37 protein-coding genes and 4 tRNA genes (1 of these 41 running past the window's edge) are annotated in these 57,671 nt (G+C 65.2%); 15 read left to right on the top strand and 26 right to left on the bottom strand.

Annotation, left to right across the window (positions count from 1 at the left end; genetic code table 11):
• The 3 genes from AC3G2C_RS11600 to AC3G2C_RS11590 form a co-directional block, all read left to right on the top strand.
• Nucleotides 1-1,633: the 3' portion of a hypothetical protein gene (locus AC3G2C_RS11600; RefSeq protein ID WP_488384769.1), read on the top strand. The gene continues 98 nt to the left of window position 1, outside the view; the window shows 1,633 of its 1,731 coding nt (coding positions 99-1,731); the start codon falls outside the window, past its left edge; the stop codon is at nucleotides 1,631-1,633.
• A gap of 67 nt (nucleotides 1,634-1,700) precedes the next feature.
• Entirely contained in the window at nucleotides 1,701-3,248 is a 1,548-nt protein-coding gene (locus tag AC3G2C_RS11595; protein WP_488384768.1) for an oligosaccharide flippase family protein, read from the top strand.
• Nucleotides 3,245-4,396, top strand: coding sequence for a GNAT family N-acetyltransferase (locus tag AC3G2C_RS11590; RefSeq protein WP_488384767.1), 1,152 nt, complete (start codon nucleotides 3,245-3,247; stop codon nucleotides 4,394-4,396). Before AC3G2C_RS11595 ends, AC3G2C_RS11590 begins: the two co-directional genes overlap by 4 nt.
• A 15-nt stretch (nucleotides 4,397-4,411) precedes the next feature.
• On the opposite strand, the gene AC3G2C_RS11585 is transcribed toward AC3G2C_RS11590, so the two are convergent.
• The 16 genes from AC3G2C_RS11585 to AC3G2C_RS11510 all read right to left on the bottom strand — a co-directional run bounded on the left by AC3G2C_RS11585 (nucleotide 4,412) and on the right by AC3G2C_RS11510 (nucleotide 32,886).
• Nucleotides 4,412-5,191, bottom strand: coding sequence for a polysaccharide deacetylase family protein (locus AC3G2C_RS11585; RefSeq protein WP_488384766.1), 780 nt, complete (start codon nucleotides 5,189-5,191; stop codon nucleotides 4,412-4,414).
• Nucleotides 5,188-5,973 (bottom strand): formyltransferase family protein, encoded by a 786-nt coding sequence (locus AC3G2C_RS11580; protein ID WP_488384765.1) that lies wholly within the window; start codon nucleotides 5,971-5,973, stop codon nucleotides 5,188-5,190. The genes AC3G2C_RS11585 and AC3G2C_RS11580 overlap by 4 nt, the downstream gene beginning before the upstream one ends.
• A 1-nt stretch (nucleotide 5,974) precedes the next feature.
• Nucleotides 5,975-7,138, bottom strand: a complete 1,164-nt coding sequence (locus tag AC3G2C_RS11575) for a hypothetical protein (RefSeq protein ID WP_488384764.1) — start codon at nucleotides 7,136-7,138, stop codon at nucleotides 5,975-5,977.
• Entirely contained in the window at nucleotides 7,138-8,307 is a 1,170-nt protein-coding gene (locus tag AC3G2C_RS11570) for a glycosyltransferase family 4 protein (RefSeq protein WP_488384763.1), read from the bottom strand. The genes AC3G2C_RS11575 and AC3G2C_RS11570 overlap by 1 nt, the downstream gene beginning before the upstream one ends.
• Nucleotides 8,304-8,939, bottom strand: coding sequence for a polysaccharide deacetylase family protein (locus tag AC3G2C_RS11565; protein ID WP_488384762.1), 636 nt, complete (start codon nucleotides 8,937-8,939; stop codon nucleotides 8,304-8,306). The genes AC3G2C_RS11570 and AC3G2C_RS11565 overlap by 4 nt, the downstream gene beginning before the upstream one ends.
• Before the next feature lie 2 nt (nucleotides 8,940-8,941).
• Complete coding sequence (locus AC3G2C_RS11560; protein WP_488384761.1) at nucleotides 8,942-10,120, bottom strand: glycosyltransferase; 1,179 nt, start codon at nucleotides 10,118-10,120, stop codon at nucleotides 8,942-8,944.
• A 3-nt stretch (nucleotides 10,121-10,123) separates the two neighbouring features.
• On the bottom strand, nucleotides 10,124-11,233 hold the full coding sequence (locus AC3G2C_RS11555) for a glycosyltransferase (RefSeq protein ID WP_488384760.1): 1,110 nt from the start codon (nucleotides 11,231-11,233) through the stop codon (nucleotides 10,124-10,126).
• On the bottom strand, nucleotides 11,230-12,588 hold the full coding sequence (locus AC3G2C_RS11550) for a phenylacetate--CoA ligase family protein (protein WP_488384759.1): 1,359 nt from the start codon (nucleotides 12,586-12,588) through the stop codon (nucleotides 11,230-11,232). The genes AC3G2C_RS11555 and AC3G2C_RS11550 overlap by 4 nt, the downstream gene beginning before the upstream one ends.
• Before the next feature lie 67 nt (nucleotides 12,589-12,655).
• Nucleotides 12,656-13,918: an O-antigen ligase family protein gene (locus AC3G2C_RS11545; RefSeq protein WP_488384758.1), complete on the bottom strand. Its 1,263-nt coding sequence runs from the start codon at nucleotides 13,916-13,918 to the stop codon at nucleotides 12,656-12,658.
• Complete coding sequence (locus AC3G2C_RS11540; RefSeq protein WP_488384757.1) at nucleotides 13,906-15,015, bottom strand: polysaccharide deacetylase family protein; 1,110 nt, start codon at nucleotides 15,013-15,015, stop codon at nucleotides 13,906-13,908. Before AC3G2C_RS11540 ends, AC3G2C_RS11545 begins: the two co-directional genes overlap by 13 nt.
• Nucleotides 15,009-16,136 (bottom strand): glycosyltransferase family 2 protein, encoded by a 1,128-nt coding sequence (locus tag AC3G2C_RS11535; protein ID WP_488384756.1) that lies wholly within the window; start codon nucleotides 16,134-16,136, stop codon nucleotides 15,009-15,011. The genes AC3G2C_RS11540 and AC3G2C_RS11535 overlap by 7 nt, the downstream gene beginning before the upstream one ends.
• Nucleotides 16,133-17,260, bottom strand: coding sequence for a glycosyltransferase family 2 protein (locus AC3G2C_RS11530; protein ID WP_488384755.1), 1,128 nt, complete (start codon nucleotides 17,258-17,260; stop codon nucleotides 16,133-16,135). The genes AC3G2C_RS11535 and AC3G2C_RS11530 overlap by 4 nt, the downstream gene beginning before the upstream one ends.
• A gap of 30 nt (nucleotides 17,261-17,290) precedes the next feature.
• Nucleotides 17,291-23,725 carry an amino acid adenylation domain-containing protein gene (locus tag AC3G2C_RS11525; RefSeq protein ID WP_488384754.1) on the bottom strand — a complete coding sequence of 2,145 codons (6,435 nt, stop codon included), beginning with the start codon at nucleotides 23,723-23,725 and terminating at the stop codon, nucleotides 17,291-17,293.
• Nucleotides 23,722-30,954 carry a hybrid non-ribosomal peptide synthetase/type I polyketide synthase gene (locus AC3G2C_RS11520; RefSeq protein WP_488384753.1) on the bottom strand — a complete coding sequence of 2,411 codons (7,233 nt, stop codon included), beginning with the start codon at nucleotides 30,952-30,954 and terminating at the stop codon, nucleotides 23,722-23,724. Before AC3G2C_RS11520 ends, AC3G2C_RS11525 begins: the two co-directional genes overlap by 4 nt.
• 61 nt (nucleotides 30,955-31,015) lie before the next feature.
• A complete protein-coding gene (locus AC3G2C_RS11515) occupies nucleotides 31,016-31,933 on the bottom strand; it encodes a cupin-like domain-containing protein (protein WP_488384752.1) in 918 nt (305 codons plus the stop codon).
• Nucleotides 31,934-32,181: 248 nt separating this feature from the next.
• Nucleotides 32,182-32,886, bottom strand: a complete 705-nt coding sequence (locus AC3G2C_RS11510) for a hypothetical protein (protein WP_488384751.1) — start codon at nucleotides 32,884-32,886, stop codon at nucleotides 32,182-32,184.
• 152 nt (nucleotides 32,887-33,038) lie between these two features.
• On the opposite strand from AC3G2C_RS11510, the gene AC3G2C_RS11505 reads away from it, so the two are divergent.
• Nucleotides 33,039-33,719 carry a DnaJ domain-containing protein gene (locus AC3G2C_RS11505; RefSeq protein ID WP_488384750.1) on the top strand — a complete coding sequence of 227 codons (681 nt, stop codon included), beginning with the start codon at nucleotides 33,039-33,041 and terminating at the stop codon, nucleotides 33,717-33,719.
• A gap of 84 nt (nucleotides 33,720-33,803) precedes the next feature.
• On the opposite strand, the gene AC3G2C_RS11500 is transcribed toward AC3G2C_RS11505, so the two are convergent.
• The 5 genes from AC3G2C_RS11500 to tviB form a co-directional block, all read right to left on the bottom strand.
• Nucleotides 33,804-35,204: a TIGR03013 family XrtA/PEP-CTERM system glycosyltransferase gene (locus AC3G2C_RS11500; protein ID WP_488384749.1), complete on the bottom strand. Its 1,401-nt coding sequence runs from the start codon at nucleotides 35,202-35,204 to the stop codon at nucleotides 33,804-33,806.
• Between the two features lie 303 nt (nucleotides 35,205-35,507).
• The gene (locus AC3G2C_RS11495; RefSeq protein ID WP_488384748.1) at nucleotides 35,508-36,311 is read right to left on the bottom strand and encodes a 4'-phosphopantetheinyl transferase family protein; all 804 of its coding nucleotides are present in this window, start codon (nucleotides 36,309-36,311) and stop codon (nucleotides 35,508-35,510) included.
• 11 nt (nucleotides 36,312-36,322) lie between these two features.
• Nucleotides 36,323-37,996 (bottom strand): GMC oxidoreductase, encoded by a 1,674-nt coding sequence (locus AC3G2C_RS11490; RefSeq protein ID WP_488384747.1) that lies wholly within the window; start codon nucleotides 37,994-37,996, stop codon nucleotides 36,323-36,325.
• A gap of 103 nt (nucleotides 37,997-38,099) precedes the next feature.
• The gene (locus tag AC3G2C_RS11485; protein WP_488384746.1) at nucleotides 38,100-39,110 is read right to left on the bottom strand and encodes an NAD-dependent epimerase; all 1,011 of its coding nucleotides are present in this window, start codon (nucleotides 39,108-39,110) and stop codon (nucleotides 38,100-38,102) included.
• 16 nt (nucleotides 39,111-39,126) lie between these two features.
• Nucleotides 39,127-40,404, bottom strand: a complete 1,278-nt coding sequence (gene tviB, locus AC3G2C_RS11480; RefSeq protein WP_488384745.1) for a Vi polysaccharide biosynthesis UDP-N-acetylglucosamine C-6 dehydrogenase TviB — start codon at nucleotides 40,402-40,404, stop codon at nucleotides 39,127-39,129.
• A 1,057-nt stretch (nucleotides 40,405-41,461) separates the two neighbouring features.
• Between tviB and AC3G2C_RS11475 the strand changes: the two genes are divergently transcribed.
• Nucleotides 41,462-42,178 (top strand): tetratricopeptide repeat protein, encoded by a 717-nt coding sequence (locus AC3G2C_RS11475; protein WP_488384744.1) that lies wholly within the window; start codon nucleotides 41,462-41,464, stop codon nucleotides 42,176-42,178.
• 57 nt (nucleotides 42,179-42,235) lie between these two features.
• On the opposite strand, the gene AC3G2C_RS11470 is transcribed toward AC3G2C_RS11475, so the two are convergent.
• From AC3G2C_RS11470 to AC3G2C_RS11455, 4 genes are all read right to left on the bottom strand, one after another.
• Nucleotides 42,236-42,913, bottom strand: coding sequence for a DUF2076 domain-containing protein (locus tag AC3G2C_RS11470; protein WP_488384743.1), 678 nt, complete (start codon nucleotides 42,911-42,913; stop codon nucleotides 42,236-42,238).
• Nucleotides 42,914-43,098: 185 nt separating this feature from the next.
• On the bottom strand, nucleotides 43,099-44,355 hold the full coding sequence (locus tag AC3G2C_RS11465) for a GGDEF domain-containing protein (RefSeq protein ID WP_488384742.1): 1,257 nt from the start codon (nucleotides 44,353-44,355) through the stop codon (nucleotides 43,099-43,101).
• Between the two features lie 56 nt (nucleotides 44,356-44,411).
• Nucleotides 44,412-44,487: transfer RNA gene (locus AC3G2C_RS11460), tRNA-Ala, on the bottom strand.
• A 63-nt stretch (nucleotides 44,488-44,550) separates the two neighbouring features.
• The gene (locus AC3G2C_RS11455) at nucleotides 44,551-45,669 is read right to left on the bottom strand and encodes a ribonuclease D (RefSeq protein ID WP_488384741.1); all 1,119 of its coding nucleotides are present in this window, start codon (nucleotides 45,667-45,669) and stop codon (nucleotides 44,551-44,553) included.
• Between the two features lie 106 nt (nucleotides 45,670-45,775).
• Between AC3G2C_RS11455 and AC3G2C_RS11450 the strand changes: the two genes are divergently transcribed.
• The 10 genes from AC3G2C_RS11450 to AC3G2C_RS11405 all read left to right on the top strand — a co-directional run bounded on the left by AC3G2C_RS11450 (nucleotide 45,776) and on the right by AC3G2C_RS11405 (nucleotide 56,957).
• Entirely contained in the window at nucleotides 45,776-47,722 is a 1,947-nt protein-coding gene (locus tag AC3G2C_RS11450; protein WP_488384740.1) for an SUMF1/EgtB/PvdO family nonheme iron enzyme, read from the top strand.
• A 235-nt stretch (nucleotides 47,723-47,957) separates the two neighbouring features.
• Nucleotides 47,958-48,042, top strand: a tRNA-Leu gene (locus AC3G2C_RS11445).
• 80 nt (nucleotides 48,043-48,122) lie between these two features.
• Complete coding sequence (gene tig, locus AC3G2C_RS11440; protein WP_488384739.1) at nucleotides 48,123-49,415, top strand: trigger factor; 1,293 nt, start codon at nucleotides 48,123-48,125, stop codon at nucleotides 49,413-49,415.
• A 37-nt stretch (nucleotides 49,416-49,452) separates the two neighbouring features.
• A complete protein-coding gene (gene clpP, locus AC3G2C_RS11435; protein ID WP_488384738.1) occupies nucleotides 49,453-50,082 on the top strand; it encodes an ATP-dependent Clp endopeptidase proteolytic subunit ClpP in 630 nt (209 codons plus the stop codon).
• A gap of 106 nt (nucleotides 50,083-50,188) precedes the next feature.
• Nucleotides 50,189-51,484, top strand: coding sequence for an ATP-dependent Clp protease ATP-binding subunit ClpX (gene clpX, locus AC3G2C_RS11430; protein WP_488384737.1), 1,296 nt, complete (start codon nucleotides 50,189-50,191; stop codon nucleotides 51,482-51,484).
• Nucleotides 51,485-51,661: 177 nt separating this feature from the next.
• Nucleotides 51,662-54,184, top strand: a complete 2,523-nt coding sequence (gene lon / locus AC3G2C_RS11425) for an endopeptidase La (protein ID WP_488384736.1) — start codon at nucleotides 51,662-51,664, stop codon at nucleotides 54,182-54,184.
• A 327-nt stretch (nucleotides 54,185-54,511) separates the two neighbouring features.
• Entirely contained in the window at nucleotides 54,512-54,784 is a 273-nt protein-coding gene (locus AC3G2C_RS11420; RefSeq protein ID WP_019465590.1) for an HU family DNA-binding protein, read from the top strand.
• Between the two features lie 20 nt (nucleotides 54,785-54,804).
• Nucleotides 54,805-54,879: transfer RNA gene (locus AC3G2C_RS11415), tRNA-Val, on the top strand.
• Nucleotides 54,880-54,888: 9 nt separating this feature from the next.
• Nucleotides 54,889-54,965: transfer RNA gene (locus AC3G2C_RS11410), tRNA-Asp, on the top strand.
• Nucleotides 54,966-55,052: 87 nt separating this feature from the next.
• Nucleotides 55,053-56,957 carry a SurA N-terminal domain-containing protein gene (locus AC3G2C_RS11405; protein WP_488384735.1) on the top strand — a complete coding sequence of 635 codons (1,905 nt, stop codon included), beginning with the start codon at nucleotides 55,053-55,055 and terminating at the stop codon, nucleotides 56,955-56,957.
• Nucleotides 56,958-57,035: 78 nt separating this feature from the next.
• On the opposite strand, the gene AC3G2C_RS11400 is transcribed toward AC3G2C_RS11405, so the two are convergent.
• Nucleotides 57,036-57,563: an enoyl-ACP reductase FabI gene (locus AC3G2C_RS11400; RefSeq protein WP_488384734.1), complete on the bottom strand. Its 528-nt coding sequence runs from the start codon at nucleotides 57,561-57,563 to the stop codon at nucleotides 57,036-57,038.
• Nucleotides 57,564-57,671: the final 108 nt, after the last annotated feature.

The raw sequence follows: 57,671 nt of genomic DNA, 5'->3' as shown, positions 1-57,671 counted from the left end.
TGCCAAATCGCGCCCAGCCCAGGCAGCACCGGCATCGGCGCCTGCCAAGGTCAATGCGGAGCTGGTGCCTGCCCAGCGCATCGTGGTGCACCGCTTTGTCGACAATCATCTGCCGGTACTGGTGACACTGGGCATCCCGTTTCCGCCCGACACGCTCAAGGACGCGCAGCAATTGCGAATCCTCGATGAAAAGGGCAACGAGGTGCCTTCCGTGGCCAAGGTCACGCTGCGCTGGTACGCCAAGGACAACAGCATTCGCGCCGTGAGCGTGCAGTTTCGACCCACGCTTGCCGGCAGCGAAGGAACCTATTTCTTTGCCTACGACAAGCCGCGTCAGCAGGAGATCGCCGGCTGGCCCGACGACACCGGCCTGGTGGATGGCGAGCAAGGCTTGCGCGTACCCGCCGCGCTGGCAACGCTGACGCCCGAGTGGATGACGGCATCGCTCATCGCGGGGCCGCAAGCGGTCGCCACCGCCGACGAGGCTTACGCGAACTATGTGGCGACTCAGTTCAAATGGGCCGGGCCGCTACCGGCCAGTGACTCCACCGCATTTCTATTCGACCGGGCCTCTGCCTTGTTCAAGGCATACGTGCGCACCGGCCGGGCCGATTACCTGCGGGCGGCGGATCTCAGTCAGCGTTTCTACATGAAATACATCAAGCGCGACGGCCCCGCGGAAAGCCCCGTATGCGCGGGTGGTTGGACCTACAACGACAAGCCGTGCGACGTGAAGTACGTCTACATTGAGCCCATGCTGTTGTCGCTGGCGCTCACCGGTGACGATGCCAGCTATGACCATGCGGTCGTCGAGAAAATGGCCACCCTGTGGGATAACGGCGGCTGGAACAATCGCCCCGCGGCTTACAGCAAGCCGCAGCAGTACTTCACCGAGCGCCTGGCGGGCCTTGGCCTGATCGCCACGGTAAGTGCCTATGAACTCACCGGCGAAAAGCGCTGGCTGGCGCGTGTGAACGACCGCGTGGGCTGGCTCTACGAGCACCAGCGGCACAACCCCGATGGCCTGGGCGATGACGGTTCCTGGCGCAATAGCTGGAACATCCACGAGAACGACGACTGGAACCCCGCCACCGACGTGCGAGGTGCGTCGCCCTGGATGAGCGAAAACATCATCGACGGGCTGTGGCACGCATGGCTGGTAACGGGCGACAAACGCATCCCCGGCATGATCACGGATTTCGGGCGCTATCTGGAGCGGTATGGCTGGATCAGCCGCGACCTGCTGGTGAACCCGCACGACTGGCGTAACCCCTGCTCGGGTAGCGATGGTCAAATCGCCTGGTACTGGTCCTCCTCGCAGGCCAAGGTGGATGCCTTGCGCAAGATCCAAGAGTCAGAAGGTTGGTACAGCGACGCGCACGACGTGGAACTCGCGCTGCCGGTGGCCGCCGCCTACTACTTCGAAACCGATCCGGAGCAAAGCGCCGCGCTGAAATCGCGCTACGACAAGCTCACCTCGTCCTACAGCACTGCCTGCGGCAAACTCGACGACACCAAACGTCGCTTCAACTGGAACAACCGTGGCAGCGCGGTCGTGCAGTGGCTGATGCGCCAGCCACCGGGCAGCGGCGCCACGCTGGCGGCGCCGCCCGGCACGCAGGCGACGCCATGAGCCGGGGGCCGCGCAACAGGGGCGCAGCCCCAAGGCAGCAAGCCCGGTGGCAAGGCAGGGGCCTCGCATGAGTCGCCGCAGCGCCATCCTGCGCAGCGTCACCATCGTGTCGGTGTCCAGTTACATCGAGTTCGCGCTCGGCCTGCTGGTGAGCGTGTGGATCGCGCGCGCGTTGGGGCCGTCGGACTTCGGCCGTTACGCATTTACCGTGTGGCTATGCGGCTGGTTGATCGTATGCAGCAACCACGCGCTTACCACCTCTTCCACCAAGTTCATCGCCGAGGCCGATGGCGCGGGTGAGTCACAGGTCGCCTCGCATATCGCCTACTGGCTCAATCAGGTGCAGCACAAGAGCAGCCTGGTGGTGATTGGTCTGTTCCTGTTGGCGCTTACGCTGATCCAGCCGGAGGAGTGGCACACCGGCCTGGTGCCGGCCGCCGCCATGGTGGTCATCGCCACCGCCAGCAAAGCCAACTACGCCATGCGCGTAGCCATTGCCAAGGGGCAAGAGCACTTCGAGCCCGAGGCTATCGCCACCGTGCTTGGCGGTTTGGTGGGTGTGGGGTTGGTGTTGGCCGCCATGTTTCTGCATGCCGGGCTGTTGGCCTTTATCGGCCTGTTCACCGTGGCTTGCCTATGGCTCAACCTGATCAACCGCATCGCGTATCGCCGCTATTGCGTGCCGTTCGAAAAGGGGCCCATTCCGCCGGAACTGCGTGAGCGCCTCGTGCGGCATCTGCGCCTCACGGCGGTGCTGATTCTGCTCGGTTCCTGCAAGGCCGGCACCATCGAAGTATTCCTGCTTAACACCTTCAGCACCTCCACGGCGGTGGGCTTCTTTGCCATTGCCGGCACGCTGACCAAGGGGGCAGTGCAGTTGTTCTCGGTGGGGCTTACTTCCACGCTGCTGCCCTACATGGCCAAGTCGTATGGGCAGCGAGGCCACGAGAACGCCGTGCAATTCCTCAGCGAGGCATCTCGTTTTTATTGGGCGGTGGGCCTGCTCATCGCTGGCCTTGGCATGGTGACCACGCCCGATATCGTCACCCTCATGTACGGCCACCGCTATGCGGACGCCATTCCTGCCATCGAAACCATGCTGGTTTTGGCGGGCCTCTTGCTGGTGGTCAACGGCATTGCGGCCTACCAGACCGTGGTGGATCGTCAGGCCGATCGCGTGCGCATCGCCATTATCTCGTTGACGGTGAATGCAGTGCTCGGCATCACCCTCGTGCCGTGGCTGGGGCTGCTCGGCGCGGTGTTGGCGTACGCAGGCACGCGCTTCTCCGAACTCCTGTTGGCCATCTACTACCTGCGCCGCGCCACCACGGGCGGGCTACCGCTGGCGGCCATGGCGCGCCTGCTGGGCGTGGGGCTGGTCGCCACGGCCGCTGCCTGGCTGGTCACGCATTGGGTCGCCAGCCCCTTTGGTTTTCTGCTCGGTAGCGCGGTGTTCCTGGCGGTGTTCCTGCCCGCCAGCGTACTGGTGCGTTACTGGGCGCAGGACGACTACCAATTCATCGCATCCGTAGCGCAGCGCCTGGGGCCGGCCGGCCGTGTGCTCATGCGTGGCCTGCATAGCCTGCAGGGCTCGGGTGCGCAGGGCCTGCCATGAAGCCATCGCGCGACCCCGAACCCATCACCGCCTTGGTGCAGAGCATCGATGAGCTACGCGGGCTACGTGACGAGCTCGCCGCCGTGGCGGACATACCCGGCGCAGCCTCGGGCGTGGTGCAGCATCCGGATTGGCTGCTGTTCGAGCTGGCCTGGCGCGGCGAAATCTTCTCGCCTCACGTGATCGTGGTGAGGGCGGCCGACGGCAAACTACTGGGCTACGCACCCTTGCTGGCCTATGTGCATCACGCACGCATACCGCTGGGCTCGCACCAGCTACCGATCTATCGGGGGCGTGCGTTGCGCCTGCTCGGCTCGGGCGTGGTGGCTGCACCCGCATGGCGCGGCCAAGTGGAAAAGGCAGTGGCCGACCAGTTACGTCATACCCGTCGCGCGCGCGTGCTGCGCATACAGGAAAGCCCCTTGCCCAACAGCTTCGCCCAAGCGCTTTCCGCGGGGGCGCGACGTTTCACCCTCGTGCAGTCGAACCTGCTCGATCAGGTGAATTGGTCGATCGACCCCGCGCCCTCGCTGGCGGAGTGGCTGGCCTCGCTGGGCGGAAAAAAACGTAACGACCTCACCCGGCGCCAGCGCAACGTGTACAAAAAGCTGGGCGAGCTGGCCCATCTACGCGTGTTCGAGCAACCCGAAGACATGGACACCTACGCCGCGTTGATGAACCAGGTCTACGCGCGCAGCTGGCATGCCAAAGAGCTTCCTACGGATTGGCAGCTTCCAGCGCGCGTGGACTTGTTCCGCCAACTGGCGGAGCAGGGGCGTGTTGTAGGGCATCTATTGATGCTGGGCGAACAACCCATTGCCTATGTGCATGGCTATCGCTTCCACGGCCGCTACCTGATGGACGATACCGGCTACGACGAGGCATTCGCGGCATTGGGCGTGGGCTCGGCCCTGGTGTTCCAGACCCTGTGCGACCTGCTGGAACGTTACCCCGGAGAGGTGATCGACTTCGGCTACGGCGACAACCAGTACAAACGCGTGCTAGCCAATTGCCAGACCGGCTGCGGCTCGCTGTACCTGGTACGCGGCGCCAGCCCCCGCGCGCGCTTCGGCGTCATTGCTCCGCTGCGTGGCCTGTATCGCTGGGCTCGCCGGCTGTCGCATCGCGAGGAAAGCACGGGCTCTTAGGCTTACTGCGTGCGCTCACAACTCGCCGAGGCGACGCCGCCGCACCCATTGGTACAACGGTCGCGACCAGCGCTTGAGCGGTTTCTTGAGGTTCCAGCTCAGCCACTGGCGTTGCCGCTGCGGGCCATCGCCGGTGGCGAGTGCCAGTGCGTCGGCGGCGGGCGTGTCTCGCCAGATGGCGTAACGGCCTAGCACGCGGCAATCGTCCACCTGATGGGTATGTACCGTGGGCTCGGAGGTGAATAGCTGGCGGAAGCCGGCGGCGGCGACCACCTGTGCGACGCGACGCGTGTAGAAACCACCGGGCACCGAGGCGACGCGTATCTCTTCGCCCAGAAACTGTTGCAGGCGGTCGCGGCTCTCTACCCATTGCGCGGCCAGGGCGGCGTGATCGAGTGCGGAGATATCGGCCGGATGCGTATGCGAATGGCTGCCTACGACATGACCGGCTTGGTGCAGTCGCCTGAGCTGCAAGCCCGTGACGAAGCCGGGCGAGCCGATGCGCTGGGTGGTGATGAAAAAATGGCCGACCATGCCGCGTCGTTCCAATTGCTCGGCCACGCGCATGGCGCTTTCGCCTCCGTCGTCGAAGGTGAGCAGGCAGGTGCGGGCTTCGTTCAAATCAGGGCACAGTACGGAGGGAAAGCGCAGGCCGCTGGAGGCAAGCAGTTCCAGGTGGGTGAGGAACGAGGCTTCGTCCAGCTTGTAATGCGCGGCGGCGGCGCCGGGGAAGCCGCTTTGATCGGGCCGGCCCGCATCGACCACATCGTGATACATGAGCACGGGGAGGTTCATCGTGTCACGCTCCGCGCCGCACGTTGCCAACGCAGGTAGCGGGTGAGCCAGGGTTGCCCCCAGGCGGCGCTGGCGCGGCCCTGGGTGTCGATGGTGGTGGCGTTGCCGTTGGCAATGTCGTGCAGGCGTGCGGCGATGCGTTCGAGGTTCTCCAGCACGACGCGGTACTGGATCACCACGTGGCTCTCGCGGCGTTCGTCGAACGGATAGCTGAAGTAGCCATAGACGGGCCCCGTGTCCACGCCGGCATCCACCTTGAGCAGGGTCATGCCCACGCGCTCCAGATCGCGTTGCGACAGTGCCCAGAAACAGCCGTGCGCGTTGCGGTATTCCGGGCACACGCCGGGGTGCATCACGAAGCAGCCCACGCGCGGCACGGCGAGCACGCGCTTTTTGAGCAGTTGCTTGCAGCGGGCGAGGATCAGGTCGGGCTTGGCTTGCCTGAGAAAGGCCAGCACGGCCGGGTCGTTGACGTCGGCGGCGACCACGTGCGGCACGCTCGGCGCGGGGCCGTATCGGTCGCGCAGTTCGGCGAGGGCCTGATTGCTCCAGGCGCGATCGTGACGGGCCAGCGCAATACGCTGGTAAAGCCGCATGGCGAGCACATCCAGAAAGCGCAGCCAGCCCACGCGATGGATTTCGCGACGTATGCGCGCGCGCATCTGCCGCGGGGTTTCCTCCAGCACAACGATGCCCGCCAGTTCGGAGAAGGAGGCGAGCCAAGCCGCCAGGCCCTCGCGGTCGAAGGCGTCGCCGGCATGGCAGATCAGCACGGTGCGCATATCAGTGGGCGCGGTGGGGCGGCGGGGGGAGCACGAAATCGCGGTAGGCGTTGGGGTTGCCGTCTTTACCCGCTTCGGCTGCCTTGATGATGTTGTACATCTCGCGTGCGGTCACGTAGTGCAGGGCATAGCGGCGCCCGTCGTTGTAGTGCTGCTCCAGGTATCGGTGCATGGCATCGACGGGTTCGCCGAGCAGCGTGTCCATGTCGCGTTCCTGAGTGCCGTGGGTATGGATCTTCACGAAGATCCAGTCGGGTCGCCCCTGCACCTGTACGCCGGCGCGAATCCAGGCATCCACCCGGCCCGGGCTTGGCGGGCAGGAGGCGCGCACGTCGGCGTTTTCGATACGCGGTAGCACGCCCAGCCGGCGCTCCCGCCAGTTGAGTCCCAGCGGACCCTGCACGATCAGCAGGTCGCCGCTGGCCTGGCCGCCCACGCGGGCCGCCACACCGGTGTCGTGCGATTTGGGGCGCGAGACATCGTCGGTGGCGTAGTAGATGGCGTTGATGGTGCTGGTTTGGGTTTCGCTGGGCGCGGAGGGCAGGGTGAAGTCTGCGTAGCAGCCCAGCTCGCGCAGCAGCACGAGTTCGTTGTTGAGGCCGCACCAGCGGCCGTCCGCGCGCGAGTTGTCCAGGCACCAATTACCGTGGATGAAGCCGAAGCGCAGCTCGCCCGTTTCGGGGCAGCGTGACAGCGCGCCATGGCGCTCATGCAGCACCTGATTGAAGCGCGCGATGGTGCGACGAAAGTTGTCTTCGGTGTCGTTGTCGTGGTGCAGGTGCACTTCGATTTCGCCGAAACCTTCCGCGCAGAGGGCCGCGAGCTTGTCCAGATGCTCGTCGACGTACTCTTCCTCGGGGTAGAAGAAGGTGTGTTGCGGCGGACGGCCGTCCGCATCGCGGTGGGCATCGGCAAGCTGGCGATAATCGTGACACCAGCGATCCACACGGGCACGTTGGGTTTCCAGCGGGGCCTTGCCCCAGGCGGGCTCGAAATGATCCACGAAGCAGAACATCACGTGCACCGTGCGGTCGCCCGGGTCGGGTACGCGCCGCCGCAGATAGCTCCCCAGCCATATCTGCATGTTGCGCGCGTAGATGGCTCGGCGCAGCAGCAACGCCAGCATGGTCAGCGCGATCACCAATACCACCACCGAGGCCAGCATCAGGTGGCCTCCGAGGCGGATATCAGCGAGAGCAACTGCTCGGCGTTGTTGCGCCATTGGCGCTCGCGCACCACATAGTCGCGGGCGGCATGGCCGATGCGGCGGCGTTCGTCATCCTGCGTGGCAAGATCGAGCACGCGCTGCACGCAGGCGTCGAGCTGTCCGCGCGGGAACAGCCAGCCGGTGTGGCCGTCGCTGATCACTTCGGTCACGGGTTCGTAATCGGGTGCCACCACGGCCACGCCCATGGCCATGAGTTCGAACAGCTTCATGGGTGAGCCGTAGAGGTTGGAGTCCGGCAGCACGGCGTAGTCCATGCAGGCGATCCATGCGGCCACCTCATCGTGCGGTACGCGCCCGGGCAGGATCACCCGATGCGACAAGCCGCGCTCGGCCACCAGTTCGCGCACGGCGGGCAGGGTGCGGCCGTCGCCCACCAACACCAGCAGAAGCTCGGGCTGTTCGCGTAGCCGTTGTGCAATGGCGTCCACGAAGCCGTCCACGCCATGCCAGTGGGCGAACACACCAATGTGCCCGCAGACCACGTAGCCCTTGAGGCCGCGCTCGGTACGAAGACGCTCGCGGTCATAGCGCCTTGGATCGAAGCGCGCGAGGTCCGCGGCGTTGGGCGACACCACCGAGGGTGCGATGCGGCCGTAGGCTTCCTCCGCCTGTTGGCGGAAGTAGCTGGAGATAAACACCAGGCCCGTGCACTCGCGCATGCACCAGCGTTCGATGCGGCGTGCGAGCCAGGTGAGCTTGAGCGGGCGCACCCGGTGCACCAGCGCCGAATCGTTGATTTCAAGCACGATGGGAATGCGGTGGAGCCGGGCAAGCCAGACCGTGGCGAACAGGAACAGCGAATAGCGTTCGTAGATGAGGCGAGGGCGCTGCTGGCGAATGGCGCGTTCGATACGCCAGAAGGTCATCAGGTTGTAGCCCAGCTCAAGCAGTTCGAATAGCACGCCAGGCATGCGCGCGACCCAGCCGGCGAGCCGGCCGTTCTTGGTGCCGCTGTGGCGCGCGACGAACTCGTGTTCGGGGTCGGCGCCGGGAAAGGAAAGCACAGTGACGTCGTGATCCAGTTCGCGCAGCGCTTGCACGATGCCCCGGATATGCACGCCTTCCACATGGCGGCCGCGCGTGCGGTGGTGGTACAGGATCTTCATGGCGCTTTCCCCGGTAGAGCGCGGAAGTGGTAACCCTGTTGCCGCCATTCCGGCAGCAGTACGGATAGTGCGTCGATGGCGCGGTCGCCGTCGTCGTGCATCAACACGATGTCGCCGGCGCGGGGCGGATCGGCGCGCAGGCGGCTGACGAACGTATCGTGATCGGGCTTTTGATAATCCAGGCTGTCGTAGGACCAGTACACGATGCCGCGCGACTGACGCGCGCAATGCAGTAGCAAGCGCGTATCCAGGTGGCCCTGGGGCGTGCGCAGGCGGTGGCGCGGCTGGCCATCGAAGGCTTGCAGCAGGGCATCGGTGCGATCGAACTCCGCCATCTGGTCGGCCAGCGACAAGCGGTGGAATGCCTGGTGCGAATACGAGTGGTTGGCGATCAGGTGGCCTTCGCGCACCATGCGCTCCACCAAGGCGGAGTGCTCTTCCACGCGATGGCCCACCAGGAAGAAGCTGGCCTTGGCGCCGTGTTCCGCCAGCAGGTCGAGCAGGCGCGGCGTGTACGCGGGGTCGGGGCCGTCATCGAAGGTGAGGTAGCACGCGCCGTCCTGTGCGGGGCCGTGGGTTTGCACCAGGCGGTCCGGTAGCCAGCGGAGCAGGCGCTGCTTGTTGGGACGCATGTTCAAGCAACGGCCCTCGCTGGCGATGGCGATGACGCTACCACCTCGCTGAGGATGCTGGCGAGATGCCGCACGTTGTCGTCCCACCGAAACGCGGAGGCGTGTCGTGCGATGGCCTCGCGGTTCCAGGTTGTTGCGCAGGCTTCGACAAGGGCGCGGGACAGGGCCGCCGGATCGTGCGGCGGCACCAGCCGACCAGCTAGCTCGGGTACCACCTCGGGAATGCCGCCAACGGCGGTGGCGACCACGGGCGTGCCGCAGGACATGGCCTCCAACACTACGTTGGGTACGCCTTCGTTGTGGCTGGGCAGGCACAGCAGATCGGCGGCGCGGAACCAGTCGCCCAGGGTGTCGTGCGCCATGGCGCCGGCCAGGTGCACACGCTGCGCGCAGCCGAGCGCAGTGGCGCGCTCGCGCAGCGCCGACGCGCATGCGCCGGAACCCACGAACACCAATTGCGCGTTGGGTTGAGCGGCGAGCAGGGCGGGAAACGCCTCCATGAGGTCCAGGCAGCCTTTGCTGGCCTTGAGGTTGCCCACATACAGGAGCATGGGCGAGTCGTCGGACAGGTGCAGGCGCGCGCGTGCCTCCTGCCGCGAGCCGGGTGAGAACAGCACCGGGTCCACGCCGTTGTAGAGCACGTGCACCGATGGCGCCTTGGCACCCAGGTCCACGGCCTTGCCGGCGAGCGCCTGGCTCACCGCCACCACGGCGCCAGCACCGCGCAGCGCCGAGGCAATTTGTGGGCGGCGGAGGGCATGGGTGGCCTGTACGTTGAGGTCGCTGCCATGCACCTTCACGACATAGGGAATACCGAGACGACGCGCCAGCCAGCCTACCGCGGCGGCATCGGGATAGGCCCAACTCGCCAGCAAGCAGTCGTAATGCGCCGCACGCAGTCGGCGACCGTGCTGGGCAAGGAGCGACAACAGCCAGCAACAGGCGTGCAGTGCGCGGCCGATGCGCGGCGGGTACACGAAGGTGAAGTAATCGGTGCGCAACCCGGCGACGGTTGCCTCGCCCTTGCGACCGGCCAGGCGCTCGCGGAAATCCACCGCGGCGAGCACATCCACCTCGTGATGCTGCGCAAGGCGCTCGAACTGCTGGCGATTGAAGGCGCCACGCAGCGGGTCCCAGGGCGTGGGAAAAAGATTGGTCAATACCAGCACGCGCAAACGCATCGTTCAGTGTCCGGCATCGTGGTAGAGCCGATCGTAACGGCCCGCCATGGTTTCCAGCGAACCATGGCGTTGCACCCATTCGCGTGCCGCGCGGCCGCAGGCGCTGGCCTTGTGCGGCGCCTGGATCAGCGCGAGCATGGCATCTGCCAGCGCGGGCGGGTCGCCGGCGGGCACCAGCAGGCCGGTGTGGCGGTTGTGCACGATCTCGCCATTGCCCCCTACATCGGTCGCGACGATGGGGAGCGCGGTGGCGCAAGCTTCGAGCAGCGCCATGGAATAGCCTTCGCTGAGCGAGGACAGCACGAACAAGTCCAGGCCACGCAGCAGGTCGTGTACGTCGCTGCGATCGCCGAGGAAATGCACGCTGTGCTGGAGGCCTTCGTCGGTAGCGCGCTGTTCCAGGTGCGCGCGCAGTTCGCCGTCGCCGATGAGCACCAGGGCCGCCTCTGGATGCACGGCACGTACCTGGCCAAAAGCGCGGATCAGGCCGATCTGGTCCTTGGCCCAGTTCAGGCGCCCAACGGTACCGATAAGGATGCTGTGCGCGGGCAGGTTCAAAGCATCCAGCAGTCGCTGGCGCATGTCGGGCGAGGCGGGCGCGAACAGATCCACGGGAATGCCGTTGGGTATCACACGCGCCTTGAGCTGGGGCACGATGCCGCGCGCGATCGCATCGCGCCGCGCGGCCTCGCACACCGTAACCACGGTGTCGGTGTGCGCCAGTGCGCGGCGATATAGCCATTCGCGTCGGCCAGTGCGTTGATTCGCACCCATGCCGTGACGCGTGTTGAGAATGCGGCGGATGCCCAGGCCGCAACTGGCCAGCACGGCCTGGTAGTGCGCCACGGCGTTGTGCGTGTGCAACACCTCGGTGCCATGCCGCACAAAACTGCGTCGCGCCCGCGCCAGCGCCCGCAGGTCCACGCCCTGGCGCTTGTGGCACCCCACCACTTGTATGCCCAGCGCCTCCAGCTCTTGCGCTTGGGCGCCGGGCTCGAACAGGCACACTACCTGGCATCGATGGCCTTGCCGATGCTGGATCTTCACCAGCTCGAGCACCATGCGCTCCAGGCCGCCGCGATTGAGGTTTTCCACGACGTGCGTAATGTTCACTGCGCCAGTTCCGAGATGGTGAGACGGGTCTTGCCGCTACGGGTAAGCGGTATGTCGTCGACGAAATGACAGGCCACTTCCACGCTGTCGCCCAACACCTTGCGGATCTCACGATGGATCATGGCAAGGGAGTCGTCGTTGAAGGCCTCGCCACGCACCAGTTTGAGATCCAGCCGATCGAGCTGGCGCTGGACGATTTGATACTGGGTCACCCCGGGCACTTCCTTGAGCAGGAACGGGAAGAACATGCCCGGCAGGATGCGGCCGTCCGGCGTGCGGATGGCGTCCAGCATGCGCCCCTCCACTTGGGTGATCAGCGGCAGGCCGCGTCCGCAAGGACACAGTTGCGGCGACGCGGTAATGAGATCGCCGGTGGCGTAGCGAATGAACGGCATGCCGTAGTTGAACAGGTCGGTGACCACCGCCTCGCCGGTGAGCGAGGTAGGGCGGGCACCAGGCAGGGCCGCACGCTCCACCAGCAGGTGATCCATGTTCACGTGCATGCCGCGGTGTTGACTGCACTCGCCCGCAATCATCATGAATTCGCGGCATCCGTAGGTGTTGTAGGCCGGGCAGCCAAAGGCCTGCTCCACGATGTCGCGCTGGAACTCGTGCATGGCTTCGCCGTTGACGATAAACGCCTTGGGCGAGTGCACGCGCCGACCCGTGGCGAGCAACCATTGGGCGAGGCGCAGCAGCGGGCCGAAGTAGCCCAGCAGTACCTCCGGCCGGTAGCTGTCGATCAGGTCGGCATACTCGCTCATGTTCGCTTCCGTCATGTGGAAGCTGTTGACGATGCGGCGGCCGAACGCGGCGTGGTAGAGCTGGTCTTTCCAGCGGCGGGCGAGCGAGGGGTTGCCCAGGCCGCCACCCCACATCACCAGGCTGCGACGGCCTGGCGGTGCTCCGGCCCAGCCGTAGCCGCGAAACATCACGGCGACGCGGCGGTCGTTGCTTTCGCGGGTGTAGCCAAAGCGCAGCGGTTCGCCGGTGGAGCCACTGGTATTTTTGTACAGCAGGCGGTCGCGCCATGACGTCGCCTTGAGATCGTCGCTGTGCGCGCGGATATCCGCTTTGGTCAAGGTGGGCAGGCGCGCGTAGTCGTCGAGGCTGCGAATGTCGTCGGGCGTCACGCCCAGCCCTTTCCATTGCTGCTGGTAGTAGGGCACCTCGCGATAGCAATGCTCCAGCAAGCGCTTGAGGCGATCCCACTGCAAGCTGGCCAGTTGCTCGGGCGAGAGCCACTGGTTGCGTTCGTACTCGGCGAGCCAGGCGAGCGTGCCGCGCCGGCGGATGCCGCTTTCGTAGAACGGAAAGAGCACGCGTCGAAACGCGGTTTCGTACAGGCCGTTCATATCCAAGACTCCCTGTCGATCGGGTTGCCCGCGCGGATGGGGCGCAGTGGCGAAGTAGAGGTGCGCATCAGGCCGTCCTCAGCAAAATAGCCACCAGCACATAGAGGCCGGCAATGCTGCCCGCGGCGGCGGGCACCCAACGCCACCAGTTGCGCGTGATGCGGTAGTTGGCCATGCCCGGCAGGCGCGAACGTGCGCCTACGTAGTAACCCACCACGATGGCGAGAATCAGGTACAGCACGATCATGTAGCTGCGGCTGAGGAAGAACGCGGTGGTGAACATGCCGCACAGCACGATGAACAGCGTCAGTGCCAGCGGGCGCTCTGTCTGCCACTGGGCTAACTCCTCCGCTTGCCCCGAGGCCTCGGGCTTGTAGCGAAGCACTAGCCACATCATCCAGAAGCTGTAGCCGACGAAGGCCAACCACAGCACGTAGCCGACAAAGCCGGCCTCAGCCAGCACCAGCACGAAGGAGTTGTGCGCGGTGAGCTCGTTGTACTCGGTGAAGTTGCCCGCGCCCACGCCGAACAGCGGGTGGGACATGAACATGTGCAGGCCCGAATACCACGCATCCACACGGCCGTTGGCCGATTCTTCGCCGGCATCCAGATCCTGCATGCGAGAGGAGAGCAGCTTCATGACGGCGAGGCCCGCCACGCCGAGAATGCCGGCGATCACGACACCGCGCCGGTACCACACGTACACGCCCGCCATCACCAGCACGGCCAGCAAGGCGCCGCGCGAGTTGGTGAGGCGGATGCCGTACAGCAGCAACGCGGTGCCGGCATACCAGAACAGCTTGCCCAGCGCGCCGCTCTGACGGCCGAGGTAGATGGCCATGGGTACCGATGCCACGAAGAGCAGGCCCAGGTCGTTGGGGTCGTTGAAGATGCCCACGTACTGGATGCGACCATCCTCGCCGATGGGAATGCCCGTCCAACCCACGCCACTGTTGGCTTGACCCACGCCATGCAGCGCAAGCACAAACGAGCACAGTGCAATTACCGCCATGCTGATCACCACGCGTCGTCGCTGCGTGCAGGCCGTCGCAAGGATAAAGAACGAGATCACCGTGGGGCCGAATTTGGCGGCCTGGTCGAGCATGCCCCCGGTCCAGCCGTTGGTGGCCTGGGAGATCATCAAAACCAGCATGAAGGCCGGCAGCAGCACGAACTGCGGCGCGGCAAAGGTCTTGTCGCGCGAACCCAGCCAGCACAGGAAAGCCAGCACGAGCACCACCGGCAGTACCGGCACACCGACCAGGCCCGCCATGTAGTCCTGCGGACGCACGATGGTCAACACCAGGTACAGCAGGATCAGTGGGAACATGGCTGCTCCCCTGCATCCACTTCGGCGTGTCCGCCGCTGGGGTAGCTCATCAGGCTTGGCATGGCGAGCATGGCGGCGAACCAGCCGGTGCCCATGTTGCGTTCCACCGCCAGGCGGTAGAGCGCATAGCGATTGATGGCGCGTCGGGGGTTGGTGCCGCTGATGTAGCAGCAGGCAAGCTCGAAGCCCGCATTGCGGGTGGTGTCGATCACCCGTTGGTCGAATGCGCGCGAGCCGCCGACCGGATAGGACATGTGCAGCATGCCAGGGCCCAGTTCGCGGTTGAGCGTGTCGCGCGAGTGCTGCACTTCGAAATCCAGCTCGTCCTGCGGCAGCTTGGAGAGCATGCGGTGATGCACGCCATGCGAGCCGAATTCGTAGCCCTCGGCATGCATCTCGCGAATTTGCTCCCAGGTCATGGGTAGGCAGTCGGGCGGGGCGCTGTGGCTTGGCATGGACCAGAGCTGCTCCAGCCGGTGCGTCATGGCCGACTGCTCGAGCGCGTCGATCTCCTTCATGCGATCCAGCACGACGGCGGCGAGCACGCGACGTTCGGCGCGGCTGGCGGGGATCGCTTCGTCCAGGCCGATCTCCGGTAACACCAGTCGATCCGCGGGGCTCAGCAGGATCATGTGCACCAGCCAGTCGTAAGCGAATGGCCGGCCGCTATCGATGTGCCCGGTGGATACGAAGAACGTGGCCGGCACGCCGAGTTCGCGCAGGATGGGAAAGGCCACCTGGTGGTTGTCGTAGTAGCCATCGTCGAAGGTGACCACCACGGCATCGGCGGGCACCTCCTTGCCGGCATTGAGCAAGGCGGCGACGTCGCTGAGACGCATGGGGTGGTAGTGCTGTTTCACGAAACGCATCTGCTCGCGAAAACCTTCCGGCGAGGCGCTAATCAGCTCCAGGTCGAATTCGTAGGTATCCGGATCGGGCAGGGGGGTGATGCGGTGATAGGCCAGGATGCGCAGATCCTTGTGCAGCCAGGAGCGCACGCGTTGCACCGAGCTCAGCAGGCCGGTGCTGTGACACAGCTCGCCGAGTTGCCCGCGAAGGCCGGCGGGACGACCGCTGTCGCGTACCTGCGTCACCATAGGTGCAATCCTCTGTTGCGGGCGAACGTCACCACGGCTTGCGCGGCGAACAGATTGAGATAGAAGAAGGCCGTGGCCAGCCGCACCGGCAGCCACTGCGCCACGACCGTCATGACGCGACCGGCCAGCACAAGCACGGCGGCCACGATCAGGCCTGCCAGCGCCAGCGCGCAGGGCAGATACTGGGGCGCGAGGTAGGCGGAGGTAACCGTGACGCCCAGCAGCAGCCACGGCGCCAACAAGCGCAGCAGCTTGTGGCTGACAAAGCGGAACCAGGCCGGGTTGCGCCATGGCAGCAGTAGCCAAGGCGCCAATTGGATGAGCTGGCAATTGCCTGCGAGGGTGCGGATCTTGCGGCGGCGCTCTTCCTGCGGCGCCTGCGACACGCGATCCAGCGCGATGGCTTCGGGCTCGCACACCACGCGCAAGCCGTCGGCTACCACGCGCATGGGCACCAGCACATCGTCCAGCACGGTGCCATCGGGCAGCGGGTGGTACACGGAGCGACGTATGGCGTACAACGCGCCGCTCACGCCGATGGCCGAGCCCGAGCGGCTTTCGGCCTGGCGTATCATTTTTTCGTAGCGCCAGTAGGCATCCACGCTCTGCGCGAAGCCGGTGTTGGGGTCGGTAAGCATCAGCTCACCGCTGACCGCGCCCACGTGGCTGTCGCCCAGGTTGGCGACCAGAGCGCGCAAGGCGCATCGCGCCAGTTTCTGCCGTACGTCGGTGAGCAGCAGCACGTCGCCGGTGGCCTGGGCGATAGCGCTGTTGAGGCAGGCGGCCTTGCCGCGACGCTCGGGAAACTCCAGCACGCGTACGCGTGCGTCGCCGAAGGCGCGAGCCAGCTGCGCGGTGTCGTCGCTGCAGCCGTCGCAGGCGATCAGGATGTTGATGCGCTCGCTGGGATAATCCAGCGCGCACAGGTTGGCCAGTTTGGCCTCGATATAGGCGGCACCGTTGTACACCGCCATCACCACCGTGACCGTGGGCGTAATGGGGCGCTTGTGCACGGGCTTGGCAAACAGGCGCGCCCGGCACCACATCCACGCCGGATAGCCCACAAAGATGTGCACCAGCAGCAAGCCGCACACCCAGAAAGTGACATAGCCAGCATTCATGGGCGCACCTCGCGGCGGCGCGCGAACGTAACCAACGCCTGCGCCGATGACAGGTTGAGATAGAAGAACGTCACCGCCAACCGCACGGGCAGCCAGCGCGTGAGCGCGGGGGCGAGGCGCCCGACCGCCACCAGACAGGCCCCCGCCACCAGCACCGCCAGCGTGGCTGCGCACAGCCAATGCCGGCGTGCCAGCAACGACGCGGCCACGGTCATGCCCAGCAGGAGCCACGGTGCTGCGAGCCGCAGCAGCTTGTGGCTGACGAACCGCAGCCAAGCGGGATTCTGTTGGGGCGAGAGCAGCCACGGCGCCAGTCGCGACAACTGGTAGTGGCCGGCGGCGTAGTACACGCGGCGTGGTCGGTCGTCCTCGGCGCGTTGTTCCAGGCGGTCCCATGCCAGGGCGCGCGGTTCGAACACCACGCGTCGCCCGCTGGCGATCATGCGCATGGGAATCAGCACATCCTCCAGCATGGTGCCCGCCGGCAGCGGTTCGTATTGCAACCGGCGCATGGCGTACAAGGCACTGCTGACGCTGACGGTGGAGCCGCTTTGGCTCTCGGCCAGGCGCAAGGCTTTTTCGTACTGCCAATAGCTGGCGATGCCTTGGGCGAAGCCGGAATGCGTATCCGTGTAGAGCATCTCGCCGCTGGCGATGCCCACCTCGGGGTCGGCCAGGTTCGCGACCAGTTCGCGCAGGGCGATAGGCGCCAGCGTTTGCCGGACGTCGGTGAACAGCAGCACTTCGCCCTTGGCCTCGGCGACCGCTGCGTTGAGGCAGGCCGCCTTGCCTTGCGGCGTGGTGAATTCCAGCACGCGCACGCGCGGGTCGTTGTAGCGCTTGGCCAGGCGTGGCGTACCGTCGCGACAACCGTCGCAGGCCACGATGATCTCGATGCGTTCACGCGGATAGGTGAGCGTGCCGAGGTTGGCGAGCTTGGCTTGCAGATGCAGCGCACCGTCGCGCACCACGATGATCGCGCTGACGGTGGGCGTGATGGGCTGTTTGTCTACCCGCTGCGGGCGCAGGCGCGCCAATAGCCACACCCCCGCCGGGTAGCCGGCGAAGGTGTAGAGCAGGAGCCATCCGCTGGCCAGGAATGCGGCGTAGACCAGTGAGCTCATATCGGCTTCCCCCAAACCGATGCATTCATGTCAGCGCCTTCCGAACAAGCTGCGCAGGCGCTGGCCCAAGGGCGCGGGGCGCTGCTGGGCGGGCGGCGTCTCGGGCAATGCAGCCAGTTCGGCGGCGAGCGTGCTCAACGTGCCGTTGGCGATATCCAGCAGGTTCAGGCGCACGCCGGTTTCGCGCTGCACGCGCGTGGCCATTTCCACCGCGAGCAGGGAGTGACCGCCAATGTCGAAGAAGTTGTCGCTGGTGCGCACCTGGCTGGTGTGCAGCAGTTCCTTCCACAGGGCCGCCAGCAGTTGCTCGCCGGGCGTCTTGGGTTGCACCGCGAGCTCCGTGAGATCGTCGCTGTGCGCGCCGGGTAGCGGCAGGGCGGCGATGTCCAGCGTGCCATCCGGCAGGCGCGGCAGCGCCTCCAGCACGACGAGGTGCCGCGGCATGGCGTGCACGGCCAGTTGGCGACTCAGCGTTGTGCGCAGCGAATCGCGGTCGAGCGAGGCGTTGCCGCTGGCAACCACGTAGGCGTCGATCTGGCTGGCGCCGGTGGCGTCGGTGCGCACGATGGCCTCCGCTTCCGCCACACCCGGCTGCGCACGCAGCAGAGCCTCGGCAGCGGCGGGATCGATCTCGCGACTGTCCATTTGTACGCGCCGGTCGAAGCGACCGAGCACCTGCATGTGACCATCGGCCAGCCAGCGGGCGCGGTAGCCGGTGGGCCGCAGCGCGGTGGTGTCGTCGAGCGTGATGGTGCGGGGCGCTTGCCCGTTGGCCCGCTGACCGAACGCGACCGAAAGTGCCTCGCCCGCCAGGTGTATCTCGCCAATCGCACCTACCGGGCAGGGGCGTTGCTGTGCATCGAGAATCCAGGCCACCGTGCCGGCCAAGGGGCGGCCCGCATGCGCGCCATCGGCCGGGCTGGCGATGCGTCCGGCGCTCACCACGGGGGCGGTGGCGTCGCTGCCGAACAGGTTCCACACGCCCGCGCTGCGCTCGGCGATCTGGCTGGCGAGTTCGGGGGTAGGTGCACCGCCAACGCATACGGCGCGCAGCGCAGGCTCGCCCTCCCAGCCTGCGTCGAGCAGGGCCCGCCACGCCGGCGCGGGCGCCAGCACGATGTTGGCGGCGGTGGCCTTGAGCAGGCCGAGCATGGCCTCGCCGTCGTTGGACTGGTGAATGTCCGCCAGCACGAACTTGGCACCACTGGTCAGGGCGAGCAGGCGCTCCACCACGGAGAGCCCGGTGGTGGGTGGCGCGATGCCCACCACGCTATCGGGCGGGCCCACATGCAGTTCGTCGCGCAGCGCGGCGATTTGTCGGGCGAGGGCACGATGACTGATGGCGATGCCGTGTGGCTTGGCATCGGCGCCGGGGTGATAGGTCACCATCGCGATGTCGTCGAGCGAGGCGCGCCCCGTCGTCTGGCGTTGCGGCGAGGCGGCGAGCAGTTCGCCGGTATCGGTGTCCAACCACAGCGCTTTGGCGTGCGGCCAATCCAGCGCGGCTTCCAGCGACGCGGGGCCAAGCACGAAGTGGGCGCCGGCGTCGTCGATGAGGTCACGTTGATGCGGCGGCGGATCTTGCGGGTCCAGCAGCAACAGCGTGCCGCCCGCCTTGAGCGTGCCGAGCAGGGCGCTCAGGCGTCCGATGCCGGGTTCGGCGCACAGCGCCACGATGGAGCCGCGCCCCACGCCGCGCTGGCGCAGGCAATCGGCGACGCGATTGCTGCGCGTTTCCAGATCTTGGTAGGAGGTATTCCAGTTGCCTACCGCGAGCGCGGGCGCCGTGGGCGTCGCGTCGGCGTGGGCCTCGAATTGGCTTAACGCATCCACCGGTGATGCGATGGCGGCGTGTGGCGCGTTCCAGGTTTGCTGCTGGGCGTGTTCCTCGGTGGTGATGGCGTTGAGCGCCTCGATGGTTTGCGCCGGGTCCGCGATCACGCGAGCCATCAAGGCCAGGTAGCGATCGCGCTGCAGGCGTGCCGTGTCGGCTTGCAGGATGTCGGCGTTGTAGGTGACGCCGCCGAGCAGGCCCTTGGTGTTCTCCAGGAACCACAAGCCCAGGTCTTCCGTGGCACCGCTCTGGAACAACAGAATCTGTTCGTGCTGCAAGCCGCCCCAATCGACCACGCGCTGGCGCGCATCCTGGAACGAGAACAGGGCTTGATACAGCACGGCGCCATGACCGTGGCCGGTGCGCAGCTCGCGCTGCAGGAACTCCAGCGGTACATCGGGGTGGCCGAAGCTTTCGATGGCGGCGTTCTTCACCAGTCGCACGAAGTCGATGAAGCGCAACGTTGGGTCTACCGTGATGTGCAGCGGAAGCAGGTTGTTGAAGTAACCCATCACCGCTTCTACTTCCGTCTGGTTGCGCGCACGCACGGGCGTGCCCACTACCAGGTGGCGCTGGCCGGCCATGCCGCTGAGCAACACGTAGTAGAGCGCGAGCAAGGCCATGTTGAGCGTGGCGTCGGCTTGCTTGGCCACTTGGTGCATGGCGTCGGTCTGCTCTTTGGGCACGCGGATCCATTCCGTGCGGCCAACGCCCGACATGCCAGGGCGACGCGGATGGTCGGTGGGCAGGGCGTGGGTTTCCTGTGCCTGCGCCAGGCGCTCGCGCCAGTACTGCAACTGCGCCTTGAACGGCTCGCTGTCCAGCCATTGCGCGTGCCAGGCGGCGAAATCGCCGTAGCTCACGGGCAGCTCGGCCAGCGGCGATGGCCGCCCTTCGGCAAAGGCTTTGTACAGCGCCGACAGTTCGGCGTAGAGAATGTCGAACGACCAGCCGTCCCAGATGATGTGGTGCGGCATGAAGAAGAACACGTGTTCGTCCGGCGCCAGCTTGAACATGCGTGCGCTGAACAGCGGCGCGCGGGTAAGGTCGAACGGCGTATCGGTAAGCGCTTGCAGCCGTTCCATCAGCGCGGTTTGGCGCTGGTCGGCCGGCAGCGTGGATAGATCTTCGGCCGGGAACAGGGAGAGTTTGATGTCCTCGACTACCTGCACCACTTCGTCGCCTTCGCGACGGAACGCGGTGCGTAGGATCGGCTGGCGGCGCATGAGTTCGTGCATGGCCTGCTCAAAGGCCGCCTCGTTCAGGGGGCCGCTCAGGCGATGCGCGGAGGGCGCGTTGTAGGTGACGCGGCCGGGCTGGAGTTCCTCCAGCGCCCAGAGACGCTGCTGCATCAGCGAGAGCGGCGCGCGGCCCTGCTCGGCGCGACGCTGGATCGGCGGGGCCGACGTGGCCTGGCCGCTCGCCTTGAGCTGGTCGATGGTGGCGGCAAGGCTGGCGATGGTCGGTGCGTCGAACAAGGTGCGGAAGGACAGCGTGATCTCGAACTCGCGGTTGAGTCGCGCGGTGAGTTGCGCGGCGAGCAGCGAGTGGCCGCCCAGCGCGAAGAAGTTGTCGTTGACGTCCAGCTCGGGCAAGGCGAGCACCGCTTCCATCGCTGCGGCGACGCGGCGTTCGGTATCGCTCTGCGGCGCCTGGCGTGGCCGATCCGCGGCAGCCGAATGCACCGCAGGCGCGGGCAGGGATTTGCGGTCGATTTTGCCGTTGGGCAGCAGCGGAATGGCATCCAGCGCCATCATGTGCTGCGGCACCATGTAGTCCGGCAGGCGCTGGCGAAGGCGCGGACACAATGCCGTTTCCTCGATGGCCGCACCTTCGCGTGGCACCACGTAGGCCACCAGGCGCACGTCACCGGGGCGATCCTCTCGCGCCACCACGACAGCGCGCGCCACCTCCGGCAAATCCGCGAGCGCGGTTTCGATTTCGCCCAGCTCGATGCGATAGCCGCGAATCTTCACCTGGAAATCCAGGCGGCCGCGATGTTCCAAGAGGCCCTGCGCGAGCCAGCGGCCACGGTCGCCGGTGCGATACATGAGGGCGGACGGCGAGCCGTCGAATGGATCGCGCAGGAAACGTTCGGCGTTGAGTTCGGGACGATGCAGGTAGCCCAGCGTTACGCCATCGCCGCCGATGTAGATCTCGCCCGGCATGCCCAGCGGGCACGGCGCACCGTGCTCGTCGAGAATGTGTACGGTGGTGTTGGCAATGGGCCGACCGATGAAGATGCCGGCACGCGGCGCCTGCACGTGCCACAGGGTGGACCACACCGTGGTTTCGGTGGGGCCGTAGGCGTTCCACAGTTCGCCACAACGTTCCAGCAGGCTCTCGGCGAGATCGAGTGGCAGCGGTTCGCCGCCGGCGATGGCCTTGAAACCAGCGCGACCCGCCCAGCCGGATTCGAGCAGGATGCGCCAGCCGGCCGGCGTGGCCTGCATCATGGTGGCGTCACTCTGTTCCACCAGCCGGCGCAGCGCGGCGCCGTCGCGCACGTCGTCGTAGCTGGCCAGCACGATGGCCGCGCCCACGCTGAGCGGAAGCATGAGTTCGAGGAAGGCGATGTCGAACGACAGCGTGGTCACCGCCACGAGGCGGTCGTTCGGGCCAATGCCCGGCTGTTGCTGCATGCTGGCGAGGAAATTGGAGGTGGCGCGATGCGGTACGCGCACACCTTTCGGTTTGCCGGTGGAGCCAGAGGTATAGATCAGGTACGCCACCGACTCGGGCGTGGCCGCGCGTTCGTCGCGCGGCAAGCGCGCGGAGCTGGCCGCGTCGATGGCCGCTGCATCGCGGCGCAGGGATAGCTGGCGGTCGGCGGGAAAGGCAAGGGCTTCGCCCGCTTCGTCATCGACGATCAAGGCGGCCAGCGCCGCATCCTCGGCCATGAACGCCAGGCGTTCGGCGGGAAAGCTCGGGTCCAGCGGCACATAGCCCGCGCCAGTCTTCAGGACGGCGAGCAGCGCCGCCACCATGTCGGGTCCACGCGACAGCGACAGGCCTACCAGGCTGCCATGCGCCACGCCGCGTTGGCGCAACACCTGGGCAATGCGATTGGCGCGCGCTTCCAGCTGGGCGTAGGTGAGCGGGTTGGTGCCCTGGGCGATGGCGATGCGCGCGGGGTCGTGATCCACCTGTTGCTCGAAGTATTCGTGGGCCAGGCGGTCGGCCGCATAGGGTGTGCGCGCGGGTTGCAGGGCGTGCAGCGCATCGCTCGCTTGATCGGACACCAGGGCCAGCGCGCCGCCGGCGGCCTCGGGTGTGGCGACCGCGCTGCGCAGCAGGGTTACATAGGCATCCAGCCAGGCGCGGATGGTGGCCGCGTCGAATAGGTCGCTGTTGAACTGGCACTCCAGGCGCAAGCCATCGGGCAGTTGTACGGCGTTGACGAACAGCTCGAAATTTTCGAAGGCGCGCGGATTGCCGGCGAACTGAAAACGCAGGCCCGGAAAGGTCACGCTGCGCTCGTCCAGCGCCTGGTCGAGGTTGAATAGCACACTCACCAGCGGCAGGCGGCTGGGGTCGCGCGGCAGCGACAGGCGCGCCAACAGGCTACCCAGGGTGTACTGCTGGTGCTCAAACGCATCGAGCAGATCGCTGCGCACCAGGCTCAGGCTCTGTGCGAAGGGGGCGGCGAGGTCGATCGCCACGCGCAGCGGCAGCACGTTGACGCAATGGCCCACGAGCGCATCGTGACCGCCGGCAGCCTGGCCTGCGGAAGGAATGCCGATAACCACGTCGTCCTGCCCGCTCAGACGTTGCAGCAGCAGGCCGAACGCGCTGAGCAGGGTGGCATAGAGACTGGCGCCGCGCTGCGCGCCCATGCGCTTGATGCCGGCGATCAGGGCACCGTCGAGCGTGAGGTCTTCGCGACGGGAGGCAAAGCTGCGCTGGCGAGGGCGCGGATGGTCGGTGGGCAGGTCCAGCGAGGGCGTGGCATCGGCGAAGCGCTTGAGCCAGTAGGTCTCGGCCGCTCGACCTTGTTCGCTCTGCGCATGCGCGGCCTCCGCCAGGGCGAAGGCACTGAAGGCGTCGGCCGGAGGCAGGGCGTCGCCGCCGGTCAACTGCTGTGCGTACAACGCCGCGAGATCACGCACGATCACGCCGAAGCTCCAGCCGTCGCACACGATGTGGTGCGCGGTGAACACCAGCAGATGATCCTGCGGATCGAGGTTGAGCAATTCGGCGCGTACGAGCGGACCGTTCTCCAGGTCGAACGGCTCCGTCACGGCGCGCTTCAGCGTGGCCTCGATATCCGCATCGCGTTCGTCCACGCCGAGCCAGGAGAGATCGCGTACGGGCAGCGCAAACGCCTGTTGTGCCGCGACGTACAGCTCCTCGCCATCGCGGCTGAAGGTGGCGCGCAAGGCCTCGTGCCGTTCCACCAACTGCTGCAGAGCGGCCTGCAGGGCGGGCACGTCGAGTTCGCCTTGCAGGCGCAGGGAGATCGACTCGTTATAGGCGAGCGAGGCGGCCGGCTCCAGCGTGGAGGCAAGCCATACCTCGCGCTGGGGCGCGGTGGCGGGAACGACATGGGCCAGGGCGGAACCCGCGAAAGGGTCATAGTCCACGGCGACCGGGGCGGCGGTGGGGAGCGGCGTCGTGTCGTTGGGAATCATGCGTTGACCCTCATGAACTTGCCGGGCATATCCGGATTGGGCACGAACCAGGCCGGGTTACCTTCGTGATCTTTGCCCAGGCGCGCGCCGTGCACGGGCGGGCGCGTGGCATCGAAGGCGAGGGTTTCCACGTTCTTGTTGCGGGGCAGGAACTCCGCTTCCTGCAACTCCAGCACCGATTCCTTGAAGGCCTTGGCGATGGCGAGGAAATCCTGCTCGCTGTGCGCGGTGGTGAAGAAGCAGGGGAAGTTGTCCAGCACATGGATGCCGCGGCTGCGCATCATGGCGAACAAGAGGTCTTGCAGCGGGTGGTCCTCGGTGAAGTTGGTTTTCCATACCGAGGCGAAGTGCACCAGGTGAATGGGCGCGCCCACGCTGGCGCAGAAGGCGTTGAGTTCGTCCATGAGCAGGGCGGTGCGCGTGTTGAGGCGCTCCTGCAGCGCTTGCCCGTTGGCCTTGAGGTGGGTGAGCACCGCATGTGCCGCCGCGAGTGCGAGCGGGTGGCGCACGAAGGTGCCGGCGAAATAGGTGACGCCGACGGTGGGAATGGATGCGTCGCCGTACTGCCAGCCGCCGCCATCGAGCGCATCCATGTAGCGGCGCTTGCCGGCGATGACGCCGATGGGGAAGCCGCCGCCCACCACCTTGCCGTAGGAGGCGAGGTCGGCGTCGATGCCGAGCATGGCCTGCGCGCCGCGCGGGTGCGAGCGAAAGCCGGTGACTACCTCGTCGAAAATGAGCAGCGCGCCGGCGTCGGCGGTAATGGCGCGCAGCTCCTTGAGGAAGTCGCGCGGCTGGAAATCCGGCCGGCGGCTCTGCACCGGCTCCACCAGCACGGCGGCGATGCTAGCCGCGCGTTCGCGGATGATCTGCAAGGACTCGGGCGTGCCGTAGTCGAGCACCAGCACGTGCTCAGAGGTATTGCGCAGAATGCCGGGTGCGGCAGGCACCGAGCGCAGCTTTTTGGTGCCGCGCACGATCACTTCGTCGAAGATGCCGTGGTAGGAGCCGGTAAAGATCACCAGCGTGTCGCGGCCGGTCACGGTGCGGGCGATGCGGATGGTGCCCATCACCGCTTCGGAGCCGGTGTTGCACAGCGCGGCACGGTCGAAGCCGGTGAGTTCGCAGACCTGTTCGGCGACTTCGCCGGCGAGCGGGTGTTGCGGGCCGATTTCGTAGCCGGCGTCCAGTTGGCGACGCACGGCATCGAGCACAAAGTCCGGTTGCCAGCCGAACAGGTTCATGCCAAAGCCGTTCAAGGCGTCGATGTATTCGTTGCCGTCCAAGTCCCACACTTTGGAACCCTTGGAGCGATTCACCACGATCTGGTAGATCATTTCCTTGAGCAACGGACGGAAGCCGTTCACCACGCGCGGATCGGCAAGGTGATCGCGATGCCGCTGGGTGTATTCCTTGGAGGCGCGCGTGCGGTCGATGTAGCGACGCATGAAGGCGTCCAGGCGGGCGCGCTGGCGCTCGGACAGATCGGTGGTGGTGGAGTGGATGCGTGCGATGGCGCCGAAGGCCTTCTTCACGTCGTAGGTGGTGTGCGCGAGCGCGGCCTCTTCGTCGGGCGCAGGCGCGCTGGCGGAAGCGGGCGCTGAAGCGGCGGCGGGTGCGCTGGGTGCCGCTGGCGTCGCGGGAGCCGGCGTTGGCGTGGCGATGGCAACCGGCGCGCCGCTGCTGGCGGCGGCGAGCAAGGCCAGTTGCTGCTGCATGATCAGCATCTGCTGCTGGATCACGTCCTGCATGGCGTTGCCGGTGACGGCGGGCATGGCGAACGTGGGTGCGGCGGACGGCATGGCGACCGTCGTGGCCGATGCGGTGGCGGGCGCGCTGGTCGCGGGGGCGGCGGCGTCCGGAGGAAGCAGTTGGTCGATGTGCATGGCGAGACGCTCGAAGGAGGAGAACGACTCCATCAACTCGCGGAAGGTGATCTTGAGCGAGAAGGTCTTTTGCAGTTGTAGGGCGACCTGGGTGAGGGCCAGCGAATCCAGGCCCAGCTCCACGAATCCGGCGCCTGGGTCGGTGCCGGCGAGCTCGGTACCGGCCACGTCTTCGAAAAGCTCGACAAGCTGGCTGAGCAAGCGGTTGTAACGGGCCGTACCGGCGCTGGGGCCGGAGAGGTTGGCTTCCATGGGGCTCTCCGCAACGGGGGCAGTCGGTGGATTGAACAAAGGAATGACGTTGTCGCGCGCAGGCGCTGCCGGCGCATGGCCGGCCTGGCTGGCAGGCGCGGCGGCATCGATCCAGTAGCGTTTGCGTTCGAAGGGGTAGGTGGGCAGCGCCAGGCGATGGCGATGTTCGCGCCGATCCAGTTGCGGCAGATCGAGCGTTGCGCCGGCGCACCACAACTGGCCGACGGCGTCGAGTAGCGCGGCGCGCTCGCGTTCGGGCGCATCGGCCAGCGACGCGGCGATGGTGCGGCCACGACTCTGCGGATGCTGGCGGGCCAGCGTGCTCAAGGCGGTGCGCGGACCTACTTCCAGGAATACGGTATCGGCCTGGGCCAGTTGATCGAGCAGCGCACCGGAGAAGCGCACGGTGCCACGCAGATGACGCGTCCAGTAGGCGGGGGAGGTGGCCTCCGCATCGGTGAGGCGCTGTCCGGTGAGCGTGGAGATGATCGGCAGCTGCGGCGCCGCCAGCGCGATGCTCGCCACCTCCTCGCCGAACGGCGCGAGTGCAGGGTCCATCATGGCGGAGTGGAAGGCGTGCGAGGTCTGCAGCACGCGGCAGGCCACGCCGTCGCGCTCCAGCGCGGCGCGGAAAGCTTCCACTTCGGCGATCTCGCCGCTGACCACGCTGGCCTGGGGGGAGTTCTCCGCAGCCAGTTGCAGCGTTGCCGGCAGGCGCGTGATCAACGCGGACGCATCCTGACGTACCGAAAGCATGGCGCCGGCAGGCAGCGCCTGCATCAGGCGACCGCGACGCGCGACCAGGCGCGCGCCGTCGGGGAGTGTCATCACGCCGGCCAGCACGGCTGCCACGAACTCGCCCACGCTATGGCCGATCATGGCGACCGGGCGCACGCCCAGGCTGAGCCACCATTGCGCCAGCGCATACTCGATGGCGAAGGTGGCGGGTTGGGTCAGCGAGGTTTCGCGCAGCGCATCGGCGTCGTCGGCGAACAAGCGCTCGCGCAGGTCGAAACCCAGCTCGGCGTGCAGTGCCTCCGCGCAGGCGTCCAACGCCTGGCGGAATACCGGTTCGGCGGCGTGTAGCGCGCGCCCCATGCCGGCGTACTGCGAGCCTTGGCCGGGAAAGAGAAACACCACGCCCGGGGCCGCTTGAGCACTACGGGCCTGGTTGGCGGCCAGCGCAGTGAGGCGCGTGACGGCATCGGCGGTGTCCTGCGCCGCTACGGCAAGACGCTGGGCAAAGCGCTTACGCCCCTGGATAAGGGTGTGCGCCACATCGGCAAGATTGCTTTCGGGATGAGCGCGCAGGTGTGCGGCCAATCGCGTGGCCGCGCTGGCCACCGCGTCGGCGGAGCGTGCGGAAAGCAACAACAGTTGCGGACCGTCGGCCGGCTCGGAAGCGACGGCGGGCGGCGCCTGCTCCAGAATCACATGCGCATTGGTGCCGCCTACACCGAACGAGCTAACGCCGGCACGCAGCGGTTCGTCACCACCGGTCCAGGCGCGCAGCTCGGCGTTCACCACAAAGGGAGTTTCGTCGAGGGCGAGCTTGGGGTTGGCCGACTGATAGTGCAGGCTCGGCGGTAGCACGCGTTCGTGCAGCGAGAGCGCCGTCTTGATCACGCTGGTGGCACCGGCGGCCATCACCAGGTGGCCCATGTTGCTCTTGACCGAGCCGATGGCGCAGAAGGCGCGTTCGTTGGTGTAACGGCGATAGGCCGCGGTGAGGCCTTCGATTTCAATGGGGTCGCCCAGGGGCGTGGCGGTGCCGTGTGCCTCCACATAGGAAATGGAGCGCGCATCCACGCCGGCGTCGGCCAGCGCCATGCTGATCACGGCGGCCTGGCCGGCGCTGCTGGGCGCGGTAAAGCTGGCCTTGTGGCCGCCATCGTTGTTGACGGCGACACCGCGGATGATGGCGTAGATGGTGTCGCCATCGCGTTCGGCGTCGGAGAGGCGCTTGAGCAGGACGACGGCCGCGCCGTCGCTGAACACCGTGCCCTGCGCCTGCGCATCGAAGGTACGCGTATGGCCGTCGGGCGACAGCATCGAGCCTTCCTGCGAGAGGTAGCCGCTGCGCGGCGGGCAGGTAATGGAGGCGCCGCCCGCCAGCGCCATCTCGCATTGACCAGCGCGAAGCGCGGCAGTGGCCTGGCAGATTGCCACCAGCGAGGTGGAGCAGGCCGTGTTCATGCTGATGGCCGGCCCGGTGAGGTTGAGCTTGTGGGCGACGCGGGTGGTGAGGTAGTCCTTCTCGTTGGCGAGCATCACCTGGAAAGCGCCGAGCTTGTCGATCAGGTCCGGGCGCGTGCTGAGCTGGCGCTGGAAATAGGTGGCGTTGTGCATGCCGCCGAATACGCCCACCGGCGCTTCGTGCGCATCGGGTACGTAGCCGCCGCGTTCCAGGCACTCCCAGCACAGCTCCAGAAAAATGCGCTGCTGTGGATCGGTGAGCTCCGCTTCGCGTGGAGACATGCCGAAGAAGCTGGCATCGAACTCTTCCACGCCATCCACGATGCCGCGTGCGGCCACGTAGGCCGCATCGCCGCGCTCGCTCGCCGGCACGGCAGGGTCCAATTGCTCGGGCCTGAAGAACGTGATCGATTCGCGCCCTTCGCACAGGTTGGTCCAGAACGCCTCCACGTCGGCGGCGCCAGGGAAGCGGCCGGCCATCGCGATGATGGCGATGGGCTCGCCGTGGTCGTCATGACGGCCGCGCGCCAGGCGCGTAGCTAGCGCGGAGGTGGCACCGTCGTGGCGAGCGAGTGCCGCCAGCGCCGCGGGCGTGGGTTGGGCGAAGAAGGCGGCGATGCTCGGCACGGATGACACGTCCGCATGGATGCGGGCGAGCGTGCGCACGGCCAGTAGCGAATGACCGCCCAGGTCGAAGAAGTTGTCGAGCCGACCCACCTGATCCAACCCGAGCATGTCGGCGTAGATGTCGCACAGCTTCTGCTCGATGGTGTCTTGCGGCGCCACGTAGGCTTCCGCCAGTTCCGGGCGGCGGCTATCGGGGGCGGGCAGGGCGCGGCGATCGAGCTTGCCGTTGGTCGTTACCGGCAGGCTGTCCAGGCGCAGGTAAATCGCCGGCACCATGAATTCGGGGAGCGCCTGGGCGAGTTGCTCGCGCAGGCGACGAGCGCTGAGCGCGGCACCGTCGGCCACGTAGTAGGCCACCAGGCGTTTCTGGCCGGGGCGGTCCTCTCGCGCGAGCACCGCACCGGCGCGCACGCCGGCGATGCGTTGCAGGGCCGCCTCGATCTCGCCCAACTCGATGCGAAAGCCGCGAATCTTTACCTGGTGATCGGTGCGCCCGATGAATTCCACCACGCCGTCGGGCAGCCAACGCACCAGGTCGCCCGTGCGATACAGGCGCTCGCCAGGCGCCGCGAATGGATCGGGTACGAAGCGTTCGGCCGTCAGTTGCGGCTGGCCGAGGTAGCCGCGCGCCAGGCCGGCGCCGCCGATGTACAACTCACCCGCCACGCCGACAGGTACATGACGGCCACCTGCGTTGAGCACATGCAAGGTCGTGTTGGGAATCGGGCGGCCGATGGGGATGGAGCGCGCTTGCGCATCGAGGTCGCGCGGAATGGGGTAAGTCGCGGAGAATGTGGTGCACTCCGTCGGGCCGTAGCCGTTGATGATGGTGACATCCGGCAGTGCGGCGTAGGCCTTGCGCACATGCGCCACGGAGAGTGCTTCGCCGCCGATCAGCAGCTGGCGCAGACCCTCCAGGCGGCTGGCGTCGTCGTCCACGATGGCGTTGAACAATGCCGCCGTGAGCCAGGCGATGCGTGCTTGGTGGCGCTGGATGGTGCGGGCCAGTCCGCAGCCGGTGGGGATGCGTTCGCCGTGCACGATGCAGGTGCCGCCATTGAGCAGCGGCGCCCAGACTTCCAGCGTGGAAGCGTCGAAACCCAGAGGCGCGGCGTGCAACATGCGCGGGGCGTCGCCAACGTGGATGTAGTCCACATCGACCACCAGGCGGATGATGGCGCGATGCATGATCTGCGCGCCCTTGGGGGTACCGGTCGAGCCGGAGGTGTACATCACGTACGCAAGTGCATCGCCCTCCACGTTGGGCAATGCCGGCGGCGGTGCGTCCGCCTCCAGCTCGTTCAATGTGCGCAATGGCGCGGTCACACCCGGCAGCGCCACACCGCCGGGTGCGGCGATGATGAGGCGCGCCTGCGCGTCGTTGAGCGTAAAGGCGAGACGTTCCGCTGGATGGCTGGCATCCAGCGGCAGAAAGGCAGCGCCAGCCTTGAGAATGCCCAGCATGGCGGCGATGGCATCCGGCGAGCGTTCCAGCATCAGCGCGACGATGTCGCCCGGCACCACGCCGGCGGCCATGAGGCCGGCCGCGATGCAGTCGCTGCGCAGGGCCAGTGCGTCGTAGCGCACGGCGGCGCCATCGGCCTCGATGGCGATGCGTTCGGGGTGCCGGCGCGCGGTAGCGGCAAACAGGCCGTGCACGGTGTCTTGAGCGCGGCGGGGAACAGCGGTGTCGTTCCAGGTATGCAGCAGGTGCTCGCGCTCGACCGGGTCGATCACATCGACCTGAGCCAGGGGGCCGTCGCCTTCGGTGAGCTGTGTCAGTGCGCGCGCCACGCATCCGGCGAACAGGGCGGCGCTCGCTTCATCGAACGGCAGCTGATAAGTGAAGCGCAGTTCTCCGTCGATCCATTGCCACTGGCTGTGCGCAAACGTCGAGGCGCACGGTGCCTCGCTCGTCGCACACCACGCGTGGTCACCGGCTTCGTCGCTGCGGTCGGCGAGCGGTGTCGTCACGTCGGCTAGCCAGGCGTGGCGGTCGACCTCGGCATGAGGTACGCGAACGTGTGCTTGCACCGTGATGCCGTTGGTGATTACGCAGGCGAGGACGTTATCGGCACCCGTAAGGCGCGACTCGGCCAACGCCAATGCCGCGGCCAGTGTGCGAACGCTTGGCACAGTCGCCAACGCAAGCGCGTGGCGTCCCTGGTGCCACTGTGCATCGGTCAGGCCACCCTGGCGAAGGAGTACGTCGAACAGGCCGGGTGCGGCGTTGGCGGAGGCACAAGGGTGGGTGCTGTTGGCGGTCATGGCATTCACTACGCGTGCGTCGACTACGGGCGGTGGTGCAGGCGGGGCAGCGATCGACCGATCAGTCAGCCACGGCGTAAGCGGTGTGTTTGGCCAACGAAGGACAGGCGGGTGGATGGCTGCCTCGTCCGTGCATGGCGATCATGGCGGCAGCGCTGAAATAGCTGAGGCGATCGAACATGGCGTGGCTTCCCACGCTGGGCGGGTCGAGCCCCTTGCTGTGCAGCAGATCGTGCAGCACATGTTCCATCGCATTGCGGCGTGTGGCGGTGGTGCTGTAGGTGAGGCTGATGGTGATGGACGGCTCGTCGCCGGTTTCCACCATGTGCGGGCAGGTGATCGGGATGTACACGCCCATGCCGGGCGACACGTCGAACACGGTGGCGCGCTCGCGCAGCGATTCGTCCCACTTCACCTTGTCCAACTCGTGCCTGGCGTGGAAGCACTCGCGTGCGCGCTCGTTGCATGCCACCGCATCGTCCATGTCCCACACATAGACCTTCTTGGTGCCATGGATCTGCAGCAACATGCCGTGGTTGCGATCGATGTGGAATGGCGTGGTGGTGTGCGGCGAAGCGACGAAGATCCAGCCGGCGCGGTAGTACATGCCGGGGTCCTTCGCTTCGACGTGTGGCTTGACCGAGTCGAGGGCGAGATCCACCAAGGCGCGATACGTCGGGTCGGCCTGAACGTGGCGCAGCAGCATCCACGCCTTGGCATCGTTGATGCCTTGCAGCGTGTCGGTAACGGAGCGTCGATTGGGATACAGCCGCGCCACGTCGTCGAAGTTGGCGTCGGCACCGGCGTTGTTGTTGAAGGTGAAGAGATGACTGCTGCCCTGGAAGCGCTTGCCCAGCGCCACGAGCTGGTCGGGTTGCAGCAGGGGGTGGTCGGTCAGCGCGTGACGCAGCCCTTGCGTGTGCAAGGGGTCGAAGGATGACCAATCCAGTTCGATCAGAGCAGCCGTGTCGGCGTGCATGATGTACAGCCTCCCCCGCGTGGTGCGGTACCGACTCGCTCAGCGAGTCCCCCTGGTGATGCGGCAGGTGCTGACGGATGCCTTGCCAGAGCGTGGCGACCGGCAGTTCTGCATTGCCCGGAATGGCTGTGATTGTCGGCTGATCGAGTGGGTTTTTCCCTAGACCATCCCGTCTATTCCTGCCCCTATCCCTTACTGCCTATACCTCGCACGCATGCGTGCGACGGGCTGGAAAAACGGGTGTATGGCTACTTGGCCTGGAAGGCGAACAGCCACAGGATGGCGCCCTGGATGGGTGCCCCGACCCAGCTCACGCGATAGGTGCCGGCGGCATCCACTTGCCGGTACGCCACGGCGCATTGCACGCCGCTGTTGTCGGGCAGCATGAGGTAGCTGTCGATGAGGGTGAAACCGTTATCGGGCTTTACCGTCATGCGTTTGACGCCGGCATCGCCCCACCATACGGCGACCAGGGTGGCCGGCCCGGTGGTGGTGACGCTCGCGCTGGTGAGTACGAGGCCGGCCGGTGGGTAGTTCTGCGCTACGGCCTGCAAGTTCCCCGCATGGGTGATCTCGATGAAGGGCGCGGAGATTTCACCCTCGGGGTAGCCGGATTTATCGATGCGCACGGTGTGGCCAGGGCCACCCTTGCCGGCCTCCGCTACATAGGCGCTCACGCTGAACGCGCCGTCGTAGCCGTTGTAGACGGGGCGCCCGCCAATGCGCTTCCAGCGATTGCCGTAGCTGTCTTCCGGGGTGTTGGCGTTCTTGGCATAACCGCCATTGAGCACGAGGAACGAGCTGCCGGTGGCTTGGGTATCGATGGCCTGGGTAACTGCGGGGTTGGTGCCCATGCCTTCGGAGTGGGTGAGCAGGGTGTGCGCGCCTAGTGCTGGCGGTGGCGCGGCCACGGGTGTTTGCGCCGATGCGCTGCCGGCGAGCAATACGGCCATGATGTGGGCCCATGGATGGCGCTTGGGAGATCGTGAATACGCGCTTAGAAACTTGGATATTGCGATTGACATGGCCCTGTGCCCAGAATGCTTTTCAGCGCCGGCGCGATGCATGGCGTTCAACGGTATTGCCACCCGGAGGGGAAACCGGCTTGGCCAGCGAAACCGATTTTCTCGACATGTACCGAACGCTGGGCTTGCGCCCGGGGTGTTCGTTGCCGGATCTCAAGCAGGCGTATCGGCGCCATGTCTCTCGCATGCATCCGGATCGCCGGGGCGACGCGCCCGCCGACCCGGTGGCCGCGGCCAAGTTGCAGCGCCTGATTGCCCAGTACGACGCGGCGATGGCGTTCGAGCGCGAGCACGGACGCCTGCCGGGGTCGGTGACCCGCGTGCGCTTCGCCGTGCCCGAGACGGCGTCGCCATCGTCGCCATCCATTCTGCCCGGGCCGCGGCGATCCGCATGGCGCCTCCCGGTATGGGCGTTGTTGCTGCCCGCGGCCGCCTTGCTGGCACTGGGTTGGGACATGGTGGGCCGACCGGCGCCGGTACCCGCAGCCGTGTCCACCGACAACGCGGAAGAGGCGCAGCCGCAGGCCGCCAGCAGCACATCGGCGGGTACCTTGGCGCTGGGCATGTCGCGCGACGACGTGCGAGCGACCTTGGGCGAGCCGCTTGCCGTGCACGGCGAGCAATGGGAGTACGGCCCATCGTGGGTACGCTTTGAGAACGATCGCGTGGTCGACTGGTATAGCTCGCCGCTGCATGCGCTCGGTGCCGTCGGGTCCACGCCTAACTCCACGCCAGCCATACCTTCGGGCTCCGGAAATTGATGGCACGCTGGCGCGCGGGGCACGCGCCAGGCGTGGCCGGCTGGGTCGCGTGGACCGCCGATGTCATGGCATGAGTGAACGCGCCTAGCGCGCGCCACGCCCAAACAGCACCACTTCCACCGTCTGGATGAGTATCAACATGTCCAGCAGAAGATTGTGGTTTTTCACGTAGAAAAGATCGTATTTGAGCTTCTCGGCGGCCTCTTCGACGGTGGCGCCGTAGGGGTAGCTCAGTTGCGCCCAGCCGGCGAGGCCGGGCTTCATGCAGTGGCGCAGGTTGTAGTAGCGAATCTGCGCTTCCAGGTTGGACACGAACTGCGGGCGCTCCGGCCGCGGCCCCACGATGCTCATGTCGCCCTTGAGCACATTCCACAATTGCGGCAGCTCATCCACGCGTAGCTTGCGACTGATGCGGCCCACGTGGGTGACGCGGTCGTCGTTCTTGCTGGCCCAGCGTGCGATGCCGTCGCGTTCGGCATCGGTGCGCATGCTGCGGAACTTGAGCAGCATGAAGGTGCGCCCGTGCGCACCCACGCGCTCCTGCCGATAGAGAATGGGCTGGCCCGGGCCGGACTCCACGCAGATGGCGATGGCTTCCAGCAACATCAGCGGCCAGCACAGCAGCAACAGCATCGCGGCGGCGGCGAGATCGAAACAGCGCTTGCTCAACTGGCGCAGCGGGGTGCCGTTGAAGCCGCCGGAGAACACCAGCCAGGAGGGGTCGAGCACGGTCAGTTGCAGACGGCCCGATTCGCGCTCGAAGAACGAGGTGAGGTCGGTGATGGTGGTGCCGAGTTGCCGGCATTCGAGCAGGTCGTCCATGGGCAGATGGCCGCGGCGATCGTCCACACCCACGACCACTTCGTCGATCTGCTCGCGCTGTACGTAGGTGCTCAGGGGCAGGTTGGTGCGGATCAGGTGTTCGGCCGGCACCACCACCTGCTCGCTGGCATGGGGGATGTAGCCGACCACGCAGAAGCCGCGGCGATCGGTGCGGCGGCGCATCTGGAAATGAATTTGCGCCGCGCGTTGTCCCGCGCCGAGGATCACCACACGACGCTTGAGCGCTTCCACTTCCACCAGTTGCAGGAAGAACACGCGACACGCCAGGACAAGCAGGAAGCCCAACGTGAGCGCGATGGCCAGCACACCGCGACCGACATAGGCCTGCGGCACCACGTAGTAGCCGACCACCAGCAAGGTGCCGCCGAGCACGAATGCCACCGCCTGGCGCGCGAGCAGGCCAAAGCGGGTCATGCGCATGTGCGCCTGATACTGGCCCATCGCCACCATGCCGATCACGATCACGATGGCGAACACCAAGGCGCGTTCGGGCAGGTGATGGGTAAATTCGGCCAGGCCTTCCGCATCGCGGAAGTAGCGGGCGTAGGTGGCCATGCACAGCGAGGCAGCCAGCAGGAGCAATTCGCAGAGCCCCAGCAGCATGAGCCAACGCACCGATTGCCGACGCAGAAAACGAAGCATCCGGTCCCCCTAACCCCCAAGTTCGACAAGTCCCTTTCGTGGCAAAAAGGCTAACGCGAGCCTTTCGGGAGTGTCGATGCAACTTAGGTAAGACGGCGTGGCTACCGTTCGGCTGTCTCAGCGGTGTTACACCTTTGGCCGTACCGCACGCCGATTCAGCGAAAACGCGTTCGGCCGCTGGCGGCGACGACGCTCTGGGTGTGGCACCCCGTGAATCATGGGGCGCTTCGATGGCTCGATGGATACCCGATGCGCCTACGCCAAAACGCCAGGGGGCTGGCGGTCATGCCTGTCTGGAACCGATCAGGGGATGACGAGCGAGGAGATGGTCGGCGATAGAGTGGCCCGATCCCCCGGGCTAGGTAGTACGTGCACGGTCAGCCGGGTGACCGTAGCCGGCGCGGCCAGGGCGCCACTGAGGCTGTCTGGCAAGGGCAGGGCGTGGATGAGGCAGGCGCTTGCCTGGGGTGCCGTTGGCGGCGGATCGATCAGTCGGCCTGCATCGGCGGCGATGCTGTTGGGCGCCTCGCGCAGGCCTACGCCGAACGCCTTGAGCAGGGCTTCCTTGCGCGTCCACACGTGCAACAACGCTTCGTCACGCAGCTCGACTGGCAGTCCTTCGATCGCCTGGGCCTCGCTGGGGGCGCACAGCACGCTTACGAGGGCGTGCAGCCCTGGGCGAGGTGGCGCTTGTTCGATGTCCACGCCCACACAACGCGCACGCGCCAAGGCGATGGCGACGTAGGAGCCGCTGTGACTAAGACTGGTGGCGTAAGGCGTGTCGGGCAGCAACGGCTGGCCGCTGGGTGAGGTCGCCAGGCCGACGGCCGTTACTTCGCGCTCCAACACGGTGGCGATGGCCAGGCGCCATAGCGCATGCGCCAGCACGTAGGTTTCTCGATGTTCGGCCTTGTGAAACCGACAGGCCCGCTGTTGCTCCAGCGGGCTGAGCCACAGTTGCGCGTCGTCGAAAAAGTGACGCCATGGGCTGCTGTCGAACACCAGCACGTGGGCAGTATCCACCGCTATGCCGTTGGCTAGCGCCTTGCGAAACATGGGCTCGGCCACTTCGCGCAGCGAGGAAGCGGGGAAATGGAAGGTCGGCATTTCCGTTCGCGCTACAGCAGGCCCGTACTGGCGCAACCGGTCAGCACGCCGCGCAACTCATCGGCCAAGCGCAGGCTCAGCGCCACAATGGTGAAGGTCGGGAAGGCCCAGCCGCCCGTGGGAAACACGGAGCTGCCGGCCACGTGGAGATTGTCCACGCCATGCACCTTGCCGTGGCGATCCACCACACCGCTGCGTGGGTCGTCGCTCATGCGGGTGCTGCCCATGTGGTGCGCCGTGCCATGCACAACGGGCACGGTACAGCCGTCGTCGGCCAGCCAGGGCTCGAGTTCGAAATGTCCGTTGCAGGCGCGCGCCAGCTCATGCCCGGCCATGTTGGCGGCGCTGCGGTAGGTGTAGCGGTCCAGCGGGGTGAGCTGCCAGTCCACGCGTACCTTGGGTTGACCCAGCGCATCGAGCGCATCGCCGAGCATCACTCGGCTGTCGGGGTTGGGCGCTTGTTCGAAAAAGCCGACCAGCTCGATATGGCTGCTGGCAACGGCGGGACGATCGGTGAGCTTGTGCACGGCCGCGCGGGCAATGTCGCCGATGCCCAGGCCGAGCTTGAGCGCGGTAAGACTCAAGCTGGATGGTGCGCCGATGGTTTCCGTGGCGGGGCCGTTGCGCATGGCCGCACACAGGCGCGCCTCCAGCGCGGCGTTCTCGTCCAGCACGGTGTGCCGCAATGCGGAGCGCAGTTCGCGCAAGGCGCGAATCCCGCGTGGCATGGGGCCTTCCACGGCGAATGGATGTACCCGCCCATTGAGCACTCGATGGCGCCGCTGGTAGAGCTGCGACAGCGCAATCTCGGGGAACACCGCGTGCTGATTCTTGCGGTGCTGTCGTTCGTACGGGCGCGATACGCGGTGCGGCGCATCGGTGGTCAGCGTGCCGAGCCTGCCGCTTGGGTGATCCATGAAATAGCGGCCCACCATGTCGTGCCGGTTGCCCAGGCCTTGCGGCACGACCGACCGGGAGAGCAGCAACAACCGTGCATTCTCGATGCCACCGCAGGCAAGCACGTAATGGCGAGCACGGATGATGCTGCGGTGGCCTTCGAGGCTGCCGATGCGCGCGGCGCGTACCGCGTCGCCATTGGCCGTGGCTTCCAGCTCGAGCAGATTGGCGTGCAGTAGCACCTCGACATTGGGCGCGCGTTCCAGCACCTGCCGATAGGCATCGCCGAACAACAGCGGGCTCTTGGCGAAAATGGGATTGAACAGCTTGCCATCGTCGAACACGATCGGCGGACGCGGTGTAGGGCCGTCGAAGCTGCCGTCACCAAAGCGATAATCGTCGATGCCGCAGTATCGCCGCGCCTGCGCGTAGTAAGGCTCCAGCTCCGCGAAGCCGATGGGCCAGCCGCTATGCGGCACCCAGTCGCGAGCAGAAAGGTCGTGGCTGCTGAGGGGGATGCAGCCGCCGCCCCACAGGTTGCAACTGCCGCCGAAAACGCGCATGCGCGAGCTCTCTGCGTCAAAGGGTACCGGCCCGACCGATTGCCCTTCGTACAGGGCTTGATTGCGTTGCTCGCCGGTAAGGCCGCCGCTCTCCAGCAGGCATACCCGCACGGGTGTATCGATGAATGCCTGGGCGATGGCGATGCCGGCCGCGCCGGCGCCGATCACGCACAGGTCTACTTCCTTCTCGGCCGGGTATGCGCCGCTCGTGTAATCGATAATCACGCCTTTCCCCCAAGGAACACATTTCCATTGCGACGTGGAGTTGCACTTGCGGCTCGTGCCTTTCGGCGCGGGCGCGTGTTCCGGGGAAAGGGCCTTGGCGGCTTTACACGCCGTAGTACGCGCGATACCAGCGTACAAAGTTGTCCACGCCGGTTTCTACCGACACCTGCGGCCTATACCCAACGGTCTGTATCAGGTCTGTTACATCCGCCTCGGTGTCCGGCACGTCACCGGGCTGCAGCGGCAGCAACTCCATGATGGCCTTGCGGCCCAAACATTGCTCCAGCACCTCGATATAGCGCAGCAGTTCCACCGGACGCTCGTTGCCGATGTTGAAGAGGCGATAAGGGGCTACGCCACTGGTGGCGGGGTCGGGCTGGTTGCTGTCCCAGTGCCCGTCGATGGGGGGCACCTTGTCCAGCGTGCGCACCACACCTTCCACGATGTCGTCGATGTAGGTAAAGCTGCGTTTGTGCTTGCCGTGGTTGAACACGCGGATCGGTTCACCGGCCAGGATGGCGCGGGTGAACAGGAACAACGCCATGTCCGGGCGGCCCCACGGGCCGTACACGGTGAAAAAGCGCAGGCCCGTGCAAGGGATGCCATACAGATGCGCATAACTGTGCGCCATCTGCTCGTTGGCTTTTTTGGTGGCCGCGTACAGCGTCAGCGGATGCTCGGCCGATTTGTGTTCGGAGAAGGGCATGGCCGTATTGGCGCCGTAGACCGAACTGGTCGAGGCATACACCAGGTGCTCCACGCCATGATGGCGGCAGCCTTCCAATACGTGCAGAAAACCCACCACGTTGCTGCTGGTGTAGGCATGCGGATTCTGTGCCGCATAACGCACGCCGGCCTGCGCGGCCAGGTGCACCACGCGTTGCGGGCGATGGGTGGCGAAAGCGCGCTCCATGGCCTCGCGGTCGGCGAGGTCGGCGTGGATATGCGCGTAGCCGGGGCGCTCGGTGAGCAGGGCCAACCGCGCCTTTTTGAGATTGACGTCGTAGTAATCGTTGAGGTTGTCGAGGCCGACCACCTCGTCACCGCGCGCCAGCAAGTGCTGTGCGACATGCGAGCCGATGAAACCGGCGGTACCCGTGACCAGCACTTTCATGATCTGTTCCTGAAAATCAGAGTCGGCCGTCCACGGCATCGCGCGGCAGCACGTACTTCACATCGTAGACCACCGATGCAGGTTTGCCGAACGCGCGAATGCCTTGCACGCCCAGATCCACGAACTGTCGATGGCCTACGGCGATGATGACGGCATCGTAGCTCGCGGTGGCGGGCTCGCCCACGGGCGAAAGACCATATTCGTGTTCGGCTTCCGTGGTATTGACCCACGGATCGTGCACGTCCACCTGCGCGTTGTAGCTGCGCAACGCTTGCACGATGTCTACCACGCGCGTATTGCGCAGGTCCGGGCAGTTTTCCTTGAATGCCAGGCCCAGCACCAGCACGCGCGCCTGCACCGGGTTGATGCCCTTGCGCACCATCAGGCGAATGACCTCGCTGGCCACGTAGGGGCCCATGCTGTCGTTGGTGCGGCGACCGGCCAGGATCACATCCGGGTGATGGCCGACTTCCTGCGCCTTATGGGTGAGGTAATAGGGGTCCACGCTGATGCAGTGGCCGCCCACCAAACCCGGACGGAACGGCAGGAAATTCCACTTGGTGCCTGCTGCCTGCAACACTTCCAGCGTGTCGATGCCCAGCTTGTTGAACAGGATGGCGAGGTCGTTGACCAGCGCAATGTTGAGGTCGCGCTGGGTGTTTTCGATGACCTTGGCGGCCTCGGCCACCTTGAGCGAACTGGCGCGATGCGTGCCGGCCGTGATGATGGAGCCGTACAGTCGATCGACAAAGTCCGCGGTTTCCGGCGTGGAGCCGGACGTGACCTTGAGGATGCTGGTGACGCGGTGCTGCTTGTCGCCCGGGTTGATGCGCTCGGGGCTGTAGCCGGCGAAGAAATCCCGGTTGAACACCAGGCCCGAGCCTTTCTCCAGGATCGGCACGCACACTTCCTCGGTGCAGCCGGGGTAGACGGTGGACTCGTACACCACGATATCGCCGCGCTTGAGCACTTGGCTCAGTGTTTCGCTGGCGCGTATCAGTGGTGTGAGGTCAGGGCGCTTGGCCGAGTCGATGGGCGTGGGCACGGTGACGATGTAGACGTTGCGGTCGGCCAGGTCCGCGAGCTGGTGGCCGAAGCGCAGGCGCTCGGCCTGGGCCAGTTCCTCGGCGCTCACTTCCAGCGTGCTGTCGCGGCCGGCGCGCAACTCGTCGATGCGTGACTGGTTGATGTCAAAGCCCAGGGTGTCGTAGCGCTTGCCAAACTCGACGGCCAGCGGAAGGCCTACATAGCCCAGGCCAATGATGGCGAGTTTGGTGTCTTCCAGGTTTTCCATGCCGGATCCCGCTGTCTGGTGTGGTGGGTTGGCGCCGATCAACGTATCCCCGATGCCATGTTCCGGGCGGTTCGCGAGCGTGCCTTGCCCTCGCGCCTCACGGGCTTCGTGCCCGGCGAAGCGGCCGGCCCGTCACATGGCGTCGGCGGCGCAAGGCTAACAGGGTCGAACGACTTTTCCGCTAGGCCAGAGGTTGCTTGCCAGAAGGCTGATGCGGGCAATGTGATGCCCTTTGCCCTCCTACAGCCGCTGAGGGGTGCCATCAGGTGCGGGCGATACCGCTCGCAAGAGCCGCCATTCCTGCGGGCGGTCCCAAGGGATCTTGACGTGCGAGGCTTGCAGGTCTTCTCGAGAGTGACGCCAGAGGATGGGGTGCGCGCCGGACGCCGGTGGCCGGCCCACGTTCGTTTCTGATAGCTTGTCGGCCCGGCCGCGCTTACGCAGCCGGTTCTGGCCTACGCGTTGCGCAGGAATGGCGCGTCGGTGGGAGCGGTTCGGTCATGGAATGGCATGTGGAGTGGACGTAGTCCCCGCACGGCTGGCCTATCGGATCCGAAGGCGATGCAGTGCGGCGAAAGCCAAGGGCACAGCATGGCGAGACAGGCTTTCAGGGGAGAACCGCCATGCTGTTTCATGTTGCCCAGATGCCGGCGGCCGGAGCGTCCGCTTCCAGGCGAGGATGCTTGCCCGGGACAAGCTGGGTCGCTGAAGGGACCATCGCTGGCCGGTCGTCTGCGCCCGTGGAGGGCAACTGGCCGCTAGACCCATACGCTGTTCGGGCCCGCGAGGTCCTCAAGCCGGCCTTTGAGGTGCCGGTGAACGACATGTTGTGCGCTGAAGACACGGATGCTGCGCAGCCGATGGCGCAAAGGGCGCGGGTCGAGCGGAAGGGCTCACGCCTTCAAACTCACCAGCGGGTGCGTGCGGAAGAATGGCGTCGTATGCTGGCGTCGCTGGATGTATTCACCCGGCAACTTCCCCAAGCTACTGCGCCACACGCCGACGTGCTTCGTTTGACCGGTATCCATCACCCTCTATTTTGCGCCTGGTCGGAAACATGAGCGCTCCATCATCGGGCCATGCGGATGATCTGTTGCATCTGCTGAGAACGAGTCCTGCGCGCGTGCAGGCCTCCATGTTGGCGCAGGCCCTCGCCGGGGATCGCGGATCGCAGCTCGCGGTGGCGCAGATGTACCTGGAAGGCCTTGGTTGCGAACGCAACACCGCGGAGGCCATGTACTGGTTTCAGCACGCCGCGCACCAGGGCGAGGCGCATGCCATGAATATGCTGGGCCGCATCCACGAGAACGGCTGGGATGTGCCGGTCAACCATGAACTTGCCGTGGTGTGGTATCGCGAAGCCGCCGAGCATGGTTTGGATTGGGGCATGTACAACTACGCGCGCGTGCTGGCCAACGGTCGAGGCGTACCGGTAAACCGTACGGAGGCGTTCCGTTGGTTTGGCCAGGCAGCGCAGGCTGGGCATGCGCGTGCCATGCATTGCGTTGGCCAATACCACGAGTTCGGCTGGGAGACGCCAGTGGACCTGGCGCGCGCCTATGCGTTGTATCGATGCTCGGCGGAACTGGGCGATTACCGTGGCAAGTGCAGTTGGGCCTCGGTGCTGGCCGAGCAGGGGCATATCGCTGAAGCGTGCGCGTTGCTGCGCTCGGCCATGCACGTTGCCCCGGCGTACTTCGTCGAGGCCCTGCGCAGCGATTTGCGCCAGTCGCCGCATCCTGAATTGCGGGCAGTTGCGGCCGAATCCACTTGAATCGGTTTGCCCTGGGGCTGGCCGGTGCGCGCATACACGCACGCACCGGCCGCGCGATCATGCCCAGTTGTTGTCGTCGAAACCGCCGTCGCTGTTATCGTCGAAATCGTTGGACGCAAAGTCGTTCGAGGCGAAGTCGTTGCTGTCGCCGCGCCGGGAGCGGTCGTCGTCGTAGTAATTGTTGGTTTCGGTGATGTTCTCGACCACCGTGGGCTGGCTCGTGCCGCCCCCGAAGAAGCCGCCACCGCCATGGTGCCCGCCAAGCAGGTTCTCGATACCGTCGAACAAGAACATGCCGCCGGCAACACCGGCCGCCGTGGTGGCTGCCTGGGCGAGGAAGCCTGGCGCGGCCGCTTGTGGCGCAGGAGCGGGCGGGGCACCGAACAGACGTTCACGCCAACCTGGTGCACGCCAACCTGGTGAGGCCTGTGGCTGCGCCGGAGGTGCTGGCGGGTAGGCTGGCGCGGCGCCCCATGCAGGCGCCTGGCCGCCGAGGAAGCTTGTGTTGGAGGACTGGCTCTGCACCTGGGCCTGCAACTGAGCGATCTGCGCCTTGGCCGCCTCCAGCGCTTGCTGCTGCAACAGGCTGCGCTGCACCAGCAGATACAAGGCATCGGGGTGCCCATCGAGGCGCGTGCGGATCAAGGCGTCAGCCTGGGCGTCCTTCGCCACGCCGCCTGCGCTGGCCAGGCGTTGAAGAAAATCTTCGAGCAATTGCTGTTCTTGCGGGTTCATAACGAGCGGATCTCCGTGAGACGACGTATGGCGAACACCATGGCGGCAAGCATGCCGGGCAGGCAGTGCCGGAAGTGTGCCCTCGTACGAAGACATCAAGGGGCCATCTGTTTTTATTTGCCTGGCAGTCAGGCTCATCCATCATGTGCGCGATGCAAGCAAGGTTTGCGCAAGTTGTTGCCGACTCAGGGCACCATGACGTAGCCGTTTTTGCCGTTCTGCTTGGCCTCGTACATGCCTTGGTCCGCCAGGCGAAGCACGTCGGATAGGCTGGACGACGCACGCATGCGGGCGATGCCAACGCTCACGGTCACTGGGTGTTCGTAGATGCGCAAGGATGCGATGTGATCGCAAAGTTCTGCGACGAAGCGCGTGACTGCATTTGCGCTACCGGGAACGAGTACGCCGAACTCTTCTCCTCCCAAGCGCCCGTGAGGATGGTGGTTGGCATAGCGCTTGATCTGGGTAGCGACCTCGATCAACACGGCGTCGCCTGCCTCGTGCCCATACGTGTCGTTGATGTACTTGAAGTCGTCGATGTCGATAAGCAGGAAATAGGACTCCTGCGTCACTGCATGTGCATGGCCTTCCTGCAGTAGCTCCATCAGGCCGCGTCGATTGCAGATGCCGGTGAGCGCGTCGTAGAAGGACAGTCGGATGAGTTCACGTTGAACCAGAAAGTTTTTCTTCCGCTCCAGGAAGAACAGGTGATTGAGAATCGCACCCAAGACAGTGCAACCCACCACCAAGAGCACGATCCAGCGAAAATCGGAGGCCTGCAACAGGGCCGACGCCTGGTCGAACGACACGAGTGCCCATACCACCACCGCGGCAAATAGAAAGCTCCAGCTATCGACGAACAAGGGCGCCATGCCAACCGTAATCATCAGGCCTACGGGCAACACCCAGAATTCGGGGTGCTCGGCGCCGACGATGTTGCTGTTAAAGATGCATAGGGTGATGGCGAGGGTGCTGAGGCAGGAGCCTATCGTAAGGGAGGTCCGGTTTCGCGACAGGGCCGTCGTCGTCAAGCCCATCGCCGCGCAGCAGAGGCCGGCGATGGTGATGCCCATATCGAAGGGCGCGCCCGGGCGAGCGAAAAAGCGCGACAACGCCCATCCCAGCATGCCAAATAGCTGGATAAGCAACGTTCGTCGACGCAGCTTCTCTACGGAATAGGTCCAGAACAGCTGCCACTCTGCTTTACCGCGTAGTCGCGCCTGGGTGTCGAGAGCCAACAGTTTGCGCTGGAATCGCATGTCAAACCCTCCGCCGAAGTCATTGCATCCAGTGGCGGAGGGCGGTGTCACCGAATCGCTGCCATGCTGGCCCGTCATGGTACGTAGGGTGAGCACCGGACTCAGCACGATCAGTGCGTCGTAGCGTGTCGGCCGATGCGGTGAAAGCGGCCGGGTAAAGGCGAATGATTCGCAGGCGGCCACCCAAAACAAAACAGCGCTCCGTGCTTTGGCACGAAGCGCTGTTCTGACGATCTGAATGGTGGAGCGGAGGAGGATCGAACTCCCGACCTTCGCATTGCGAACGCGACGCTCTCCCAGCTGAGCTACCGCCCCACACGAGCCGCCGATATTACCAGCGTGGTTTGGCGTTCGCCAAGCCCCTGGGTGTGGGGTCGGTCAGGGGAGCAGGCGGGGCAGCTCATCCTGCAGAACCGTCCTGCGCCAGCCCTCGAGAAAATCCGGCCACTGCGCGGTTACCACGTATTCTTCCAGTACTTTACGTGGGCAAAGCAGGCCCGCCGGAACGTCCAGCTCGGCCGCGATGCGGTCCACGCTGTCCTTCATCGCCGCGAGGGCTCGCTTGGCCTCGCCCTGAGGGGTTTCGAGGATCGGCGCGGTGACGGCGATCTCGTCGGCTTCGACAGGGCGGCCGAGTACATCCAGCAGCTCCTGACGCTGCGGCGCGCGCAGCGCGCGCTGCCCGCGCGTGCGCTGCTCAAGTTCGTTGCCGGAAGCCGGACGATGCTGCACCAGGCTCATGACGGCCGCATCCTCCAGCAGCCAGGGGCGAGGGCGATCGAGTACGCGCGCGGTGTGGTCGCGCCAGAGGAGAACCCGTCGAAGCAGGGCACGCTGTTCGGGCGACCATTCGGTAGCGCTGCGAAAGCCGCGATGCGGTTGCGGATCGCCTCCGCGATAACAGGCGCGTTGCTTGAGGCGCTCGCAATCCTCCGCATGCCATTCGCTGCGCCCGCGCTGGGCGAGGCGTTCGGCGAGTTGCTCGTGCACGGGCTTGAGGTACACCACATCCAGCGTTGCATACGCGCGCTGCGAGGTCGTCAGCGGGCGTTGCAGCCAATCGGAGCGAGTCTCGCCCTTGTCCAGCTCGGCACCGACCAGTTCGGCCACCAGCGCGCGATAGCTGATGCCCAGGCCCATGCCCACGAAGGCCGCGGCGATCTGCGTATCGAACAGTTGGCGAGGACCATGCGGCAGCAGTGGCGACAGGGCTTCCAGGTCTTCGCTGGCGCTATGCATGACGGTGACGGCGTCGCCCGCGCCCATCAGCGGCTGCAAGGCATCGCCTATGGCGAAGGCGGTGGGATCGACCAGGGCATAGCGCCCGTTCCAGCCGAGCTGGATCAGTGCGAGCTGCGGGTAAAAGGTGTTGCGACGCATGAACTCGGTATCGAAACCAAGCGATGCGTCCGCGGGCAAGGTGGCCAGCCATTCCTGCAAGGCCTCGCGGTGATCGATCCACGCAGCCTCGGGCGCAAGGTGAGAGTCTTGGTGCATGCGTCTTCCTGATGATGCAGAACGCGCATCCGCGCATTGTCCTGACATCGGTTTGTGCCTATGGTTAAGCGGTGCACGATAGCAGGCCGCCCAAGGACGCCCAACCATGCCGAGCAAGGAAACCGTAAGACGCCAACGCGCCTTTGGCGGTGCCTTGGGTGTGGCCGTGCTCGGGCTGGCGCTGGTCTATCACTTTTTTCCGCGGGTTTTCCATGTCGAGCCGTCGGCGATCAACACCAAGCGGGCGATGAACATGGGGCCGAGCTACGCAGCCGTGCCTGCCGCGCGCACTGTACAGGCGCCCAGCATCCCCGAGATCGACGCCGGCCCGCCCCTGACCCTGGCGCCCACCGAGGTGATTGCCTCGCGCATGGTCAACAAGAACGCAAAGCTGCCCGAGCAGCTCAGCGCGGATACCCCCGAGGTCGAGGCCCTTATCACCCGGGCTGAAAAGGCGTTGCGGGCAGGCCAGCTCGCCGGTGACCAGGACGGTGCGGCGGCCTTGTTCGAGCAGGCGCTCAAACTCAAGCCCGACAGCCGTCGCGCAGTGCAGGGCCTGTATGACGTGCGCGCGAGGCTGATCGCGGAGATCAATCAGGATCTGGCCATTGGCGACGCCGAGGCTGCCAGCGACCTGATCGACGCACTCAAGACCGTGCCCGACTCCACCGATGACGTGGCGACGTTGCAAACCAAGCTGAAGACCTTGAACCAGGTGCGTCCGCTGCTGGCCAAGGCCGCCGCGTTGCTGCAACAAGGCAAGGTAGACCAGCCGCCCGGCGACAACGCGCTGGAGCTGTACCGCCAGGTGCAGCAGTTGGACGCCGAGAACGCGGTGGCGCAGCAGGGCGTACTCCAGGTACAGCGTGCCGTGCTGGATCGTGCGTTGGCAGCGGTTGCCCAGAACGACTTCAAGGGGGCCGACCAGGCGCTGGCCGAGGCCGCTCAGGTGCTGCCCGACTCCTCGGCCTTGCGCGATGTGCACACGCGGGTGGACGGCATGCGCCAGGCGCGTGCGGCCGGCATCCTGACCCAGGCCCGCTCGGCGCTCGACGCCGGCAACCTCAGCCTGGCCCAGCAATTGGCCGATCAAGCCAAGGGCATCAGCCCCGACCTGGCGGGGCTGGCGGATTTCAACGAGCGCATCACCAATGCGCGCCTTTATGCCAGCTACAAGCCGGGGCAGGTGTTTGCGGATCGTTTCGTGGATATTCCTGGCCAAACACCCTCGATGGTGGTGGTTCCCACCGGTACCTTCGCGATGGGCGCGCCTGACGATGAGTCCGGCCGCCAGGACGCCGAGACGCCTCGCCATGACGTCACCATCGGCAAGGGCTTTGCGCTCTCCCGTACGGCCATCACGGTGGGTCAGTTCCGCGAGTTCGTGCGCGCCAGCGGCTACCAGCCCGACTCCGTGAAGCTGGGTGGCGCGAGTGTGTATGACGAGGGCACCGGCGCCATGCGCGACGATGGCAGTGCCACATGGCAGGACGACTATGCCGGCAAGCAGGCGGATAACCGTATGCCGGTGGTCAATATCTCGTGGAATGATGCCAAAGCCTACGCGGACTGGCTCAGCCAGCGCACCGGCAAAACCTATCGACTGCCCAGTGAAGCCGAGTTCGAGTATGCGCTGCGCGCAGGTACCACCTCGCGCTACTGGTGGGGCGACGGGGCGCCAACGAGCAAAGTGGAAAACCTCACGGGTGGCAGTGATCGTTCACCCAGTGGTCGGCGCTGGAGCAATGCCTTTTCCGGCTACCGTGACGGCTTCTGGGGGCCGGCACCGGTCATGAGCTTCGCGCCCAATCCCTTTGGGCTCTACGACATGGGCGGCAACGTATCGGAATGGGTGCAGGACTGCTGGCACGACAGCTATCTACGCGCGCCACGCGATGGCAGCGCCTGGGTCAACCCTGGTTGTGGCGTGAGAGTGATTCGCGGCGGCTCGTGGGGTAGTTCGCCCGAACAAGTGCGCTCGGCCTATCGGCAAGGGGCTGATGCCAGTGTGCGCAGTGGCCGGGTGGGCTTTAGGGTGCTTCGAGAGCTTTAGAGTGCCGCTGACGTCGCTTGTCGAATGACGCGCGATGCATGCCCTTAAACGCGAGACGTTTCCCCGCTTGTGCTGGTGCCATGGCGAACCGTAAAATGGCCCGCTTTCGTGTAAGGGAATCATCGACTTAGGGTGCATTTCCCAACGGCTGGCGGGGTGGGGTGAGATGGCGTTTCGCCTGGTAATTCCCTTCCAAATCCGATGCTTGCGGGTAGTTCCTCTTGGTTGTTCTGATGCGAAAGTGGCGGAATTGGTAGACGCACTGGATTTAGGTTCCAGCGGGTAACCCCGTGAGGGTTCGAGTCCCTCCTTTCGCACCATCCCTTTGTGTTTATGCAGGCGGCCGGGGGCCGCCAAGCGCCTTTTGACGGGCGCTCTTACCGGTACACCAGGAGACGTCATGCAGGTTTCGGTTGAAAACGTCGGCAAGCTCGAGCGCAAGCTCACGGTGAAGTTTCCCGCGGAGCGCTTCGAGTCGCAGGTAAGCGCACGCATCGCCGAGATGGGTCGCACCGTGCGCCTCAAGGGCTTCCGTCCGGGCAAGGTCCCGACTGCGGTGATCCAGCAGCGTTTCGGCGACCAGGTGCGTGGCGAAGTCCTCTCCGACCTCATCGGCAGCACCCTGCGCGAGGCTGTGACCCAGGAGAACCTGCGTCCGATCGCCAACCCGTCGATCGACACCACTGGCCGTCCGGAAGCCGGCGAGATCTCCTACACGGCCACCTTCGAGGTGATGCCGGAGTTCCCGGAAGTCGACGTCGCCAAGCTGGAAATCAGCCGCCCCGTGGCGGAAGTGACCGACGCCGACATCGAAAAGATGATCGAAACCCTTCGCCTGCAGCGTCGCAGCTTCGACCCGGTCGAGCGCGCCTCGGTCGAGGGTGATTTCGTGATGTTCGAGTACTCCGCCGAAGTTGGCGACTACCGTTTCCCGGCCGAAGGCCTGGAGCGTGCCGGTAGCGTGCTGGGTTCGGGCAACCTGTTCAAGGCGCTGGACGACGTGCTGACCGGCCGCAAGGCCGATGACGCCTTCGATGCCGACGTCGAGTTCCCGGCCGATTTCCGCAACGAAAACCTTGCTGGCAAGACGGCCAAGTGCCACTTCACCATCATCAAGGTGCAGGAGCCCAAGCTGCCGGAAGTGAACGCCGAGTTCGCCAAGCTGTTCGGTATTGCAGATGGCGACCTGGAGCAGTTCCGCAAGGAAGTGCGCGCCAACCTCGAGCGCGAACTGAAGGCCACCCTGATGGCCCGCCTGAAGTCCGAAGTGGCCGAAAAGCTGGCCAATGCCCACGACTCGCTGGACGTGCCCAACGTGATGGTGCAGTCCGAAGCGCAGGCCATGGCCCAGGGCAGCGTGCCCCGTGGCCAGCAGGTGCCGCCGCAGCTCATCGAGGCCGCCGCCCCGATCGCTCGCAAGCGCGTCATTGCTGGTCTTCTCATGGGTGAGATTGCCCGCAAGCAGTCGCTCTCCATTGATCGCACCCGCCTGGCCGAGCAGCTCGCTGCGATCGCCTCGACCTACGAGGAGCCGGAGAAGGTCATTGAACTCTACAACCGTGACCCCCAATTGATGTCCGGGCTGCAAAATCGCGTGATGGAAGACCAGGTAGCCGAGTGGGTGGCCGATCACGCCGCCACCACGGTACAGAACCTGGCCTTCGACGAGGTGATGCGCCCGGTCGGCGCCTGAGGCATCCTTCAGGCCAATCAACCGGAGAGCGACACGCATGGCTATGGACCCGATCCAGAACCTCAACCTGGTACCGATCGTCGTTGAGCAGACCGCTCGCGGCGAACGTTCGTACGACATTTACTCGCGCCTGCTGAAGGAGCGCGTGATCTTCCTCGTGGGCGAGGTGAACGATCAGGTTGCCAACCTGCTGGTCGCGCAGATGCTGTTCCTCGAGTCGGAAAACCCCGATAAGGACATTCATCTGTACATCAACAGCCCAGGCGGTGCCGTCACCGCCGGGCTGGCGATCTACGACACCATGCAGTTCATCAAGCCGGACGTAAGCACCATGTGCATCGGCCAAGCTTGCAGCGCCGCATCGCTGCTGCTGATGGCTGGCGCCAAGGGCAAGCGTTACTCGCTGCCGAACTCGCGGGTGATGATCCACCAGCCGTCGGGCGGCGCCCGCGGCCAGGCAACGGATATCGAAATCCAGGCCCAGGAAATCCTGTACCTGCGCCGTCGCCTGAACGACATTTATGTTCAGCACACCGGCCAACCGCTGGAAAAGATCGAGCGGGACATGGAGCGCGACCGCTTCATGAGCGCCGAGGCGGCCAAGGAGTACGGCCTGATCGATCTGGTCCTGGACCGTCGCGCCGTCGAATCGGTGAAATCCGCCTGATTTCAGGCGCCTGGCCCAAGGGTTGCAAGCGGTTCCGCGTCTCGATGCAGACGCGGAACCCTGTGCTATTCTCAAACCGCAATCGATTTATCAGCAGGATCCAGGCATGAGCGACGACCGTCAGGGCCGTTCCAACGACAGCGGCAAGATTCTCTACTGCTCCTTCTGCGGCAAAAGCCAGCACGAGGTACGCAAGCTGATCGCGGGTCCCTCCGTGTTCATCTGCGACGAGTGCGTAGAACTCTGCAACGACATCATCCGTGAGGAGCTGGAGGAGAAGGCCGCTTCCGGGCGCAGCCAGCTGCCCAAGCCCCGCGAGATCATGGAAACGCTCGACCAGTACGTGGTCGGCCAGACCCGCGCCAAAAAAGCGCTGGCAGTGGCTGTCTACAACCACTACAAGCGCATGGAGTCGCGTCAGAAGAGCGACGAAGTCGAGTTGGGCAAGTCCAACATCCTCCTGATCGGCCCCACCGGTTCGGGCAAGACGCTGCTGGCCGAAACGCTGGCGCGCCTGCTCAACGTGCCGTTCACCATCGCCGACGCGACCACCCTCACCGAGGCGGGCTACGTGGGCGAGGATGTGGAAAACATCATCCAGAAGCTGCTGCAGAAGTGCGACTACGACGTCGACAAGGCGCAGTCGGGCATTGTGTACATCGATGAAATCGACAAGATCTCGCGCAAGAGCGAGAACCCGTCGATCACTCGCGACGTGTCGGGTGAGGGCGTGCAGCAGGCACTGCTCAAGCTGATCGAGGGCACCTTGGCGTCGGTGCCGCCGCAGGGCGGTCGCAAGCATCCGCAGCAGGAATTCCTGCAGGTGGACACCAAGAACATCTTGTTCATTTGCGGCGGCGCCTTTGCCGGCCTGGAAAAGGTGATCCAACAGCGTTCCGAAACCGTAGGCATCGGCTTCTCGGCCGAAGTGCGCAGCAAGGAGCGCAAGGAAAACCTTGGCAAGTTGCTCTCCGACGTGGAGCCGGCGGATCTGGTGCGTTACGGCCTGATTCCCGAATTCGTTGGTCGTCTGCCAGTGGTTGCCACCCTGGACGAACTGGACGAGGCCGCGCTGGTGCAGATCCTCACCGAGCCCAAGAACGCCGTTACCAAGCAGTTCAAGAAGCTGTTTGAAATGGAAGGCGTGGAGCTGGAGTTCCGTCCCGAGGCTCTGCAAGCCATCGCCCGCAAGGCGCTCAAGCGCAAGACGGGGGCACGTGGCCTGCGCACCATTCTCGAGCAGGTGCTGCTCGACACCATGTACGAGCTGCCTTCGTTGGAGCATGTGAGCAAGGTCGTGGTGGATGATGCTGTGATCGATGGTCAGGCCGAGCCATACTTGATCTACCGCGGCAATCTCAAACAGCCGCGAGCAGCGGGCGAGGGCGGCGACGCCGCCTGAGTGGCCTAAAGGCCGTAAGGAATCTCACGATGGCCCCGGCAGCACTGCCGGGGCCATTTTGTTTGCGTGAATTGTCATGCACTTGTGCGACTGCCTACACGCCACCACTTGACGTATAGAGGGCCCCGGCGCAGTGTCGGGGCAAAGAACGCAATTCATCCTGAGAGATTCTCTTCGATGGCAAAGAACGCTCCCAACCCCCAAGCCACCGGAGCCGCACTGGACGCCCTGCCAGTGTTGCCGCTGCGCGACGTGGTGGTGTATCCCCATATGGTCATTCCGTTGTTTGTCGGACGTGACAAATCCATGCGCGCGCTGGAGCGCGCCATGGAGGGGGAGCGCCAGATTCTGTTGGTGGCGCAAAAGAGTCCCGACATCGACGACCCCAAGATTGGCGACCTGCACGAAATCGGCACACTCGCCGGCGTGCTACAGCTGCTCAAGCTCCCCGATGGCACCGTGAAGGTGTTGGTGGAAGGGCAGGCTCGCGTTGCCGTGGAAAACTACACCGAGGACGGCGGCATGCTTACCGCCACCTCGCGCATCATCGAGCCCGTGTACTCCAACAAGGAGCGCGAGCTGGACGTGGTGTCGCGCACGCTGGTGTCGCTGTTTGAGCAGTTGGTCAAGCAGAGCCGCAAGTTGCCACCCGAGGTGTTGGCGACGCTGTCGGGTATCGACGATCCCTCACGCGTGGCGGACTCCATTGCTGCGCACCTGTCCGTGCGCATGGCGGACAAGCAGAAGGTGCTGGAAACCGCTGACGTTGGCCAGCGACTGGAACTGTTGATTGGTCTGGTCGATGGCGAAATGGATTTGCAGCAGGTGGAAAAGCGTATCCGCGGCCGCGTTAAGTCGCAGATGGAGAAGAGTCAGCGCGAGTACTACCTCAACGAACAGATGAAGGCCATCCAAAAGGAGCTCGGCGAGAGCGAGGAAGGCCCGAACGAAGTCGAAGAGCTGCAGAAGAAGATCGACAACGCAGGCATGCCCAAGGCTGTGTTGGCGAAGGCGCGTCAGGAGTTCGGCAAGCTTCGCCAGATGTCGCCCATGTCGGCGGAAGCCACGGTGGTGCGCAACTACCTTGATTGGCTCGTGGGCGTGCCCTGGAAGAAGAAGAGCAAGGTCCGCAAGGATCTTCAGCTCGCCCAGGACGTGCTCGATGCAGATCATTTCGGCTTGGAGAAGGTGAAGGAACGCATCCTCGAGTACCTGGCAGTGCAGCAGCGCGTGAACACCATGCGTGGCCCGATCCTGTGCCTGGTCGGTCCGCCGGGCGTGGGCAAGACTTCGCTGGGTCAGTCCATCGCCAAGGCCACCAACCGCAAATTTGTCCGCATGAGCCTGGGTGGCGTGCGCGACGAGGCTGAGATTCGCGGCCATCGCCGCACCTACATCGGCTCCATGCCGGGCCGCATTGTGCAGAACCTCAACAAGGTCGGCACGAAGAATCCGCTGTTCGTCCTGGACGAAATCGACAAGATGTCCATGGATTTCCGTGGCGATCCGTCGTCGGCGTTGCTGGAGGTGCTCGATCCCGAGCAGAACCACGCGTTCAACGATCACTACCTGGAGGTCGACCTCGATCTTTCCGAGGTCATGTGGATCGCCACGGCCAACTCGCTGAACATTCCCGGCCCGCTGCTCGATCGCATGGAGGTCATTCGCATCCCGGGTTACACCGAGGACGAGAAGCTCGGTATCGCGCAGAAGTACCTGTTGCCCAAGCAGCTCAAGGCGAATGGTCTGAATCCCGAAGAGCTGAGCGTGGACAGTGAGGCCATTCGCGATATCGTGCGCTACTACACGCGCGAATCGGGCGTGCGTAATCTCGAGCGCGAGGTGTCCAAGATCTGCCGCAAGGTGGTGAAGGAACTCACGCTGGCGCAGGTCAGCAGCAAGAAGGCCGACGTCAAGAAAGCAGCGACTAAGAAGACCGGTGCAGCGGTAAAAACGGCCAAGGCGAAGAAAGCCGTCGCCGTCACCTCGGCCAACCTGGAGCACTATCTGGGCGTGCGTCGCTTCGATTTCGGACGCAAGGAACTGCAAAACGAAGTCGGCTTGGTCACGGGCTTGGCCTGGACTCAGGTGGGTGGCGACCTGCTCAGCATCGAGGCATCGGTGGTGCCCGGCAAGGGGCGTCTGGTCAACACCGGACAGCTTGGCGATGTGATGAAGGAATCCATCCAGGCGGCGCTGTCGGTGGTGCGCGCGCGTGCCGACCGACTCGGTATCGATCCAGAGTTCCACCAGAAGTTCGATATCCATATCCACGTGCCGGAGGGCGCCACACCCAAGGATGGACCCAGCGCGGGCATCGCCATGTGCACGGCGTTGGTGTCGGCCTTGACCAAGGTGCCGGTGCGCTCGGAAGTGGCGATGACGGGCGAGATCACCTTGCGCGGCCGCGTGCTGCCCATCGGTGGCCTCAAGGAGAAGCTGCTCGCTGCGCATCGCGGCGGCATCACCACCATCATCATCCCGGACGAGAACAAGAAGGACTTGGCGGATATCCCGGACAACATCACCGGCTCTCTGGATATCCATCCGGTGCGCTGGATTGACGAAGTGCTGGACATCGCTCTGGAGCGCCCGCTGCAGCCACGCCAGGCCGGTGAAGGCGACAACGCCGGCAAGGTGGAGGCGCCGCACGACGACAACGCGGACGATGCTGCGGAGTCTTACGCCCGGCCGCATTGAATGCGTGATCCAGGTCGCTGAAAAAACGGGCGGGTAACCGCCCGTTTCTTTCTGTGCAACTCTTGCGCAATCGTCTGGTGCCTTAACGTCTTGCAAGCCTGTTTGCAAGCATCCGCAAACCTGCCTGAATCGTGGGAACCCTTGGTATTGCTTGTCATTGCGGACCCTGGGGGGCACTGGTATAAAGGCGGCACCGCAGCCTGACGCCGAGCACGATGCGCAGTGATGCGGGGTTGCTTGGCGATGGCTTGGTGCTAGATCGCACATGACGTCGCCTGGTCCCAGAATGACCATGCGGGCTGCATAACCGTTTAAGGGAGTGTCTCAATGAATAAAACCGATCTGATCAATGCCATTGCCGAGAAGGCCGAACTCACCAAGGCCGACGCTGGCCGTGCGCTCGAAGCGTTCTTCGAGACCGTGCAGAAGGCGCTGAAGAAGGGCGACGACGTGTCGGTGGTGGGCTTTGGTACCTTCACCGTGCGCAAGCGTGCCGCTCGCACCGGCCGCAACCCGCGCACCAATGAGACGATCAAGATCAAGGCCTCGAAGGTTCCGGCTTTCAAGGCTGGTAAGACTCTCAAGGATGCCCTAAACTAAGCGACTACTTGCTTGGTTTTGGGTGCTTAGCTCAGCGGTAGAGCGTCGCCCTTACAAGGCGAGGGTCGTAGGTTCGATCCCTACAGCACCCACCAGAAAAATGCGGAGCGGTAGTTCAGTCGGTTAGAATGCTGGCCTGTCACGCCGGAGGTCGCGGGTTCGAGTCCCGTCCGCTCCGCCACAGTTCGCAAGGGCGCCCGTGTGGCGCCCTTGCCATTTAAGCCCCGCGCACATGGTGCGCCGAACAACGAAAGCCGGGAACATTTCCATGCTGCAGGCAATGCGTAACAAGCTTCACGGATGGCCTTCCATCGTCATTCTGGGCATTTGCGTTTTCGCTATCTCGTTCTTCGGCATCGAGTCCTACTTTTCTTCGCGGACCGACACCTACGTCGCCATGGTGGGCAAGCACGAGATCTCCCCCCGGGATTTCCAGGAGCGCATGAACAATGCGCGCCGCGACGCGATGGTGCGCATGGGCGATCATTTCGATGCCGCCGCCTTCGAGCGGCCGGAAACCAAGCGTCAGATCCTGGACCAGCTCATCAACGAGGAGTTGTTGCGTCAGGCCAACGACGCGCTGGGGTTGAAGGTGTCCGACCTCACCTTGCGCGAGCGCATTGCAAACGCCCCCGATTTTCAGGTGAACGGCCAGTTCGATTCCGGCACCTATCGCGCCGTCCTCGCCGCACAGAACATGACGCCGGCGATGTTCGAAAGCAGCCAGCGCGCTTCGCTGGAGCCGGGTCTGCTGCCGCGCGCCATTATTGAAAGTGCCATCGTCACCGATGCCGATATGGATCGCTACCTGGGTCTGCTTTACCAGCGACGCGACGTGCGCTGGTTTGCCGTGCCGCACCCGACGCTGGCCGACACCAATGTCACCGACGCCGAGCTTGATGGCTACTACAAGGCGCACCAGGCCGATTTCATGAATCCGGAGCAGGTGTCGCTCAAGTACGTCGAAGTGAATGGCGCCGACCTCAAGATCGACGCACAGCCGAGCGAGGACGAGCTCAAGAAGCGCTACGAGGAGCAGAAGCAACGCTTCGTGCAACCGGAGCAGCGGCTGGTGTCGCATATCCTGGTGAATGTGCCCAAGAACGCCACGCCCGACCAGCAGAAGGCTGCCCTGGCGAAGGCCGAGAAGATCGCCAGCGAGGCGACGGCGGCCAATTTCGGTACGTTGGCGGCACAGGATTCGGACGACCTGGGTTCCAAGCGTTCGGGCGGTGACCTGGGTTGGCTGGAAAAGGGCGTGACCAACCCAGCCTTCGATTCGGCCTTGTTCGCGCTGCAAAAGGGACAGATCTCCAAGCCCGTGCTTTCGGACGAGGGCTACCACGTGCTGTTCCTGCGCGATGTGCGCAGTGGTGACGCCAAGCCCTTTGCGGAAGTGCGCGACCAGATCGCCAAGGACTACCTAAGCACCGAGCGTGACCGCCAGTACAGCGAGATCGCCGGCAAGCTCACCGACCAGACCTATCAGAACTCCTCGTCGCTGGAGCCGGCGGCACAGGCGTTGAGCCTGCCGATCCAGACGACTGGCCTGTTCTCGCGTAAGGGTGGCGAAGGCATTTCGGCCGATCCCAAGCTGTTGGCAGCGGCGTTCTCCGATGACGTGCTGGTTCAGGGCAATAACTCTGGCCTGATCGAACTGGGTCCCGATCATGCCGTGGTGGTGCGCGTCGATAAGCATCTGCCTGCGGCGGCACGCCCACTGACCGAGGTGCGCGACCAGGTGCGCCAGAAGATTCTGGACGAGCGCGTGGCCGCCGAGGCGCAGAAGCGCGCCGACGCACTGCTGGCCCGCCTTCAGAAGGGCGAAGATATGCAAACCGTGGCCGCCTCGGTCAGTGGCAACCTGCAGTCGGTCGCCGACGCCGTGCGCATGCAGCCGAGCATGCCGCCGGAAGTGATGGAGCAGGCGTTCCTGCTGCCCCATCCGGAGGCCGGCAAGCCTCAGTTCGCGCGCGCGTCCATGCGTGACGGCAGCTTCGCGCTGGTGGCGGTGGACAAGGTGCAGCCGGGCGACCTGTCCAAGATTTCGGCCGAACAGCGCACCGAGCTGCGCGGGCAGATGGGTCAGGCCTATGGTGTGCTCGCTACGCAGGCCTTCATTGATGCCTTGAAGGCCAAGACGACCATCAAGATTGCCGCTGACCGAATGTAAGCAACGCATCACGCGGTACGAAAGAAGGGCGGCCTTGTGGTCGCCCTTCTTTGTTGCCGCCGGCCGTGATGGGGCCAGTTACAGGGCGGCCCCCATGAGGTGATAACCCGCGTCGACGTGGATGATCTCCCCGGTTACTCCCGAGGCGAGATCGGAGCACAGAAACGCACCAACGTTACCCACCTCATTGATAGTGACACGCCGCCGCGATGGGGCAGGCGTTTCCGCCTGGCCTAGCAACGGCGAAGCGTTGGCGATGCCGGAGGTAGCGGGGGCGTTGATCCCGCCGGCCGAAATGGCGTTGACGCGGGTGCCCTCAGCGCCCAAGTCCAAGGCCAAGTAGCGGACGCTTGCCTCCAGGCTGGTCTTGGCCAGGCCGATCACGTTGCCATGGTCCATCGCTTCGTTCGCGCCTAGACCACTCAGGGTGAGAATGGCCCCGCCGCGCTCGCCCATCTGTGGGCGAAAGGCTTTGGCGAGTGCGATCAGGCTGTAGCTGCAAATTTCGTGTGCGATGCGGAAACTCTCTCGCGAGAGCACCTCCAGATAACGGCCCGGTAAAGCTTCTTTCGGTGCGGGCCAAACAGCGTGGACGAGAATGTCCAAGGGCGGTGTCAATCTAGAAGTGCATCATCGATGGCTTGGGCGAGGTCATCACGCCCCATCGCACGCATGAACATCTCGGCAGGACAGTGGTAGTCGAGGGTCGCTCGC

This window comes from Frateuria sp. sgz306004, assembly GCF_057750885.1.
The sequence above is the reverse complement of the archived record's forward strand: the minus strand, read 5'-3'. Positions and strand labels throughout refer to the sequence as shown.

What these genes read in the sequence shown, in the direction of transcription:
- AC3G2C_RS11510 (WP_488384751.1), bottom strand. Translation starts at nt 32,886, where the DNA reads ATGGCCGTATTGCTCGCCGGCAGCGCATCGGCGCAAACACCCGTGGCC.
- AC3G2C_RS11520 (WP_488384753.1), bottom strand. Translation starts at nt 30,954, where the DNA reads ATGACCGCCAACAGCACCCACCCTTGTGCCTCCGCCAACGCCGCACCC.
- AC3G2C_RS11575 (WP_488384764.1), bottom strand. Translation starts at nt 7,138, where the DNA reads ATGCTGGCCTCGGTGGTGGTATTGGTGATCGCGCTGACCATGCTGGCG.
- AC3G2C_RS11535 (WP_488384756.1), bottom strand. Translation starts at nt 16,136, where the DNA reads ATGAATGCTGGCTATGTCACTTTCTGGGTGTGCGGCTTGCTGCTGGTG.
- AC3G2C_RS11475 (WP_488384744.1), top strand. Translation starts at nt 41,462, where the DNA reads ATGAGCGCTCCATCATCGGGCCATGCGGATGATCTGTTGCATCTGCTG.
- AC3G2C_RS11540 (WP_488384757.1), bottom strand. Translation starts at nt 15,015, where the DNA reads ATGGTGACGCAGGTACGCGACAGCGGTCGTCCCGCCGGCCTTCGCGGG.
- AC3G2C_RS11450 (WP_488384740.1), top strand. Translation starts at nt 45,776, where the DNA reads ATGCCGAGCAAGGAAACCGTAAGACGCCAACGCGCCTTTGGCGGTGCC.
- AC3G2C_RS11525 (WP_488384754.1), bottom strand. Translation starts at nt 23,725, where the DNA reads ATGATTCCCAACGACACGACGCCGCTCCCCACCGCCGCCCCGGTCGCC.
- AC3G2C_RS11580 (WP_488384765.1), bottom strand. Translation starts at nt 5,973, where the DNA reads ATGCGCACCGTGCTGATCTGCCATGCCGGCGACGCCTTCGACCGCGAG.
- AC3G2C_RS11515 (WP_488384752.1), bottom strand. Translation starts at nt 31,933, where the DNA reads ATGCACGCCGACACGGCTGCTCTGATCGAACTGGATTGGTCATCCTTC.
- AC3G2C_RS11530 (WP_488384755.1), bottom strand. Translation starts at nt 17,260, where the DNA reads ATGAGCTCACTGGTCTACGCCGCATTCCTGGCCAGCGGATGGCTCCTG.
- AC3G2C_RS11405 (WP_488384735.1), top strand. Translation starts at nt 55,053, where the DNA reads ATGCTGCAGGCAATGCGTAACAAGCTTCACGGATGGCCTTCCATCGTC.
- AC3G2C_RS11500 (WP_488384749.1), bottom strand. Translation starts at nt 35,204, where the DNA reads ATGCTTCGTTTTCTGCGTCGGCAATCGGTGCGTTGGCTCATGCTGCTG.
- AC3G2C_RS11565 (WP_488384762.1), bottom strand. Translation starts at nt 8,939, where the DNA reads ATGCGTCCCAACAAGCAGCGCCTGCTCCGCTGGCTACCGGACCGCCTG.
- AC3G2C_RS11485 (WP_488384746.1), bottom strand. Translation starts at nt 39,110, where the DNA reads ATGAAAGTGCTGGTCACGGGTACCGCCGGTTTCATCGGCTCGCATGTC.
- AC3G2C_RS11545 (WP_488384758.1), bottom strand. Translation starts at nt 13,918, where the DNA reads ATGTTCCCACTGATCCTGCTGTACCTGGTGTTGACCATCGTGCGTCCG.
- AC3G2C_RS11560 (WP_488384761.1), bottom strand. Translation starts at nt 10,120, where the DNA reads ATGCGTTTGCGCGTGCTGGTATTGACCAATCTTTTTCCCACGCCCTGG.
- AC3G2C_RS11470 (WP_488384743.1), bottom strand. Translation starts at nt 42,913, where the DNA reads ATGAACCCGCAAGAACAGCAATTGCTCGAAGATTTTCTTCAACGCCTG.
- AC3G2C_RS11570 (WP_488384763.1), bottom strand. Translation starts at nt 8,307, where the DNA reads ATGAAGATCCTGTACCACCACCGCACGCGCGGCCGCCATGTGGAAGGC.
- AC3G2C_RS11455 (WP_488384741.1), bottom strand. Translation starts at nt 45,669, where the DNA reads ATGCACCAAGACTCTCACCTTGCGCCCGAGGCTGCGTGGATCGATCAC.
- tig (WP_488384739.1), top strand. Translation starts at nt 48,123, where the DNA reads ATGCAGGTTTCGGTTGAAAACGTCGGCAAGCTCGAGCGCAAGCTCACG.
- AC3G2C_RS11590 (WP_488384767.1), top strand. Translation starts at nt 3,245, where the DNA reads ATGAAGCCATCGCGCGACCCCGAACCCATCACCGCCTTGGTGCAGAGC.
- AC3G2C_RS11595 (WP_488384768.1), top strand. Translation starts at nt 1,701, where the DNA reads ATGAGTCGCCGCAGCGCCATCCTGCGCAGCGTCACCATCGTGTCGGTG.
- lon (WP_488384736.1), top strand. Translation starts at nt 51,662, where the DNA reads ATGGCAAAGAACGCTCCCAACCCCCAAGCCACCGGAGCCGCACTGGAC.
- clpX (WP_488384737.1), top strand. Translation starts at nt 50,189, where the DNA reads ATGAGCGACGACCGTCAGGGCCGTTCCAACGACAGCGGCAAGATTCTC.
- AC3G2C_RS11585 (WP_488384766.1), bottom strand. Translation starts at nt 5,191, where the DNA reads ATGAACCTCCCCGTGCTCATGTATCACGATGTGGTCGATGCGGGCCGG.
- AC3G2C_RS11420 (WP_019465590.1), top strand. Translation starts at nt 54,512, where the DNA reads ATGAATAAAACCGATCTGATCAATGCCATTGCCGAGAAGGCCGAACTC.
- AC3G2C_RS11495 (WP_488384748.1), bottom strand. Translation starts at nt 36,311, where the DNA reads ATGCCGACCTTCCATTTCCCCGCTTCCTCGCTGCGCGAAGTGGCCGAG.
- clpP (WP_488384738.1), top strand. Translation starts at nt 49,453, where the DNA reads ATGGCTATGGACCCGATCCAGAACCTCAACCTGGTACCGATCGTCGTT.
- tviB (WP_488384745.1), bottom strand. Translation starts at nt 40,404, where the DNA reads ATGGAAAACCTGGAAGACACCAAACTCGCCATCATTGGCCTGGGCTAT.
- AC3G2C_RS11550 (WP_488384759.1), bottom strand. Translation starts at nt 12,588, where the DNA reads ATGAACGGCCTGTACGAAACCGCGTTTCGACGCGTGCTCTTTCCGTTC.